Consider the following 57671-nt stretch of genomic DNA (forward strand, 5'->3'; position numbering starts at 1 on the left):
TCAGCAGAATTCATGTAATCCTCTTCATTGGGGTTAGAGATAAATCCAATTTCTGTTAAAACTGCGGGCATTCCACATCTTTGTAAAATTAGCAAACCTTGTTCTTTTACGCCTCTGTTTACTCTTTTGCTATCATTTGTATAAGCATCTTGAATTAACCGGGCTAGCTTCAGGCTTTTATCTCTAAAGGTATTTTTGAACAAAGATAGTATAATAAATGTCTCAGGATCATTAGGGTCGTAACCATCATAATTTTCCTTATAATTTTTCTCCAGTTTGATATCGGCATTCTCTCTGATTGCAGCATCCTGTTCATTTAAGCGATGTGATCCGGCAACAAATGTTTCGGTCCCACTAGTGGAAGTGTTTTTTACAGAAGCATACTGAGCTACCTTTTTTCCTCTTTTAGTGGTATAGCCGGTTAACACTCTTCTATCTGGCATAGAGTTACAGTGTATAGAGATAAAGATATCTGCTTTATTGTCGTTGGCCAATGCTGCTCTTTTATGAAACTCCACATCGATATCTGTTTTTCTGGTGTAAAGGATTTTTACATCCGGCATTTCTTCTTCAAACTTCTTGCCTAATTTTAAGGCTACTTTTAAAGCGACATTCTTTTCTAGTGAATAGCTTCCGGCTGCACCGGATTTAGGGCCGCCATGCCCTGCATCAATGACAATTGTTTTAACCTTATATCCTTGAGAAAAAGCAGCGTGTGTACTTATAAATAATGGAATGGCTAATAGGAATACAATTTTTTTTAATCTCATCTCTCTTTAATCTTTGTTTTAATTGCTGGGTATCGATAATTACCCTTCGATACCTTTTTTATAATTCTCAATAGCTTTTAGTAAGCATTCTGTAATTTCTTTTTGTCCAGCTTCAGAGTTCATATAGTTCTCTTCGGTAGGATTACTGATAAATCCAATTTCTGTCAATATAGCTGGCATTCCAGCTCTGGCTAGTACAGCGAGACTTTTCTCCTGAACACCACGATCTACACGACCCACACGAATATATTGATCTTGAACCAATTTCGCTAACTTCAGGCTTTGCGTCCTGAAGGTATTCTTCATCAAAGATAGAATAATATAGTTTTCTGGGTTGTTTGGATCAAAGCCTTCGTAGTTTTCCTTGTAATTGTCCTCCAAGAAGATGGCCGCATTCTCTCTTTTGATCACTTCGTCCTGCTCGTTCAATCTTCCCATACCAGATACAAAGGTTTCTACGCCTCTGGTAGAAGTGCTTTTACGAGATACAGTTTCAGTAATTGGTATTCTTTTACCTTTTTTACCTTTTCTATAGCCGGTAACAATGGTTGATCGATATACGGGCATATCATTGCAATGGATGGAGATAAAAAGATCTGCTTTGGCATTATTGGCAATAGCAATTCGCTCGTAAAGGGGGATAAATACATCGGTTGTACGGGTATAAATTACTTTTACATCCTTCATACTGGCCTCTATAGCAGCACCAAGGTTCAATGCGGTTTTTAAGGCTACATCTTTTTCTGTTGAATACGCACCATGTGTTGAGCCATCACGACCGCCATGGCCAGCGTCGATAACGATGGTTTTTATTTTATATTCTTGTGTAAATGCCTGGTTACCAGACGTAATGTTTATTATTATAGAAATAAATATAATCAAAATTACATTTGGTCTAAGCAATGGTATATTTTTCATTAATTTTGAACGTTTTGGATTAAACATTAATGCAAAAATAACATTCACACACGAATTTGAAACTTTTACGCTACATCATTTTTTTAAAAACGATTGTTTTATTAACATCTGTTAATAATCAAGCGCTAGCTTTTACTTCTTTTTCGACCTTTCAGGTCGTGCAACAGGATACAACTAAGAAGGACACCACAAAGAAGAATACGCTGAATAAGGGCGAACTGCAGCGCAACCTGAAGGATACAACAAAGAACGATTCTCTAAAAAAGGGGAGCGTACAGAGCAATCCAAAAGATACTGCGGCTTCAGAAAAAATTCAATATGCGGCCAGAGATTCTGTCTCTTTTAGCAAAGACAGCAGTATTGTTTATTTATATGGTAAAGCCAGGGTGATTTACCAGGGGTTGGAGCTGGATGCGGATTACATTAGTTTTAACAATAAGACTAATATTATTTACGCCCGAGGCACTGTAAATGATAAAGGTAAATATATTGGGCGCCCAATTTTTAAAATGGAAGGACAGGGGACTTCTATGGCCGATTCGTTAAGATTTAATACTGCAACCAAGGCCGGTAATATATTTGGGGTATACACCGAACAGGAAGGCGGCTTTTTTACAGGTGGAAAGGCAAAGAAGCAGCCTGATGATGAAATACACAGTAAGGGGCAGACTTTTAGTACCTGTAACTTGCCGCATCCCCATTTTGGGATACACTTTACAAAGGCTATCGTGACGGAGAATCAGATCATTGCCGGACCACTTTATTTAAAGATTGAAGACATTCCTTTACCGCTTGGTTTGCCTTTTGCCTTTTTTCCCAAGCCAAATAAGAAGAGTTCGGGGATTATTTTACCAACGCCAGGTGAGGATTTCTCAAGAGGATTTTTCTTACAGGATGGTGGATACTATATTGGTTTAAGTGATTATTGGGATGCAAAGCTTACGGGGACGATTTATTCGTATGGATCATTTAGTGCAAGGGGAGCCTCAACTTATACCAAAAGATATAAGTTTAGTGGAAATATTGATTTGAACTATGCTTTTAATCAGTATGGGACTAAAGAAACTGCAGATTATAATTCTAGTAAGGATTTTAGGATCAACTGGAGCCATTCACAAAATCCAAATGCAAAGCCAGGAACTACTTTTTCTGCAAGTGTAAATGCGGGTACATCAAGCTACGATAGGTTAACAGCGGGGGGAAATACTTATGACCCTAATCAAACTGCAAACAACACTTTGTCTTCAAGTATTGCCTATAGTAAGATTTTTGGAAAAGGAATAAATTTTACGAGTGCATTACGTCACTCTCAGGAAACGCAGGCTAAGACCGTAAGTTTAACACTACCTGATGTTACCTTGTCTGTACCTACATTTAATCCATTTGACTCAAAAGACCGTGTGGGTGAGCAAAAGTGGTATCAAAAAATATCGGTAGGATATAGCATGCAAGCTACCAATCAGATTAATACCGCAGATTCCTTGTTGTTTAAAAAGGAAAGCTTATATAAGTTCAGAAATGGGATGCAACATAATATTCCTATTAGCATGTCTTTTAATGTATTGAAGTATTTTAACTTTAATACAGGGTTGAATTACCTGGAAAGATGGCATTTACAGTCAATTAGAAAGACTTACGCTAAAGTACCAAATCAACAGGACGCTGTTTTTATTGATACGGTACCTGGTTTTAACAGATCTGGTCAATATTCAATTAATGGTGGATTATCTACCAAGATATACTCAACAGCTCAGTTCAAAAACTTGGGTAACTTTAAGGCATTACGTCATGTGATGACTCCAAGTGTTAGTTTTGGCTATACACCGGATTTTTCTGATCCAAGCAAAGGAAACTATAAGTACGCCTATTATCAGGACGGATCTCCAAAATATACTATTTTAAATGGGGTAGTAGAACAGGAAAAATACTCAATTCACGAAAGCTCTTATTACGGAGGTCCTGGACAGGGTAAAAGTGCCTCTATTTCATTCTCTGTCGATAATACTGTAGAGGCAAAATTCTTGTCTCCAAAAGATACGACAGGAACGGGAGAAAAGAAGATTCCAATCATTCAGGGTTTAGGGATTAGTGGATCTTATAATCTGCTTGCAAAGGAGTTTAAGTTATCGACTTTAAGTTTCAGTGGTCGTTCGCAATTTACCGATAAGCTTGGTATTAACTATTACGGTACATTGAACCCTTATTTGTATGAAGACGTGTTGGATACTGCGACTAACCTTACCAACAGAAAACTTGTAAGTAAATATACCTGGTCAAAAGGTCAATTCCCTCGTTTAACCAATTTCGGTTTCTCCTTTAGCTACAGCTTAAATCCAGAAGCCCTTAAGCGTAAAAATGAGACTGATGATAAGCTAAAAGAACAAAAGAATACTGGTGCGATATCACCAGAGCAAGCTGAAGCTTTGGCTAAAGTAAGTCGTGATCCAAATGCTTTTGTTGACTTTAATATTCCATGGAACTTTGCCTTTTCTTATACTTTTAATTATAGTACTACTGATGTTGGGCAAATGCCTACAGTAACCAACACGTTAAACTTTAACGGGGACATGAATCTTACACCTAAATGGAAGGTAACTTTTAGCTCGGGTTGGGATTTTAAGAGTAAAACTATTTCTCAAACCAACTTTGCTATTTATAGGGATCTACATTGCTGGGATATGGCCTTTACTTGGGTACCTTTTGGTTTTTACCAGAGTTATTCTGTTGATATTAAGGTTAAGGCTTCAATTCTTCAGGATTTGAAACTGAGCAAAAGAAAAGGATACTACAGTAAATTCTAAACATATTTTATGCTAGCAGAAATTATAACCATTGGTGATGAAATACTGATTGGTCAGATTGTGGATACGAATTCGGCCTGGATGGCTGAGCAATTAAATCTCATTGGTATAAAAGTTAAACAGGTTAGTTCCGTTTCTGATGATGCAGACCATATCATTGAAGCCTTGCAGCTTGCAGAAAAAAGAGCGGATATCATTCTGATCACAGGAGGCTTAGGACCTACTAAGGATGACATCACTAAAATAACTATGGCCAGGTATTTTAACATGGGCTTTAGGCGAGATCAGGAAACATTGGAGCATGTAACCGATATTTTTGTCCGTTATAATAAGCCGATGATCGAATCTAACCGCAAACAGGCTGATGTGCCCGATGGCTGTACGGTGATTAAAAACAAGAACGGTACGGCGCCATGTATGTGGTTTGAAGAACGCGGTAAAATATTTGTTTCTATGCCGGGGGTTCCTTTTGAAATGAAGTACCTGATGGAGGAAGAGATTCTTCCGAGATTAAAGAAAGCATTTAAGCTGCCCGCGATCATTCATAAAACGATACTGACAGCTAATATTGGAGAGTCTTTTTTGGCGGTAGAGCTGGAAGAGATAGAAGATAGTTTACCCGCACATATTAAATTGGCCTATTTGCCAAAATTGGGTCAAATCAGGTTAAGACTAAGCGGATCTGGTGATGATGAAAATTTGCTTAAGGCAGAGGTAGAAGCTTATGCACAGCAAATCATCAATAAGGTAAAAAAGTATGTAGTCATTGATCAGGATATTGCACTGGAGAAGGCGATATTGAATATAATGCAAGCGCATAAACTCACGTTATCTACTGCCGAAAGCTGTACAGGTGGGTACATTGCGCATTTGATTACTCAGCATCCAGGATCTTCGGCGGTATACGCAGGAGGGGCAGTAACCTACTCTAACGCACTTAAAACGTCGGTTTTAGGGGTTCATGCCGAAACATTGGGTACTTATGGTGCCGTAAGTGAAGAAACTGTAAAAGAAATGGCCTACGGTGCAAGAATTAATTTTAAAACTGATTATGCTGTTGCTGTGAGTGGCGTAGCCGGACCAGATGGCGGAACTGAAGATAAACCAGTTGGTACTGTGTGGGTTGCGGTAGCTAATAGTCACCATGTAATTGCAAGGAAGTTTAATTTTAGTAACCGCCGGGCACAAAATATTGAGCGTTCTGCCATAGCTGCATTGTCTATGGTTTTGAATGAGATTAAACAAGATGTGGGTTAAGTCTGCAAAATACTTTACTTTTGCACCTGATACAAATCATAAAATAAAAAATGGCTCAATACGAATTATTGTTACCTAAAATGGGGGAGAGCGTTGCAGAAGCAACCATTATTAAGTGGGTTAAACAGCCTGGCGATAAGATTGAAATGGATGACACCATTTTAGAGATTGCAACCGATAAGGTGGATTCTGAAGTTCCGTCGCCAGTAGCAGGTAGATTAGTAAAGCAATTATTTAAAGAAGACGATATTGTACAAGTGGGTGCGGTAATTGCCATCATAGAAACTGATATGGATGCCTCGGTAAGTACTGAAGCCGTTGCAGCGCCTGTTGCAGCACCAGAGAAGGTTTCTGAGCCGGTTATTGAGAATATACCAGGACTAGAGCAACTTTCTGCTGAAAATGCCTCAGATCGCTTTTATTCTCCTTTAGTGAAGAATATCGCAGCCCAGGAGGGAATTCATTTAGCTGAACTGGATGGTATTGCCGGAACAGGATCTGATGGACGTTTAACTAAAGATGATTTATTAAATTATATTCAAAATAAACAGGGTGGAAAAGCTCCTGCTGTTGCAACTAATACCGCTCCTGCGGCGCCAGCACCAGTAGCGCAGGCATCTGCTGCTGCACAACCTGTAAAAGCGCCAGCTCCACAAGCGGCTACAAGCGTAAGTGGTGGTGACGAGATTATTGAGATGGACAGGATGCGTAAGCTGATTGCCGATCACATGACCATGAGTAAGCAAACCTCACCACACGTAACTTCTTTTGTAGAAGCTGATGTGACCAATATGGTGATGTGGCGCGAGAAAGTGAAAAAGAACTTTGAAAAAAGGGAGAATGAGAAGATCACTTTTACACCAATCTTCGTAGAAGCGGTGAGCAAGGCGATCAAAGATTTTCCAATGATCAATGTGTCGGTAAAAGGTACTCAAATCATCAAGAAAAAAGATATCAATATTGGTATGGCAGCTGCTTTACCAAGTGGAAACCTGATTGTACCGGTGATTAAAAACGCAGATCAGCTGAACCTGGTAGGTTTAACCAAATCTGTGAATGACCTGGCCAATCGTGCCCGTAATTCTAAGTTAAAACCGGATGAAACACAAAACGGTACTTTTACTTTAACCAATGTAGGCTCTTTTGGTAATGTGATGGGGACGCCAATCATTAACCAGCCACAAGTGGCTATTCTTGCTGTAGGTGCAATTAAAAAGAAACCTGCGGTGTTGGAAACAGAATTTGGTGATGTGATCGCGATCAGACACATGATGTTCCTTTCTTTATCGTACGACCATAGGGTAGTAGATGGTGCGCTTGGCGGATCGTTTGTACGTCGTGTGGCCGATTACCTGGAGAACTGGGATATGAACAGAGAAATCTGAACTGCTATATAAACTAAAAAAGGCCCCAATTTGGGGCCTTTTCATGATCAAAACAAATACTAGTTAACTAACTAGTGAGGCTTCATCTGCTACAGCTTTAATCTGCTGCTCAGTATAAGTATATTTTCCTGTGTGGGCAATGAACACATCTTTTTGCTCCAACAAATCACGGTTGGCCATCAAGCTTTTTAAGCTTACATTTCCAATAACGTATTTGTAGTCATCACGTGAGAATCTTTCTACAATGTTCTCAATCTGTAATTTCTCTACAGTGTATTCATGCGTATAGCGCAGGTAAACTTCAATGCTTACATTATCAGTATGCACAAGTCCGTTGTGCTGATGATATTTCTTATATTCATAACGGTAACCGTATCTTAAAGCGGCAATGTCCGACAATACGGCTGCACCAGTAGGGTGGCCACCAGCTCCTTTTCCAAAAAAGAATTGTTTATCGGCAAAGGCAGCCTGAACAGTTACACCATTGTATTCATTTTCTACATTGAAAAGGAAATCGTCAGACTTCACAAACTTTGGCAATACATAAGTCACGACTTGTTTAGTACTTATTTTACGTGCAGTAGGTACCAATTTAATTTTAAAGTTCTTTTCTCTTGCGTACCTGATGTCGTTCTCAGAAAGGTTCTGAATACCAACATTAAGAATTTTATCAGGATTGATGAATAAACCATAAGCATGTGCAGTTGCAATAGCCAGTTTAAATTTAGGATCGTATCCACCAACATCCATAATCGGGTCAGTTTCTGCGAAGCCAAGATCCTGTGCTTGTTTTAAGGCTACACTATATTCCATGTTCTCATTAAATATTTTGGATAAAATATAGTTTGACGAACCATTGAATATACCGCTGATGCCGTGAAGCAGCTCATTGTCGTAATACTCTTCCAGGTTACGGATAATTGGAATACTACCACATACTGCACCTTCATATAGTAAGGAAGCATCATGCTTTTCTTGTAATTCAACCAATTCCGCAAGGTGTGAGGCAATCATTTTTTTATTGGCAGAAACAACGTTTTTACCACTAATTAATGCTCTTTTAACGATGTTATAAGCAACCTCAGCATCATCTATCAATTCTACGATTGTATTGATCTCACTGTTGTTTAACAGTTCATCATGATCGGTTGTGAAAAGGTGCGCATCTAAAGTACGCTTCTTATCAGGGTTTTTGATGGCGATTTTAATGATTTCAAGATTCAAATCCTGACCACGGATAATGTCATGTAATCCCTGTCCAACTACCCCAAAACCAAATAAACCAATTTTAAGTTTCTTGCTCATCTAATTATTATGCTGTTTTATGTAATTTAATTATTTTCTTGTTGATGCTTTCCTTCAGGAAATTACCAATGATGTTTGTCAATGCGTCAGTTTCTATCAGGAATCCATCATGGCCATAGGCTGATTTAAGGCTATGAAATTCGGCACCTGAAATGTTTTTGGCCAGAAATTCCTGTTCAGAGATTGGGAAAAGCACATCGTTATCAATTCCGATCACCAACGTGTTCGCTTTGATCAATGCCAGCGCATCAGTTACGCTGTTTCTTCCTCTGCCAACGTTGTGGCTATCCATTACTTTACTTAGGTACCAGTAGCTGTAAGCATTAAAGCGCTTGCAAAGCTTTTCTCCCTGGTAATTCTGATAAGAAGAAGCTCTAAAGTTACCCGTCTTATCATTTACACTTTCCAGCTGAGTAGCTGTATAAGCATCGTAAGTTCTGTATGACAATAAGGCGATACTTCTGGCCACTTTTAATCCTTTTAGACCACCATCAGGCTTTTGTGCGTAAAAACTACGGTCGGTGCTAATGGCTAAGCGCTGACTTTCATTAAATGCGATACCCCATGGAGAGTGAACCGCGTTTGTGGCTACCAGGATAAGGTTCTCAACGATTCCTTGATCCATAATTGCCCATTCCACAGCCTGCTGTCCGCCCAAAGAGCCACCTATCAATACTTTAATGTGCTGAATACCAAAATGTGCAGCAAGCAAGCGGTGCGCCGAAACCTGATCCCTCACCGTAAGTTCGGGGAAGGAAAGGTAATAAGGTAATCCCGTTACCGGGTTTTCACTTAAAGGATTGGTGCTACCATAATGCGAGCCCAATACATTGGCGCAGATGATAAAATGCTCTTCAGGATTAAATAAGGCGTTGTTGCCAAATAATCCTTTCCACCAATCCAATACATCAGAATTGGCAGTAAGTGCATGGCAGGCCCAAATTACATTATCCTTTTTGGCATTCAGTTTACCATAAGTTTGATAGGCAATTTCAAGCTTACGGAGCTTCTTGCCACTTTCAAGCTTAAAGGTCTTGGTGTAATTATATGTGGATATTGTACTCATTACTTATTTTTTTATAGCAGCAAAAGCTTGTTCAAAATCGGCTTTGATATCATCGATATGCTCGATACCAACAGATACTCTCAATTGATTAGGGGTAACACCAGCGCTAATTTGTTCTTCTTCGCTTAATTGCTGATGGGTAGTTGCTGCAGGTTGTATGATTAGTGTTTTTGCGTCTCCAACATTGGCCAGATGACTTACCAAATTAAGGCTGTCGACCAATAAAGTAGCTTTTTCTTTAGCGCCATGTAATTCGAAAGACAATACAGCACCAAAGCCATTTTGCAAGTACTTTTTAGCATTGGCATGGTATGGACTGCTTTCCAAGCCTGGGTAGTTTACGCTTTTTACAGCCTCATGGCCTTCAAGCCAGGTCGCTAATGCAAGTGCATTGTCAACATGACGTTGTACACGTAGTGACAAGGTTTCTAAGCCTTGCAGCAGTTGGAAGGAGTTGAAAGGAGAGATGGCAGGACCAAAATCTCTTAAACCTTCTACACGGGCACGAATGATAAACTGGATATTTCCGAAAGGACCATCATTTCCAAACACCTCATTAAATACCAATCCATGGTAACCTTCAGATGGTTCAGTGAATTGACTGAATTTGCCATTTCCCCAGTTGTAGTTTCCACCATCTACGATTACACCGCCAATGCTGGTTCCATGTCCGCCAATCCATTTAGTCGCAGATTGAACTACAATGTGTGCACCATGCTCCAATGGTTTAAACAGGTATCCTGCGCAACCAAAAGTATTGTCTACAATTAAAGGCAAATCATGTTTGTTGGCAATAGCTGATATCTTTTCGAAATCAATGATGCTATAAGCAGGGTTACCTATACTTTCCAGGAAGATTGCTTTTGTATTGGCATCAATTTTAGCTTCAAAATCTGAAGGATCATTGCCATTGGCAAATTTAACTTCAATACCTAAGCGTTTAAAGCCAACTTTAAACTGGTTGTAAGAACCACCATATAAGTGAGATGAGGAAACGAAGTTATCGCCAGCTTCTAAAATGTTGTTTAATGCAATAAATTGTGCTGCTTGTCCAGATGCTACTGCTAAGCCTGCTACACCACCTTCAAGGGCTGCTACACGTTTTTCAAATACATCCGTAGTCGGGTTCATGATCCGGGTGTAGATGTTTCCAAACTCCTTCAGGGCAAATAGGTTTGCACCATGTTCAGAGCTTTTAAATCCGTAAGAAGTAGTTTGATATATAGGTACAGCTCTGGAACCGGTTGTTGGATCGATTACCTGACCTGCGTGTACTTGTAATGTTTCAAATTTATGAGAAGCTGACATATTGTGTTTAATTTATATGGTGTAATTAATTTCTTAGGAGGATACCCACAGGCATAAAAAGGCATGAAAGTATATAGTAGTTTAGCGTACCCCTAAAGGGCCTTCCGGATGGATTACAAGAAATGCAAAAGGAAGATTTAATGATTATTGCATGCAACAGCACATACACATGGTAAGTGGCGGGCAACAATAATGATTAAGATTAGAAGTAATAGTTTTCATACGTTTAAATTTATCTTTCCAAACGGCACCATGCCGGCTGGTCAGGAATTGGCACCTTCTCCATTTTGGGAGGGTTGCCAGTGGGTCAAAGAGCCTGTCTCTCGCCACTTCTTTATAAATCAAACCTTGAATTAAGAAGGTTGACTTGATTAGCTTTCGCTAAATAATAATTCAAATGTAGGCGTAACTTACAAAATATCCAAAATTTAATTCTGAATACTTTGTAAGTGTCTAATATTTAGTGATATAAAGTTATTTGTTTGGTTCGTTTTATAACTGTTTCACTGCTAAAGCTTGCTCGAAATCGGCAATTAGGTCGTCTATATGCTCAAGGCCTACGGAGATCCGAATTAAATTCTGTGGGGTTTTGGTGTCTGGACCCTCTACAGATGCGCGATGCTCTATTAAGCTTTCAACGCCACCAAGGCTGGTTGCCTGTGCAAATAGCTTTACCTGATTTACAATTCTACGTGCTTCTGCAGCCCCACCTCTAACAAGGATAGATAGCATCCCCCCAAAACCACTCATTTGTTTCCTTGCAATCTCATGTCCAGGGTGAGTAGGTAGTCCGGGATAATATACAGTTTCAACTGCAGGATGATTTTGAAGGTAAAGGGCTAGTGCCATTCCATTTTCACAATGTCCGCGCATTCTATAGGACAATGTTTTAATACTTCGAACCAGTAAGAAGCAGTCGAAAGGAGAAGGAACTGCTCCGCCAATCTGTTGTATGTTTCTGATCTTTTCCCAGAACTCATTTTTCTCAGCGGTAATCAAAACGCCACCAAGCACATCACTATGGCCACCAATGTATTTGGTTGAAGAGTGCATCACGATATCGGCACCCAGCGCAATTGGATTTTGCAGGCAAGGAGAGGCGAAGGTGCTATCGCAGGCCAATATCAATCCATTTGCTTTACTTATTTCGGCTATAGCGGCCACATCAGTGATCTTTAACAAGGGGTTGGATGGTGTTTCTGTCCAGATCATCACGGTATTTGGTTTGATGTGCTGCTTAATCAATTCAATATCTGTGAGGTCGATGAAGTCAATAGATAAGGTGTCGGCAAAAATGGTCTGTAGTTGTCTTTTAAAGCCCCAATACATATCGTCGGGCGCAATGATATGGCTTCCGGGCTTAAAGGCTTGGAAAACGGACATTCCAGCAGTATTTCCGGAGGAGAAGGCGCAGGCATCAGCTCCTTTTTCTAACTCAGCAATAGTGTTTTCAAGAGCAGATCTGTTTGGGTTGCTGACTCTGCTGTACATGTGTCCACCAGAATATCCACCATCTTCATTTCTTAAAAAAGTTGTAGATAAATTTATCGGTGGTGTAACATCTTGTGTGCTGATGTTATATAAATTTCCGGCATGTATTGCTAAGGTTTCTGCTCTCATTATTATGGGGTTAAATACTAAATAATTGCGTTAAGCGATGATCAGGTTAAAGGTAAAAATTATTATGCTGAAGTTTTGGCAAGATTTATGTATTTAAAAAGTAAAAATACTTGATATGAAAAGAATATTCCTGATAGCAGCCATTTTTTGCAGTGCAATAATGGTGTTGCAAAGCTGCTCGCCAAAAGGTGCAGCAACAACTCAACCCGTAAGAAGAGGTGACATAACCGGTAACTGGGTTTTAAATGATATTACATTTGATGGGGTTCCACAAGCTTCTGTTAAATCGTTGTTTGGTGAATCATCGTACAAGTGTTTTGTGGGTAGTACCTGGAGATTAACCAATAGTGGTAATGGTAGTTATACATTAGGTGGTGAATGTGGTGCTAAAATGCAAACTATTTATTGGTCGGCTAGTCCTAAAGACGATACTTTCCAATTTAAAAAACTGTATGAAGGTGATAAAGCTAAAAATGTAACAGAAGGTTATAGATTGGTGATCGCATCTGCTAATGGCGATGGTATGGTGATTAAAACGCCTGTAGAATATGGTAGTGGAACGGCTTATATAGTGTTGAATTTCGCTAAGGCTCAAAAATAAAAATAACCGTTCTCTTCAAGAGCTGCATTGCTTCGCTGAAAAAGCGAAGAACGCTATGCTCTTTCGGAGAAGATAATTTTTCTGATCACAAAGAGCAAAGAGTACTGTGTAAACACAAAAAAAGTACAACATTAAAAGGGCACAAAAAAAAGGAACTTACTTTGGTAGGTTCCTTTTTTTTATGCTTGCTTTTTAAAGTATTATTTTAGCTCTCTTAAATGTCGGAGTAATCAGTTGGTGTGAGGAAGCGCGTATCGTTTTTAGATACATTGTTTTGGTATTCAGGCATAGATTTCAGTTTCAGCCAGTATTCGTCTTTTCCAAATGTTTTCCAGTGTTCATCACGGTCAGCTTTATTTTCAAAGGTTGTCAGGTACATAAGGTTAGGCATTCTGCTTCCAGAGACTACTTCAGCATAAAAGACAGCGTTAAAATTAAGTCTTTTGAAGAGACCGATTTCACCGCCTTTATTGAACATCTCAACTTTGTTTTTATAACGCTTTTCAGTTGGACCTTCGTAGCTACGGAGTTCGTAAACACGATCTTTTTTGGGGGCGCTTAATTTTGGTGTGTTGAACTTCGGACTACCTTCAAAAGCATTAAGTAGGATGCTTTCTATTCTTTCGTAAGGAGCATCGGTGTGTAGCGCATCCAGGTAGCTTTTTCCTTCGTTCCTGAATTTGAGGTCCTTTTCAAGGGCGTTTTCAGTCTTAGTGAAATGCGTGTAAGAATTGAAGGGGATAAAAACATAAATCAGTTTTTCACTATTCTCAGTCCCTTTTGTGTCTGTATTTTGCAGGGGCTTAAAAACACCTACATTGGTTATTCCGGCGCGATGCAAAGCTGGCAGGTAGGCCGTTTTTAAAAAATCATCCACTGTTTTCTCTTGCTCGCTACTTTTTAAATGGTAGACTTTTATTTGGTAGAAATCTCTGCTGCCATTATTTGCATAAAGATAGCTAATGGGCATTAGTAAGGCGAGAAAGAGGATGGATAGTTTATTCATGTTGACTTTCAATAAGTTCTTTGATTTTTATGAGACGGTCGTAAAAACATTCGAAGGGTCTTACGTTTCCGTGTATTTTTAATAGGGTGATGTGAGTGTCGATGCACTGGGCTACATTGTTTAGCTTGGTGCCTGGATAAAGTTCTAGTGACTGGGGTAAATCTATTCCTGAAAAATGGGCTTCTAGTTCGTCAATTGTCATGTTGCAAATGTAGCCAAATATTGAGATTCTTTAACGTATGTATTTCCTTTTCTGAAGAGAAGCTCTTTTACATAATACTGACAGGTAAAATCGGTTAAAAAAAGAGGTATCTAATGATTTTATACTATTTTTGCTCATTATACATCATAAATGGATACGACTTCAAAACTTGCTTTGATCTTAGCTGATGCTGATCTTTCAGCAGAACTAAAATCAATAGCCCTCAAAGTTCAAAATAAAGAAAGGATTACATTTGATGAAGGTGTTTACCTTTATGAACATGGCGAGCTAGGTTATCTTGGTGTTCTGGCAAATTATATCCGGGAACAACGACATGGCGACAATACTTATTTCAACCGTAATTTTCATATCGAACCTACAAATGTTTGTGTATACGATTGTAAATTTTGTTCTTATTCGCGTCTGATTAAAGAGCGTGAATCAGGATGGGAGATGAGTGTAGATGGTATGATTGATGTATTGAAGAAATACGACAATGAGCCAGTTACCGAAGTGCACATTACCGGTGGTGTAGTGCCAAAGCAAAACCTGGAGTTTTATAGCGATTTTTTTAGAAAAGCAAAAGCACATCGTCCTGATCTTCATATCAAAGCCCTTACTCCGGTAGAGTATTACTATATCTTCAAAAAGGCGAAGCTAAGCCATTATGATGGTATGAAATACATGCAAGAGGCTGGTCTGGATTCGATGCCAGGTGGAGGTGCCGAGATCTTTCATCCGGAGGTGAGGGAGAAGATTGCGCATGATAAATGTAATGCAGAGCAATGGCTTGATATACACGAGCAGGCGCACAAATTGGGTATGAAAACCAATGCAACGATGTTGTATGGACACATAGAACAGTTTTGGCATAGGGTAGACCATATGGAACGCCTGCGTCAACAACAAGACAAAAGTGGGGGCTTTCAGGCATTTATACCACTTAAATTTAGAAATCAGAACAACCAGATGGACAATGTACCAGAGGTTTCAGTGATTGAGGATTTGAGGAATTATGCCATTGCCCGTATTTATATGGATAATTTTGATCACATCAAGGCTTATTGGGCGATGATCAGCAGGCAAACCGCACAGCTATCCTTGAATTTTGGTGTAGATGACATTGATGGTACCTTAGACGATACCACTAAGATTTACTCTATGGCAGGAGCAGAAGAGCAAACCCCAGCTATGAATACCCAGGAACTGGTAAACCTGATTAAACAGGTAAATCGTAAGCCGATTGAACGGGATACTTTATACAATGTGGTAACTGACTATACCAACGTTGTATTTGAAGATGAAGCGAAACCACAATATTATAAATTGCCCGTAATCAATTAAAATGGATAAGGAAATATACATCATCAGGCATGGTGAAACCGATTTAAATAAACAAGGAATAGTACAAGGTAGAGGGATCAATAGCGATCTGAATGATACCGGAAGGGCACAGGCTGCTGCATTTTATGCTGCTTATAAAGATGTGTCTTTTGATAAGGTATATACCTCTAAATTAAAGCGTACGCATCAAACTGTTAAAGGTTTTATTGATGCAGGAACGCCGTGGGAACAACTTGCTGGATTGGATGAACTTGCCTGGGGTGTGTGGGAAGGTAAACCCAATGATGAAAATGCCATTACTGCTTTTAAAGGCATAGTGGAGCAATGGGATGGCGGAGATTACGATGCCCATTTTGAAGGTGGCGAAAGTCCGAATGATGTGCTGTTGCGTGAAAAAGAAGCGCTTAAGGTTATCAAAAGCGCAACCGACGAGAAAACCATTTTGATCTGCATGCATGGTCGCGCAATGCGCCTGTTTTTATGTTTGTTGACCAATATGCCGATCTCCGAAATGACTTCATTTCCGCATCAAAACACTACCCTATATAAAGTTGAACTTACTGGTGATCAATTTGTGATTACCGAGTTTAACAATACTGATCATTTAAAATAGCATTTACTGTTGAATAAGATTAAAATTTCTGCCGTTTCCTATACCAATACCAAACCTTTTATTTACGGAATTGAACATTCAGCCTTATTGGATCAGATCGATTTGAGCTTAGATATTCCTACAGATTGCGCTGCTAAATTAATTGATGGACAGGTGGATATCGGATTAATTCCTGTAGCTGCAATTCCTCATGTACCCAATGCCAACATTGTTGCCGATTATTGTATCGGATCTGTAGGCGCGGTAAATTCTGTGTTCATCTTTAGTAAAGTACCAGTTGCCGAAATCAAGACGGTAAGACTGGATAGTCACTCTCGGACCTCTAATAACCTGGCTAAGGTTTTATTGAAGTTTCATTTTAAACAGGCCGTAAGCTACGTTACAGATGAGCCCATTGATGCAGATGCAATTGTTTTAATTGGCGACCGCACTTTTGGCAGAAGGGATGATTTTCCATTTGCCTACGATATGGGTGAGGAGTGGATGAATTTTACCGGTCTGCCTTTTGTTTATGCAGCATGGGTAGCCAATAAAGCTATTCCGCAAGGATTTATTAATGATTTTAATCAGGCACTGGCTTTTGGCTTGTCTAAACGCAAAGAGCTGCTGCTGGACTTGCCTAAACTTGATAACTTTGATCTGGAAGATTACCTGTTGCATAAACTTGATTTTGAGCTAACCGACAAAAAGCGCGAAGCCCTGGCTTTGTTTTTATCGTACATAGCAAAACTATAAACCTATTCACATTTTTTTAATTTTCAACAAAACGTAAAGCCTACGCCTCAAATAGTATCTTTACGATTTTGTAAACTGAAATCATTTTGGCTAAAGATAATACTAAGGAAACCCCGTTAATGCAACAATACAACGCTATTAAAGCAAAGTATCCGGGTGCATTATTGCTTTTTAGAGTAGGCGATTTTTATGAAACGTTTGGTGAGGATGCGGTAAAGACAGCCCAGATTCTTGGAATTGTACTAACCCGCAGAGGGATAGGACCAAATGGAGCTATAGAATTGGCCGGTTTCCCCCACCATTCATTGGATAATTACCTTTCAAAACTGGTTAGAGCAGGACAAAGGGTGGCGATATGCGACCAATTGGAAGATCCTAAAACAACTAAAACCATTGTAAAAAGAGGGGTAACTGAACTGATTACACCAGGGGTGGCTTATAGTGACAATATCGTTAGTCAGAAGTCTAACAACTACTTAGCTGCAGTTTACTTTGATAAAACACAGTTGGGTGTTTCTTTTGTAGATATTTCTACTGGTGAATTTCATGTCGCACAAGGCAGTACGGAGTATATTGATAAGCTTTTACAAGGCTTCAAACCCAACGAGGTTGTTTTTCAAAAAAGCAAAAGAAAGGAATTTTTAGAGCTATTTGGTAATCGTTTTTATACCTATCATTTGGATGATTGGGCTTTTACTAGCGATTATGCCAATGAAATTTTAAATAAACACTTCGAAGTTAACTCCTTAAAGGGCTTTGGAGTAGATCGGTTGCAAACAGGTATCATTGCGGCTGGTGTAGCTTTACATTATCTAAACGAAACCGAGCACCGCAATTTAAAGCACATTACTTCCATATCTCGTTTGGAAGAAGATAAGTATATGTGGTTGGATAGGTTTACCATCCGCAATTTGGAATTGGTAAGTTCGGCCAATGAGAATGCAGTAACGCTTTTCCAGATACTTGACGAAACCAGTACTCCAATGGGTGCTCGTTTGCTCCATAAGTGGATTATTATGCCATTAAAGGAGCTAAAACCTATTGAAGAACGCTTAGGAATGGTCGATTTCCTGGTGAAAAATGATCCATTGCTACAAGAGTTTTTAATACATATCAAGCAGATTGGTGATTTGGAAAGGTTAATTTCTAAAGTTGGCTTGCTGAGAGTTGGCCCGAGGGAATTGTGTCAGTTAAAGAAATCCTTGTATCACATAGAAACCGTAAAGAAGCTTGCTGAAGAAACTCAGAATCCTTTTCTGACGGCATTGGCCGATCAGCTGGATCCTTGCTTAAGCATCAGAGAAAAGCTGGAGACAGAGTTACAGGAGGATCCACCAGCCTTGCTGATTAAAGGAAATGTAATTGCAGATGGAATAGATGAAGAGCTTGACCGTTTGCGTAAGATTTCATTTGGTGGAAAAGATTATCTGGTAGAAATTCAAAAGAGAGAAGCCGCAATAACAGGTATTCCTTCCTTAAAAGTAGCCTTTAATAATGTTTTTGGATACTATTTGGAGGTTACGCATACGCATAAAGATAAAGTGCCGGCAGACTGGATCAGGAAACAGACCCTGGTAAGTGCCGAACGTTATATCACTCCGGAGTTAAAAGAATATGAAGAGCAGATATTAGGAGCCGAAGAAAAGATTCAACAAATAGAGGTAAGACTTTATACCGAATTGATCAATCAGGTCGCTGCTTATATCAGACCAATACAACTGAATGCGTTTTTAGTCGCCCAACTGGATGTATTGCTTTGCTTTGCCCAGCTTGCGGTTAAAAACCACTATGTAAAACCCGTACTAAACAAGAAAAAGGTGTTGGATATTAAGGGTGGTAGACATCCGGTTATAGAAAAACGCCTTCCGGTAGGGGAAGAGTACATCACCAATGATGTATTTCTGGACAACGATACGCAGCAGCTGATTATTATTACCGGTCCCAATATGTCTGGTAAGTCGGCCATATTGCGACAGACAGGTTTAATTGTACTGATGGGCCAGATGGGATGCTTTGTGCCCGCTAAAGCGGCTACAATAGGTCTGGTGGATAAGATATTTACACGTGTAGGTGCTTCTGATAATTTATCATCTGGAGAAAGTACATTCATGGTAGAGATGAATGAAACTGCCAGTATCCTGAATAACATCTCTGATAACAGCTTAATCTTACTGGATGAGATTGGTCGGGGTACAAGTACTTATGATGGAATATCCATTGCCTGGGCCATTGCGGAGTTTCTGCATACGCATCCAACAGCAAAACCTAAAACGCTTTTTGCAACGCATTATCATGAATTAAATGAGTTAGCTACCACCATGAACCGCGTTAAAAACTTTAATGTTTCTATAAAAGAAGTAGGAAATAAGGTGATCTTTTTAAGGAAGTTGATTCCAGGTGGTAGTGAGCATAGTTTTGGTATTCATGTGGCTAAAATGGCTGGTATGCCACCAAAACTGATCAACAGGGCTAACGAGATTTTAAAGAAACTAGAGATAGATCGCACTGAAGGTCAGAGTATAAAAGACAGCATTAAAAAGGTTCAAAATCAGGCATATCAGTTACATATGTTTGCCGTGGATGATCCTGTTTTAGTTAAAATTAGGGATATGCTCAATAATCTGGACGTAAATGTATTGACTCCAGTAGAGGCATTGTTGAAATTAGATGAGATACAACGTTTAATTAAAGAGTAATATGAATGAACTAAAGGCGCTGAATAAAAGCTTGTTATTGATGATAACGGTGATGCTGATTTTTTCTGCCTGTAGTTCAAGGAAATATACTTCAAGACCTGCTGTAGGATCAACTACTGCTGCCAGGGCTGCCGAAGCCATGTCGCATTTAAAAAGCAGGGAATTGTATCGCTTTATAAATGATTGGACAGGGGTGCAATATGCTTTGGGAGGATTGGATAAGACAGGAGTAGACTGCTCGGGCTTTGCCTTTTTATTACAAAAAAATATTTATGGCAGTGTGCTGCCAAGAAGATCAAGAGATCAGGCTGATGTGGTAAACGAGAAAAGTATAGCCAGTTTAAATGAAGGTGATCTGATCTTCTTTTCTTTTGGTGGTAATACGGTGGATCATGTTGGCGTATACCTTAACCATAACTTTTTTGTGCATGCTTCAACCACACGAGGAGTAGTTGTAGATGATTTAAGCATTCCAGCTTATCAAAGAGCTTTTGTTAAGGCAGGATCATTAAAAAAATAACCATGAACAAGCCAAAACACGACATCTCATTCTGGACCAAGTATAAAAAATTTGCCACTACCGAGATCCTGATGTACTTGATTATGGTAATTGGAATAGGCATAGGAATTCTAATTCTTAGCTAGTTCCGTTTTAAAAATAGCTTTCATCTGGTCATAGCTGCTTACTGAGCTCATAAAATCTGCGAAGTCGGTATATTTATCAGCCGGGTAGGTTCCACTATTCAAAACAAGCTTTCTGCGGTATATTATCTTCTTGTCTACTTTCCTTACACTAATGCCGTACGAACCAAAGACCGTCTTAATTTCAGTGCCCTGAGGTAGCATATCAACTACAACATCATTTGGAAGGGTATAAGTAAGCTCATCAATATCAGTGTAGCCTCTATTGATAAAAACTGGTAAGGTTCTGTTTCTTACTTCTGGAATACTGCGTTTTTTATTGAATGCATTTAGGACCAGGTATATATGATTATTGGTTCTAGGTGCATATTTCTGAATGCTGAGTTGTAGCGATTCCATTGTGACAGGTGCGTTGCCCTTATCCTGTGTCAATTTAAAGGCATCGAAATCAATATTATCTACATCATAGGTTGTCTTCAGTAATTTCAACTGCTCTTTCATTGGTTGATTCACAAATTGAGCATAGTTGTCGTATTGCGAGCCGCTACAAGTTGTTTGCATCGTTCCATTGATGTTTCCTTCCGCATCAAGTACAAGTTCTGCTTCACGGTTTTGCAAATTCATTTGTGTAGATAACGCTGGGGTTTTGAGTATTTTTCCACCATCTTCCGTACAAGCCAATACGGTACGATCATCCGTAAAACTGCCTAGAAAGCCAAAAGGGCTTTCCTGATTTGTGCATTCTAACCAGGTAGTGTCATTTTTTAGCGGTAGACAAAGAATGATGTGGTTTCCCTGGTTCATGCTCGCAAATTCAGGTTCCATGTCCTTTTTGAAACTACCTGCATTTACAATGCAATACAAGGATGGGATATCTATGGCTTTCAGTAAACTTTGGGTGTAATTAACCAGTGCTTTACAGTCTCCATACGACAGTTGATGGACTTCGCTGGCTAACATAGGCTGCTGGCCCCCAATTCCTACCTGTACACTAATGTAACGGGTCTTTTTCTGTACATATTCATAAACCTTCCGTGCTTTATCCTTCTCATTTTGTATACCCGCTACTAAAGCTTTAACCTCTTCTACGGTAGCAGGGGTCAAGGTTTGCCTGTTTTTAACCAGTTCCGTATAGATCCATTTTCCTAATTCATCCCAGTTTTGATATTTTCCTTTATAGCCGTAATAACTAAAATCCTCAGGTGCTATTTTAACATGACAGCGATAATTCTCAGGATCAGGAGCGTAGGGTTCAGGTTTAAATGCAGTCAGGTTTTTGACCGTCCAGGTCTGACTTTTGAACTTCTCATTTAGGATCACTTCTGGTTCACCTTTATAATTAAAGGCCTTTATCCTTACTTTATCATCAGGTTTGCAGATAAATGTGTAACTACTGTTCTCCACTGCTACATCGGCTGTACGGCTGGCATACCAGTCAGGTATAATCAGGTTTTGTTTAAATCTGACCTCATACTCGTAGGCTATTGTATAGGGATAAGAAAGTACTGTGGGTTCAAAATGCTTCACGCGGTCATCTTCAAACAAGGAAAAATCGCTCACGGCACTGTGATCGGTAAAATTACTAAGCGTAAATTTGCTGGTAGCCTTACCAAAAGCATCAAAAATTAAACCTTTAACAGATTTAATAGTTGTGTTTTTATTATATAATAAAGCAATCTCTGCTTGTGAGTCCCCATTTTTATTGAGTACCGTAACTACCTTTTTTATGTTCATGATCACATTGTCGCCTGAGCGCATGTCAACCCTGGTCTCCATCTTCCTGACTACAGCATTGGCGCGGTTTTTCAGGTTTGCAGAGATCTGATCCGTCGGATATTCAACCTGTGAAAAACTGTTGAAAGAACAGAAAATAAGGGCTGTTAAGCCGATTTGTTTGATCATCATTTACCTTGCTTTTTAAGGATAATATCGGTTTTTTGAACTTGAATGATTCTGCTGTATAATTCCTTAAGTCCCAGGTATTCTTCGGGTCCATATATAGGTTTGTTGAACTGCAATAGTTGATTGAATACCAATATACCATCTTCTAAGGACGTTGTACACAAGAATCTGCCCCCTGCGCCTGGCAAACCTATATTTAATTCTTTGGGTTTATCGGCTAAGGTATAATTATCGGGTAGCTTAATGGAGATAGAGACACGCTGCTCCGTTTGACTCCCTAAATCTACCGGGTAGGTACGTTCATTTAAGTTAAATGGGTTTCTGGTCGTCCTGTCAATAAAAAAAGGATTGAAGAATAGGGGATCATGATTGATGTTCTGAAAGGCTGATATTTCGACATCATAAACTTCAGTAAGCGGGTTTTCGAGGCTATCCAGATTCTTTATCTCATGTTTAGCAATCTTGATCGTTGGCATACTTTCGTCAAGCTTCTCTACAAATTCATCTATTGAGTTGGCAGCCATGATCCTTCTGCGTTTATTGAAAGCCGCATAGCCGATGGAGTAGGTCGTTAATACTCCTTTTATTTTACCGTCTTTTCCAAGTTCGCCAGTTAAGTTATACCGTGTTGTTTCTTTCTGACTGGCAGTAAGATCATACCAATAGGATGGTTTTTTTAAAGGAATTACTCGTCCCTGACCATTTATGCAACGTAAAGGAAGTAATCCAAATGGCATTAAGGGTTCTGAAGCATCTAATAAATAAGATTTGCCATCGATATTTACTTTTGCGATGACATAGTTAAAGTCGCTGATTACCGGAAATAGTGTATTGACAAGGCCATTTACACGAGTTGAAAGGATAACAGCTTCGGCATCAATTTCAGCCGAATTTAATGCCGCAACTAGTGCCAGATTAATATCAGCGGTATTCCCCGTATGTGTTTCTAATGCCTTTTTTATGGTGTTTTCACTGTATATTCCAATAAAACCGTTTTCTTTAATGTTATGCTTTATATAAGAATAGATCGCTTTAGCCTTGCTCAGCGGGTCGGTTGTATTTTTTAGTATATCGGGTAGCAGTGGTTTAAAAAGATCCTTTTTTTTAATCTGGCTACCAAAAGATTTGTCATCAATCAATTGATAATCTACATCTTTCCATTCTTTGGTGATACTTTGCTTAGCTCCATTAGAGGTGATATAGTCCGACAATTCGAAATTAATAGCCGATTTGAAATTGCTTGGGGCAGTCATGTAGTCCTCCTCAATAAATGGTGGTATGTCTTTCATGATATACGTCATTTTTGAACAATCAATAGCTCTTCCAGCAATTCTGAGACACTCCCTACTTAGCTCTGCATTTTGTGAAGTTAGCTTTTGCGCCCCTCGCAAAGCAACATTATAGTTGTATAGGCCTGGAATCATGGCAATGTATTCACTGTGTAACTTTGGGATATTGGATTGGAATTCCCAGGTTCTGAAATTAAAGATCCTTGGGGAGTGTAACCGATAACTATATTCTATGATGCTTCCTTCGGTCAGATTAGGCATGGTAAACTTGCTAAGCGTAACATACTTATTCATTTTTTCTGTGAATATTTTCTTTTTATCAAGCTCTGTAAGAGAGATTATACCGTTTACGTAGTTGATGGTGCTTGCTTTCAGTTCCTCAATTGTTTCTTCTTTGTCTCCACTCTTGAACAATGGTATGACAATATTGGCACTTTCAAAACCTTTTTTGTTCAGGATTTTTATCCGGACATGGTATTCAAAGTCTATATATAAATTGCCATAATTATCATCGAATCTAACTGCAGCTGTGCCAAACTCACGCAATACTACTGCATTGGCATTGCTATCCAGTTTTGTTTTGGTAAAATTTAGGTCAGCCTGACTCACCTTAAGGTAGTCGAAATCCTGAGCAAATAGGGTGGTAGAAGAAAAAAAAGAGAGTAGAAAGAAAAGATTCCTCATTAATGAGCGTTTAAGGTATAATTATAAACTGCAAGATAAAAGTAGAAATCTGAATAAAAAAATGCATTGCAAATTATTCTGATAGAAATTAATGTGTTATCAAATATGTTAAGGATTAATGGATGATTTTTACGACTTTTGAAGTGCTACCAAAAAGATTGAAATGAAATTAAATTTAAAACGCCCACTCGCATTTTTTGATTTGGAAACCACAGGAGTAAATGTTGGTGCCGATCGTATTGTTGAAATTGCTATATTAAAAGCTATGCCTGATGGATCTGAGCTAATCAAATCCATGCGCATTAATCCTGAGATGCCAATTCCATTGCATTCATCATTGATACATGGAATTTATGATGAAGATATTGCTACAGCGCCTACTTTTAAAGCCGTTGCAGCCGAATTGTCTGAGTTTATTGGCGATGCGGATCTTGCTGGCTATAATTCTAACCGATTTGACATTCCAGTAATACTGGAAGAGTTTTTAAGGGCAGGAATAGACTTTGATATGTCTGACCGTAAATTTGTTGATGTTCAGAATATATTTCACCAGATGGAACAGCGTACTTTACGTGCCGCTTATAAGTACTATTGTGGTAAAGACATCATTAATGCGCATTCAGCTGAAGCTGATATTACAGCTACTTACCATGTATTGTTGGCTCAAATTGAGCGTTATAAAGACGTTGATTTTGAAGATAAACAAGGTAAGATATCCAGACCTGTACAAAATGACGTAGACGCACTTCATACATTTACCAATATGAACAAGCCGGTTGATTTTGCCGGAAGGATGGTTTTTAATGAAAATGAAGAAGAAATATTCAACTTTGGTAAACACAAAGGCAAAACTGTAGAGCAGGTATTCGATACCGAGCCTAGCTATTATGCCTGGATGAAACAAGGTGATTTTCCATTGTATACTAAGAAAAAGCTAGATGAGATCTGGGCAAGGTGGAGTAAAAAGAAAGACTTGATTAAGCAGGAAAGACAACAGCTAGCCGAAGCCAATAGAGCAAAACAACCGCCAAGACCGCAACAAGTTCAGGAAAAAGCACAAGCTGCTCCTGTAAAGAAAGAAAAGCCTGTTGTAGATGTGACTAACGATATGTTAGAACAGCTGAAAATGAAGTTTGGTAAATAGATACAATCATTATAATATTAAAAAAGACCCTTTTATAGGGTCTTTTTTATGAAATCTATATTTCTGGTTAGTCCTTTAAATTTGGTGCGCTTAACAGCCGAGTTTTTAAAGATGGTTTTAAAAACATCTTCTGTTATGTCTAGCCAATCCTCACGTTTCATCGTTAATAATTGCTCATTAGGTTTAAATCTGGGCTCAGTATGCGGGGCAGAAAATCTGTTCCAGGGACATACATCCTGACAAACGTCGCAACCAAACATCCAGTTGTCCATTTTGTCTTTAAATCCCGTATCAATTTCTTCTCTTAGCTCAATGGTTAGATAGGAGATACATTTCTTTGCGTCTATCACATAAGGTGATAAAATGGCATCAGTAGGGCAGGCATCGATACATTTTGTACAAGTGCCGCAGTGATCAGTCTCAAATGGATTGTCATATTCCAAGTCCAGATCTACGATAAGTTCAGCTAAAAAAAAGAACGATCCACTCTTTTTATTGATGAGATTGCTGTTTTTACCAATCCATCCAATACCTGCACGTTTTGCCCAGGCGCGGTCTAGCACTGGTGCTGAATCTACAAAAGCTCTACCTGCAACTTCTCCAATTTCCTCACTAATAAAGCTTAGCAATTGGAACAGCTTATCTTTAATCACCTGATGATAATCCATCCCATAAGCATATTTAGAGATCTTTGGGGCATCAGGATCAGTTTGTTCCGCATCAGGAAAGTAATTAAGCGTAAGCGAGATCACTGATTTGGAATCATCTACGAGCAACCTTGGATCTAGTCGTTTGTCAAAATGATTCTCCATATAGGCCATTTGGCCATGATGGTTTTGTTGTAACCAACTTTCTAACTTAGGCGCCTCTTCTTCTAAAAAATCTGCTTTGGCAATACCACATTGCATAAAACCTAGCCTTAGGGCTTCGGCTTTAATTATTTTGCTGTATTTGGAAGCATTGCTTATCATAAGCCGCAAAGATAAGGCTTTGTATTGTAAACTTTTTATGGGCTCATTTGTTATTAATTTAATAAACCAAAACTTAAAGTCATGGAAAATAAAGAGGAGCAACATAGCGAAGACCATCCCCACAAACACAAACCAATAGAACATGACTATGACAAGCATAAGGCAGATCCCGGACCACCCCGTGAAGCTGTAGAGGAAAAGGATATCAATGGTGCTGCCGTAGTATTAAGATGGCTTATACCGTTACTAGTTATTGCCTTGTTGATTTATTGGCTGTTTTTTCATAAATAAATTACTTTAATAACCTGACTTCATACAGGTCGGTCCGTCTGTCTTTTAATATTTTAACCGTTCCAAAGTGATGGAGCTCGTCTAAGAGATGAAGATCTACATCAACGACCAGCATCATTTCTGTATTCGGAGTAGTTTCAGCTTTCACGGCATTTGTAGGGAAGGCAAAATCGGAAGGTGTGAATACAGCTGACTGCGCAAACTGGATATCCATATTATTTACTTTGGGTAAATTACCTACACAACCGGCAATAGCTACATAACATTCATTTTCTATTGCCCTAGCCTGCGCACAATGTCTAACTCTGGTGTATCCATTTTGTGTATCTGTTAGAAAAGGAACAAATAAGATTTGCATACCCTGATCTGCCAATATTCTGCTCAACTCTGGAAATTCTACATCATAACAGATCAATATACCTATTTTACCACAGTCGGTATCAAATACCTTGATTTTATCCCCACCCACCATTCCATAGTATTTTTGCTCATTTGGAGTAATATGAATTTTTCTATATTCATCAGTTTTTCCACTTCTATGGCAAAGGTAGGTTGCATTGTATAATTTGTTGTTTTCAATTATAGGCATGCTGCCGGATATGATGTTTACATTGTAAGAAAGGGCATACTGTTGTATACGTTGTACAATTTCTTTAGTTTGCTCGGCAAGTTTGCGCATGGCTTCCATTTCCGGTAAATGATTATATGGCTGCAATAAAGGGGTGTTAAAGAATTCCGGGAACATGATAAAATCAGATTTGTAACCACTTACTGCGTCTACAAAAAATTCAACCTGTTCGTAAAAGGCATCAATGTCAGGAAATAAACGCATTTGCCACTGCACTAAACCTATTCTAATAGTTTTTGCTGAGCGTGCTGAGGCATCTATACCCTGATAATAGATATTGTTCCATTCAATCAGCGTTGCAAATTCTTTAGATTCATGGTCACCTGGAAGATAGTTTTTAAGAACTTTCCTGACGTGGAAATCATTAGACAGTTGAAAGGTTAGCGTTGGATCATAGAGCTCCTTTGCTTTTACTTTGTCAATGTACTGTCTTGGACTTAGCTTTTCCGCATGTTGATGATAACCCGGTATACGTCCGCCGGCAATAATACTTTTTAAATTAAGACTTTCGCAGAGTTCTTTTCTTACTTCATAAAGTCGGCGCCCCAACCGAAGTCCCCGGAATTCAGGGGAAACAAAGATTTCAATTCCGTATAAAGTATCACCATTTGGATCATGGGTAGAAAAAGTATAATCACCAGTAATCAATTGGTAGGTGTGTTTATCGCCATACTCATCGTAATCGACAATAATGGATAAGGAACATGCAACTACTTTATCATCAACAGCTATACACAACTGTCCTTCCGGGAATAGTTTTAAAAGCTTTGCAATGGTAACTTTACTCCATATCTGCCCACCTAGCGTATCGTACGCTTGCTGCATGGATTCTTTTAAGTCATCATAATCTTCTAAAGTAAGTTTTCTGGTTTCAATGTTCATATCAGCAAATTTAGCTAATATGAACAGAAATGATGCCTAAATTCTGTTATTAAAACAATCTTCCGGTTTGTCCGGGATAATTTCGTTGCAAGTGCTTGTAAGCAGCCTCCGTAACTTCCCGACCTCTGGATGTGCGCATGAGAAAACCTTCCTGGATCAGGAATGGTTCATATACCTCTTCAATTGTACCTTCATCTTCGCCAACAGCGGTTGCAATGGTTTTTAAACCTACAGGACCACCTTTAAACTTATCGATGATGGTGGTCAGGATCTTGTTGTCCATCTCATCCAAGCCATGCTCATCCACATTTAAGGCTTTTAGTGCATAGCGGGCAATGTCAGTATTGATCTCACCAGTGCCTTTAATTTGTGCAAAATCACGTGTACGTCTTAGTAACGCATTCGCGATACGAGGAGTACCGCGACTCCGGCGTGCAATTTCGTAAGCACCCTCATCTGTAATCGGTGTTTTTAAAATCTCTGAAGACCTTAAAACGATGGTGGTCAGTAATTTTGCATCATAATAAGCCAATCTGGAATTGATTCCAAACCTCGCTCTTAAAGGTGCGGTTAACAAGCCCGAACGGGTAGTTGCGCCAACAAGCGTAAAAGGATTCAAGCTGATCTGTACAGAGCGGGCATTAGGCCCACTCTCCAGCATAATGTCTATTTTAAAGTCTTCCATCGCAGAGTAGAGATACTCTTCAACCAAAGGACTTAAACGGTGTATCTCATCAATAAACAGGATGTCTCCTTCGTCAAGGCCAGTTAATAGACCTGCCAGATCACCTGGCTTATCCAATACCGGTCCGGAAGTAACCTTTATGCCCACACTCATTTCATTGGCAATGATGTAGGAGAGGGTTGTTTTACCTAAGCCCGGAGGGCCATGTAGTAAAACGTGATCTAGAGGTTCACCACGTAACTTTGCAGCTTGTACAAAGATTTTTAGGTTCTCCATCACTTTTTCCTGTCCCGTAAAATCATCAAAAGCCTGTGGCCGCAATACTTTTTCAATATCGCGTTCTATGGGTGATAAGCTTTCAGCGGAAGGATCAAGATTCTCGTTCATTGCTCAAAAATACGCTTAAAAATTAGAAATATTGTAATGTCTAGCTAAATTTGGCCGCTACAGTGGCTTCTTTAACCCCATTGGCATAGTTGTAAAAGCCTTCGCCAGATTTAACTCCTTTATTGCCTGCTGTTACCATATTAACCAATAAAGGACATGGAGCATATTTAGGATTTCCAAAGCCATCTTGTAATACGCGAAGAATAGCCAGACAAACATCTAAGCCAATAAAATCAGCCAATTGCAATGGGCCCATTGGATGCGCCATCCCTAATTTCATCACGGTATCGATCTCTTCTACACCAGCTACATTTTCATATAAAGTATAGATAGCTTCGTTAATCATTGGCATTAATATTCTGTTGGCTACAAAGCCAGGATAGTCATTTACCTCAACTGGTGCTTTACCTAGTTTTTTGGAAAGCTCCATCACTATTTCGGTTGTTTCATTGCTGGTCGCATAGCCACGTATCACCTCAACCAATTTCATTACCGGTACTGGATTCATAAAGTGCATCCCAATTACTTTATCACCACGACCAGTTACCGAAGCGATTTTAGTAATAGAAATAGAAGAAGTATTGCTGGCCAGAATAGCATTGGGTTTAGCAAAGGCATCGAGTTCTTTAAAGATCTTGAGTTTAAGATCAAGGTTCTCAGTTGCCGCCTCTACAACAAGATCTACATTGGCAACACCAGTTTGCAGATCTGTAAAGCTTAAGATGTTATTTAATGTGGCTGATTTATCCGCTTCAGTTATAGTTCCTTTAGTAACTTGACGATCAAGATTTTTGCTAATGGTTGTAATAGCTCTTTCTAAGGCTTCAGCATTAATATCGATAAGATTTACCTGGAAGCCAAATTGAGCAAAAGTATGCGCTATTCCATTGCCCATCGTGCCAGAGCCGATTACTGCGATGTTCTTCATTTCGTTTCTTTTTATGATGTTAGTTAAAATGTTTTACGGCGCTAATCTATTTATAATCCACGAACCATCCACTAAGTCGTAAACAATTCTGTCATGTAGTCTGCTTGGTCTTCCTTGCCAAAATTCAATATGCATAGGCTCTACCAGATATCCACCCCAATGTAGCGGACGTGGAATTTCTTTGTTCTCGTATGCTTTTGTCAAGTCTGCAACTTTTTCTTCAAGAGATTCACGGCTATCCAACACTTTACTTTGTGGAGAAGCCATGGCGCCAATTTGACTGCCTACAGGGCGCGAATGGAAATAATCTGCAGATGTTTCGGCATCAACTTTACTCACTACACCTTCAATACGCACCTGACGTTCCAGTTCTGGCCAAAAAAATACCAAAGCTGCTTGTGGGTTTTCAACGAGATCCTGACCTTTTTTACTCTCATAGTTCGTATAAAAGACAAAACCATTTGCATCAAATTCCTTTAGCAATACGATACGCGCATCGGGTTTACCATAGCGGTCGGCTGTTGCTAGCGTCATTACATTGGGCTCATATAACTGTGCATCTACGGCCGCTGAAAACCATTTTCCGAATTGCAGGATAGGGTCGCTTTCCACATCTTTTTCTGTGAGCTGTGCACTGCGATATTCCTGCCTTAAATCATGTAATTTTTTCTTGTTATGCTCCATGCACAAAAATAGGTTTTAGTTTATTCAAATTTATCCCTAAATTTCCGAAATGATAAGCAGGTTAGAGCCAACGTTAGGCAGATTACTAATATCCGAACCATTTTTAATGGACCCTAATTTTAAGCGGTCTGTAATTCTTATTACAGAGCATCAAGAGGAGGGGACTGTTGGTTTTATTCTTAACCATTCTAGTACTTTATCGCTTAAAGATGTGATTCCTGGACTGCCGGAAGCAAATTTTCCAGTATATCTTGGTGGACCTGTTGAGACGGATACCATACATTTTTTACATAGATGCCCGGATCTGATTTCAGATGGACAAGAAGTGGTAAAAGGGATATATTGGGGTGGTAATTTCGAGACCCTAAAAGTGTTGATACAAAATCATCAAATCGATGAAGATGATATTAAATTTTTTATAGGCTATTCAGGCTGGGGCCAATCACAATTGAATATGGAGATGAAAACCAATACCTGGATTGTATCGGATCAATTTCATCCCGATGTGGTTTTCTCCAATAATGAAGAAAACCTTTGGCGGGAAGTTATTATTAATCTGGGACCGAAATATGCGCATGTAAGCAACTTTCCTCAGGACCCAAATTTGAATTAAGTATGCACTCCGTCATCCTGAATTTATTTCAGGATCTCTCACCTGCAAAGCCGACCCTCTCTTGCGAGATCCTGAAATAAATTCAGGATGACGACAGCCAAGGATGATGGCTATCGACTGATGGTCAGCGACCGCCGATCTGTTTATTACATGTCAGCTGCGCTCTCTTCAACTTTCTTTCTCAAATCATTTTTGTAAGTCTGCATTTTATCAGCTAAAGATATATCAGCAGTAGAAAGGATTTGAACAGCCAATAAACCTGCATTTTTTGCTGCATTTAGCGCAACGGTTGCTACAGGAATACCATTAGGCATTTGTAAAATAGAAAGGATAGAATCCCATCCGTCAATAGAATTTGAAGATTTAACAGGAACTCCGATTACTGGTAATACCGTAATAGAAGCAACCATGCCTGGCAAATGGGCTGCACCGCCAGCACCTGCAATAATTACTTTCAGACCTCTTGAAGCCGCATTTTTAGCGTAATCAAACATCCTTTCAGGTGTACGATGTGCCGATACTACAGTCATTTCAAATTCAACCCCAAACTCTTTAAAAATATCAGCAGCATCTTGCATAATGTGAAGATCTGATTTGCTGCCCATGATAATGCCTACTTGTACGCTCATTTATGAAATAACTTTTAGTGTGTTTTTAATGTAATTGGCTTTTTCTATTGCACCATCCCTGTTTTGATCGACCACAGTAACGTGGCCCATTTTGCGGAACGGTTTGGTATATTTTTTACCATAAAGGTGTATGTAAACACCATCTATAGCCATGATTTTTTCTAATCCTTGATATTTTGCTACTCCATCGTGGTTCTTTTCACCCAGCAAATTGATCATTACCGCATTGTTAATCGCACGGGTATCGCCCAATGGTAAGTTAAAAATGGCACGTAGATGTTGTGCAAACTGCGAAACGTAATTGCCTTCTATGCTGTGGTGACCGCTATTGTGTGGTCTTGGTGCCAATTCATTTACCAGTAATTCGCCATTTTTGGTTACGAACATTTCTACGGCTAATATGCCTGTAATGTTTAGTGAAGCAGCAATGTCCATCGCAATCTTTTCAGCTCTTTGTTGTAAAGAAGCTGGGTAAGTAGATGGAGAGATTAGAAATTCTACCAAATTGGCCTCGGCGTTGAACTCCATTTCCACCATAGGAAATGTCTTCATCTCACCTTTAGAATTACGTGTCACAATAACTGCTACTTCCTTTTCAAAGTCTATCAGTTCTTCAATTAAGCAAGGAGCATCAAAAGCATGGTCGATATCAGCTACATCGCTGATTTTCATAACTCCTTTGCCATCATAGCCATCCTTACGTTGTTTAAGGATGTAAGGAAAAGCAAAGCCACAGTTAAAAATGTCTTCTCTGGTGTTTACCAATTTAAAAGGCGCTGTAGGAATATTGTTTTCCTTGAAAAATTGTTTTTGTACCCCTTTATCTTGAATCAAACGGATTACCCTTGATTGTGGGAAAACTTGTTTTCCTTCTTTCTCCAATTGCTCAAGAGCTTCTATATTAACCTTTTCTATTTCGATGGTAATGATGTCAGCCTTTTTTCCGAAGTTGTAAACGGTATCAAAATCGGTAATTGAGCCACATTCGAAGTAATTTGCAAGATGTTTACAGGGAGCGTCGGTATCTGGATCTAAAACCAAGGTAGTTAGGTTATAATTGATGGCTTCTTGTATCAGCATTCTGCCTAATTGTCCGCCGCCTAATATCCCTAATTTTAAATCACTTATTTGTTTTGCCATATCTACTATGAAAAAGTTATGCTTATTTTGCACAAAAATAACAATTATAAACGGATTGATGGAGGTAGATGCTATAATTATTGGAGCCGGAGCTTGTGGGTTGATGTGTGCAGTACAGGCGGGATACTTGGGGAAGCGGGTGATTTTATTAGAAAAAAATGATCAGCCGGGAGCTAAGATCCTGATTTCTGGTGGGGGACGATGTAATTATACCAATACGTACGCAACCGATGAACAGTTTATTTCGGAAAATAAGCATTTTGTTAAATCGGCATTTACGCAGTGGACGGTAGCTGATACCATTAGCTTTTTCGAAACTTACGGCATCGATGGGAAAGAGAAAACCCTTGGGCAGTTGTTTCCAGATGGAAAGAATGCCAAAGATGTGGTGTCCGTTTTTACTTCAATTTGCGAAGATTTTGGACAGCAGCTGATTTGCAATGCCGATGTAAGTGATATAGAAATCCTAACTGATGGCTTTACCATAAAATATGAAAAGGGAGGTAAATCACGTACAATAACGGCTCCTAAACTAGTTATCGCCACTGGGGGCTTGCCTATTCCAAAAATGGGCGCTACCGATTTTGCCTTGCGTTTTGCAAGGAAACATGGGTTGAAAATTGTGGAAACAGTACCAGCGTTGGTACCACTTACTATAACTGGAAAAGACGAAGAATGGTATGCGCAGCTTTCTGGAAATAGTGTTTTTTGTGAGGTGAGCAATGATCGTATTGCCTTTGAAGAAAATATTCTCTTTACCCATTGGGGTTTAAGCGGACCTGCAATTTTGCAAATCTCATCGTACTGGAAAAGAGGAGAGGTGTTTAATATAGACTTGTTGCCTCATCAAGATATTACAGCGTTAATTGATGCGGAACGCCAACAGAGTGGAAAAACACTGTTGTCTACCTTGTTTAACCGATTTTATGCGAAGAAGTTTACGGATGCTTTGGGCAAGTATTTACCCGTTGAAAAACAGGTTGCTAGCTTAACTAAGTCTGAACTGGAATTGATTGAAGAGACTATACACCGGTTTAAGGTGAAGCCTGCGGGTGATAAAGGTTACGATAAAGCCGAAGTAATGCGGGGCGGAATAGCAACCGATGAGCTGTCATCTAAAACGCTGGAATGTAAAAAGGTTCCCGGATTATATTTTGGTGGTGAATGTGTTGATGTGACCGGATGGCTAGGTGGCTATAACTTTCAATGGGCTTGGGCAAGTGGCTTTGTAATTGCACAAAATCTATAGGGAGGTGATTTCTTATTCATATTATTGTCGCTGACCGCGCAAGCTGTAATACAAGTTAAATAGATAACATGGTATTAAAATAATATAAGCGTACTGGTTGTTGACGTATTGTGCCAGACCACCATAAGCTAAGGGCATAATGGCCCCGCCTGCAACTCCCATAATTAATATAGCTGAGCCCCTGTTTAGCATTTTACCTTTTAAGCCTTTTAGCGCCTGTGGCCATATCGCAGGCCACAATAATGCGTTAGCTAGGCCAAGTAAGGCAATGAAAACAATGGATGCTGTTCCGGGAGCAAATATAGCCAGTATAGAGATAATTATTCCCAACCAAGCGGAGTACGTAAATGCTTTTTCCTGGGAAATGTATCTCGGTATGGCATATACGCCAAGTATGTAGCCAATCATGGTGCTGGCTAAGGTATAGGAAGTGAGGTTTTTAGCGATGCTTAATGGCAGACCATGGTATATGCCATAATTTCCAATCGTGTCTCCGGCGATAACTTCTAGTCCAACTGTAGAAAATGTAGCAATGAAGCCTAGCGTAAAGTTTAATCTCATTTTTGCAGATTGCTTCGGTAAGAGATCTTTTTCTCCGGAAACGGGCAATGAGGCTGTTATTTCGGGTAGATGTGCAAACTTGATTACATAGGAAATAAGGAGTAAGATGATGGTAAGGATACTATAAGGCATAATTACTGCATGTGCCAGCTCATCTAAACGGAAGCTTCGGGTAATGCTGTCCATGTTTTGAAGTTCCTCGATTAGCCCATCTGAATTTCGTAGGATGATTGCGCCTAAAATCAGTGGAGCCATTACACCAGCAAATTTATTGCAGATTCCCATAATGCTGATCCGCTGCGCGGCTTTTTCTGCAGGGCCCAATAAGGTGATGTAAGGATTTACTGCGGTTTGTAGCAGCGTAGTTCCCGTGCCTACTATAAATAAAGCAAGTAAAAATATAGGGTAATAACGCATCAATGCAGCCGGAATAAATAGTGCACAACCTGCTGCCATGATCGCCAATCCTATACGCATTCCTTTCACCATCCCCGTACGCTCTAGTAGTTTACTTGAGGGAATGGCCATTACCGTATAAGAAATGTAAAAAGCAAAAGTAACAAGATAGGCTTGCCACTCTTCCAGTTCGCAGGCTATTCTAAGATAGGGGATCAGCGTCCCATTTACCCAGGTAATAAACCCAAAAATAAAAAAGAAGGCACCAATTGTTCCTATTTGAATTGAAAGGCTACGCTTATTATTAAGCTGTATAGCGGTTGTAGTTTCAATCGGCATAATATCTGATTTAAAGTAATTCCTTTTTAGGATCTATCAATATAGGGAAATACTGACCGCTTATTTTTTCTCCTTTAGGTACAGGCGGGGTTCCGGGCATTAGCTCTTTATCTGTATCTGAAATGGTGCCATCAGCGAACATATTGAGCACAAATGCACTTCTTGATCTGTCTGATTTATTTTCATAAGAGCCATGGATCAGTAAGGGATGATGAAATGTGCCGTAACCTTTTCCGAGTTCAATGGGAATAGGCTTAAATGCAGCCTTTTGCTCCTCCGTTAAAAATTCCATTAAGCCATCCATTTCTCCAGCTAGCTCTGGTTTTTCCAGTAAGCCCCAATGGTGACTTTTAGGTACATAGTGCATGCAACCATTTTCTGTAGTGGCGTCATCTAGGGCTACCCAGCAGGTAAGGTGTTGCAGAGGAATGGTACGTGTCCAATAAGAATAATCCTGATGCCAGGCCACAACGCCACCATGTTTGGCTGGTTTGCAAAAAAGCTGATCATGCCAGAACCTCACGGCATTATTGCCTAATAGTTGGCTGGCGGCCATTACAAATGCCGGGTTCCATAAAACGTCATGAAAAGCAGGAGTGATGCGCCAGGCGCCTAATGCATGGAATAATACAGAATTAGGGTCTGTGGAAGCATTGGAGAAAAACTGATGAAATAAGGTGTGATCCGGAAGATTGGGGTCAGAGATGCGGATAAGGTCATGATTGAGCTGATCTACCTGCCAGTCCTCTAAAAATTTAATACCGCTCAGGTAACCATTCTCTTTAAAAAAGCTGATCTGTTCATCACTAAGTAAGTATTGTTCCCATTCAGTTTTGTTCTTAGGCCATTTAAAAAAGTCTGAAACGGGATGATGGTAGGATGATAGGTCTTTAAGTTGATCGGTGTTCATGTTGCTGGTTTTATAATCCAATAATCTGTTAATTCATTGCTTGCAAATGGGTGTGTTTATTGAGTAATCCGCTTTTGTGTAGCTTTTTTATAAAGTAGAAAGACCTATCCTCGAAAGGAATCTCATAGGGTAGTACTTCCTTGATAATCATTTTTTGTTCGGAAAGTAGGTTTGTTTCTTGCTGATTGCCAGATAAAAAAGCCAGACTCCATTTTAGCGGTAAAGCATCAGGATCTTGTCCATGCCATTCGTCTAACATTTTGCAGATGGTATCTATATTCCCTGTTCCCTGCATTAATATAATGCTGATTAAATCTGGTGAACTGTAGGGAATGGGGGTATTGTGTGTTCTGTAATCTACTATCCGTTGAATCAATCTCTGGCGTGTCGTTTTGTCCTCAGCTGGAAGGCAAATGAGTTCCATGTAATCTTCAAGTCGTTCGTCAACATGATGAGGTTTTCCAATCCCCATGTTTTCTGGCCAGGTTCTGGCCATTCGGATATGAAAGATTGCTTTTTCCAGGTCTTTTGTTGTTATTGCATTAAATGCACAGCGCAATTGGGTATCCCGCCAGCTGTTGCGACCTGCCGAAGCACCTTCATTAGGCAGTACCGTCATATTGCTCATTAGCGAGATGCCTTGTTCAAATTTTTTGGTGTGCATAAAACACCTTGCCAGCTTTAAGCCTAAATAGTAATTTTCAGGATAAAGTTTATATCCTTTTTGGGTGATAGACAATGCGGATGCCCAGTCGCTATGGTTTGCGTAATATTTAGAAAGGTTTAAGATGGTTCTCCATTCTTCAGGTGTCAGCTGATAAGCTTTTTTAAGGTCGCTTAAAGTACCTTTTACCCCCAGTTCTTCCCTTAAATTAGCCCTCACTATATAAAACGGATAGAAATCCGGGATTGAATCGCAACTGTCTAATAAGCTTAAGGCTTCAGTTTTTTGTAGATTCTGGATGTAAGCCAAAGCCAGAAAGTATTTAAATTTCCAGGAAGTATGACGGATAACTGCCTCGCGCAAAACAACAATGTCCTCTTCCCTATGGGGGAAAACAAAGTCGGCGTTTAGAGCTGCAGCATGGTCAAGTGCCAGATTAGCTAGTTTGTCTAAATCCAGGGCCGTATATAAATGGGCTTTCCAAAGGTATACCATTGGGTACTCCGGAGCGGTATTGAGGATAAGAACTGCATCGGGATGCAAGTTTAAATTGGCATAAAAAGCAGCCAGCTCTATATACGTTTCGTAAGGAAGTTCGCTGCTGGTGAGCGGTTCAGTAGTAGATTTCTGAACCTTTTGCAATTCAAATCTTGCCAGATAATTGATTGGGTCTATAAGAAGTAACTGCTGAATGAATTGCATCGCTTTATCTTTATGACCTTTCAAATTATTAATGATGATGCTTAAATATATGGATTGGAGATTCGCTGAATCTGACTGTCGCGCTTTTTTTACATAAGAGTAGGCCTTTTCAATCTGGCCTTCACGCATCAGTAACTTAGCCAGTTCAATAAGTGCGGAATTCCTATATGCTACGGACTGGCTAGCTATTGAAAAGCCATCTTTTGCGTCGGCCGTTTTTTGTAACCTATCGTTTACCAGACCATATAAATAATTTGCTTCTGGATCGTACGTGTCTACAGATAGGGACTTCCTGAGTAGTACAAGGGCCTCTGCGAATCTCATCTGTTTAAAATAAAGTCCAGCGAGGCCATTCAATGCATCCGTAAAAAAGGGGTCTTTTTCCAGACAAAGTTTGTATTGAGCTATAGAACGGTCAAAAAAGCGCTGCCTTTCCCATTCTTTTGCCTGAATACAGGATGCTTGAACTGAATCGTAGTTATAATCTTCATCAATTTTTGAAGGCCTTTTTAGTGGAGTGTGCAGTTCTGGGCCATTGTAAATTATTTCATCATTTAGTAAAACAGTCAGTTCTGCTTGTGTTACAGCGTAAGGAAGGTTAAAAGTACAGGATTGCATTGTCGCCAGTGTAATGGTCTGGTTTAATATCTCTTGCTGCAGGTGCAAAATTCTAAATTGATGGTTCAGTGGTTTATTTGCACAGAGCTGAATCTGTTGATGCTCGTCCTTGAGTGATAAATAAAAGGATAACTGTGGGGTTCCATAGCTGAGTCCGCCTAAGTTTTGTACAGGAAACCAGTGCTCTTCCCAGCTGTCGGTTGTAGCGGGTAAAAACGAACGGTGTTTAAATGGCGTTTTAGAACTGGCAGAAACACTTTGATTAAATAATCTACCACTTTGTACTTCAGTGTATTGTCCGTCTTGATCGGTAAGCAGATCTTCCCATATCATTCCATATCTTGAGAGTCCCCATATCCATATCTTTTTTCCTGGTTTTTCATCGTAAGGCGCAAAATGTCCCATTCCAAACTGGTCGTCGTGCCAGTAGCAACCCCAGAAATCCGTATACGCGCCAATAACATGATAGGATTTGTATTCACCGTGGTTATTTTGCTCATAAAAGGATATTTTCCTTTGTTCTTCATCCTCTGGCCAGCTTAAAGGGCTGCCGTCGTGTCCAAGGCGTTGTTGGCCCGGGTATATGTATTCCAGGTTTCCTGAGGCTTTAATGCCAACATTATTCCATTGGTAATAGGATTGAGGCAGACAGCTGTTGTTATGCCACCAACTTTTTGTGCTAAAATATGCCGCATCCTTTTCTAATTTAATTTCAACACGCCATTCAGTCCTTGATGGCCAGTCTGTAGCGCCAATAAAACAGCTCACGCTGCCATCTTCATTTTCAACCATTTTGTAGTCGACTGGAGCCGAGCAGGAGGGGGTATGCCCAATAATTCCCATATTAATCTCCATCCCACCCGAAGTCCAGGGACCCCTCATGGCGACATCTCTGAATTTTGCAGTATGATTGAAGTAAATGAATTCTTTTCCTGTGGACTTTTCTATAGCACCCCATATTTTACCACCAACAGATGGATTTACCCACAACTTTATGTAAGCGTTTTCCAATACAATCATTTCCCAAGCCTGATCTGCCCCCTTTGTGGTATAGCCATCAAACCTGTTATATGGGTATAACCGGCCAAACTCAGGAATAGGGCTCGGGTCTGAGTAAGGATAGGTTTTAAGTGTGATCAGCTTCTTCCTGATGTTGGCTTTTTCAATAGTTTTGATGTCTTTCATTTGCTTGTCTTGGTAGAGCAGGGCTGCATGTAAACTCAGCATATTTGGTATGATCAAACTTAACTAAGAAATAATTAAGAAACAAGGTTTATAATAAAAAATGTGTGCGGACACAATGTGTTTTATATCTAAATAAGCGATATAATTAGTTTTAATTGTAATGCGTATACATTTTAATATCGGAGCGTGTCGATTTAAAAAAAATGCTTTTTATTTTTAATTATGTTACGAACTAATTAGATACATTTGTTAAATTTTTTTTGGAACTCTGGCTACAGCCTAATTCTGGAATTCGGCTGAGTAAAATCAGAAATAATTAATGCGCTCAACTATATTATAAAATACAACAAGGAAATGAAGAACATCCGTATTAAGGATATAGCCGCCAAAGCAAAGGTATCTGCAGGTACTGTTGATCGGGTATTGCACGATCGGGGGAATGTTTCAGAAAAAGTAAAAGAACGGATTCTCAAGATTATAGAGGAGATGAATTATGAGCCTAACTTGATGGCTCGTGCGCTTGGAACTAAAAAGGAATATCATTTTGTTGCACTGATTGGTGATCCGCGGTATGATGCCTATTGGCTCGATCCAAAGGCAGGTATCCAAAAGGCGGCTAAGGAAGCAAGGCAATATGGGGTAAAAGTAACGCTGTGTATGTTCAATCCTTATGATGCTACTTCATTTGTCAAGAAGGCAGAAGAGGCGAGTAAGTTAAATCCGGATGGGATCTTATTGGCGCCAATGTTTTACCGTGAAGTACTTCCATTTTTTGAAGCATGGAAAAAACAGGAAATACCTTTTGTGTTGTTCAATACGCAGATTGCCGAGTTTGATCCGCTTAGTTACATCGGTCAGGATTCTTATCAGAGCGGACAAGTAGCTGGCAAATTGATTCATTACGGACAACCACAGGGCTCATCCATATTAATCGCTCATATTGATGAAGAGATCAGTAATTCTGCGCACCTTACCAAGAAAGAGCAAGGATTAAGGAATTACTTTATTCAGAATAATCTTGATCATCAATATGAGATCATCAAAGCGGAGTTAAATCTCAGGAACTATGCGATGTTTGTAGAACAACTGGATTCCATATTTGAAAGTAATCCACAACTACAATTCTGTTTTGTAACGACTTCCAAAGCTTTTGAAATAGCCAAATATTTTGAACAGAAATTCATAAATCACATCAGAATAGTTGGGTATGACCTTATTCCTCAGAATCTGCATTACCTGAATAAAGGAGCGATCAGCTTTTTAATTAATCAAAATCCTTTAGGTCAGGGGTATTGGGGTATCAATCAGCTGGTAAACCACCTGGTGTTTAAAAAGGAGATTTCTGCCATAAAATTCCTTCCATTGGATATTGTGACTAAAGAAAACCTGAACTATTATATTGAAGATTCTATGTTATACAATAGGTTTTAAAGATTCTTGTAGCCTATCTTTTCAAATGGAATGTCTATGAAGCCCGGGATTTTTTGCCATACCGCGGCATCTTTTCTCAGTTTAAAGTTTTCTTTAGTGTAATCTTCAAATCCTGGGTCTTCAGTGGTCTCGTAGTTGTTGTCCATAAAAGGGAGGAAACTTGCTTTTCCTTCTACTCTTTTTCCGATTTTAACAAATAGGTTTTTTGAGAATGGATTTCGTTTTGGTAGTTCTGGATCGTCTTCAAAGTAATTCGGTAATTGTGGGTATTGGATAGCGTAGGGTGGTTTTTTGTAGTTTACGGCTTCTAATCTTTTTTGGAATGTGCCGTCTTTTATCAGCATTGCTTTAGCCCAATGTTTCAGGCGGTCGTCAATATGTGCGACATAGGGCGTTTCAATGAAAATGTTATTATGGTAGGAATTGTCTCTACCACCGCCAATGAAACCTGCAACTGTACCGGCTTTATAGAACACATTACCGTAGACTTCCATGCCACAAGCACCATCATCATGGTAAACGGCCATCGTTTTATGCACACCGCCGATATGGTGAAAATAGTTATAGCGTACGATGTGCCCTCTTTCTGATGGATTACGGCCGTAATATAATGCGCCCATATCATCAGAATCCATGACGATATGATGAAGGTTATTGTATTCTACGAGGTGATTGTTACCGTGTAAGGTCAGACCAAAAGATGGTGCATTATAGATTTCACAGTTAGAAACAGAATTGCCGACACCAGTAACCCATATTCCAGGTCTGTAGGTCCGTTCAAGTCGGTTATAGTCGTGTGCACTGCAGTTTTTTATGTAGTTATTTCCTGGCTCTAGTGTCAGCCGGTCGCCGCCGCTGATCAAGAAGCAACCGGAGCCCATATTGTAGGCTTCGGAATTGATGATTCCATTGTTTTTTCCGGCTTCGCGGTTGAATACGGTATTTTCATAAACATATTGGAAAAGACTACCTATTTGTCTGGATGCTGGTTTTACGGCGTATACGCTTAGACTGTCCGACTCCAATTCCACCCCTTTGCCCATAAAAACAGCAACAAGGCCAAGGTTGGTAAACTTGCAGCCGTCAATGACTACGTTTTCAGTTCGTTCCATGGTGATGCCAATTCCCCTGCTACAGGTGAAGCTAAGGTTCTTGATGTTCACATTTTGCACATCCTCAATAGCAAACATGGGCGTTTCCAGTTCTGATATTTCGAGTTTTTCCAGGTTTGCAGGTGGTAAAAAGTAAAGGGTTTTAGTCGCTGCATCTACATAATATTCTCCCGGAAGGTCAATCTCTTCTGGTAGGTTATAGGCGTACCAGGATCTCCATGGCTTGCCGGTGGCAAAGCCATAGGGATGGGGTTTAAGCGAGGAAATTGTTTTGTTTACGGTGTCAATACTCTTTAAAGGAAGGGCATCTTCCGCATATCCCCATCGGAAAAAACCTGAGATCCATGCTTGATCAGGCTGTTTCCATTTAGATGGTCGATTAATGTCTTTGTAGGTAAATACACCGCCCCGGTTGGTGGAATCTCCCCATCTTGAGATAGATCCAGTGTCCAATACCGTGTGGATAGGTATACTTCCTTTATTTGGCCATCTCGCTATTGTGCCTGGTTGATCGTTGGCGAATATCTCTAATGGGGCAGGCGCATAACCTCTTGTAAAGCCAATCATTCTTAATTTTCCGATATTGTGTATGCCCGCAGCTGTTAGTGATACTTGCCTGATTTTATCTTTTACTTCAGGTAAGAAACGGTTCAGAAATCCCTCATCAGATATAGGGTTGATTAAGTTCATGGGAACAACCCTACCACCATGAACAATTGCCTTTTCGTTGTCGTAAGATTTTATGGTAAGCGGCATTCCTGAGTTCCATGTTTTACCTTTTACGATTTCCAAGGTTGAAGAAAGTGGATACACACCAGCTCGTAAAATGATCGCTACAGGTATTTTCTTTTTCTTACTTTGTTTATCGGCCAATGCTATTGCTTTTTCAAGCGTAGCTACCGGGCTCTTAATTTTTCCTCTAGCATTAGGTTTGCCATTCGGGGATACATATATTTCAATCTGCTGCTGGGCAAATCCCGATATGGTGATAGCCATGTTTAAAAGCAGTAAGCCTGTAAGTGTCTTTCTCATCAGTAAACGTATTTAATTGCTATTTTCTCTTCAGGACAATAAGGAATCCTTTTTCTCCTTCCAGACTGATCTCGTTTTTAATGTCAATTTTTTTGGCCGACTGGAATTCAATAATTTCAGGTATTTCAGCTGTTACTTCATTTTCTGAGAAACCAAGCGCATTCCAGTCTATGTTTAGCTTACATTTTTGTGGTTCTGCTGTCCAGTTTGCCAAGGCAATAATCACCTCGTCTTTACCCTTAAAAATGGTCGCTTCAGTCTTGTTGTTGTTGGTTTTAACAGGGATTTCATTGTTCCAGAAACCAATCATTTGCTTTCTTTCTATGTGGTAGTCATCCCAGAATTTCCAGATGTGTTCTGGCGTTTTTGCTTTGAACCAACCTAATCTATTGGTAATGCCAAATACCATTCCGCGCCATGGATTTCCGCCTTTATTTAACATTTGTGAAGAAAGGCCGAAAGGCAGGCCGCTAACTTCTATGAGCCAATAGTCTGATGAGCGGTCGTAATCCCTTGCTTCACCAACCCATAAATGGTCAATATAAGGTAGCATATCCATATACAGATTTAGGGAGGATGCCCATTTAGCGTACTTGTTGAAATGGTTCCAGGTGTGCATGTCAATTTTAGCACCGGGCCTATCTCTTTCCAGAATTTTACGGGTTCTTTGCATTGTTTCACGATCCAATGCCAGATCATCCATGTAGATCCCGTCAATGTTTAGTTCTTTACACATCCATTCGAGCCCACCCAGGAAGAAGTTGTTTAATCGGGAATCCGGTCTTGTGAGTACTGCCAAATCCTGCCTTCCTTTATATTTTCCGGAGGTAAATGTGGCTACCCAGCCTGGTATGAAATCTTTTTTTAGATTTTGCCCCAGCCAGGGGTGTACGCCATTTGGGTTTACCAGGGTTCTGGTTGCCATACCAGGTCCGGGATAAATGATCTCATCACCCAATGCGCGCATGGTCCACAATTCGGGTGCATTTACACTGATCTCACGAGTGGTGTAGTAGATCTTTGTTTTTATTCCTTTTGTATGTGTACTGTCTATAAAAGCTTTTAGGTCTGGCACATTGTCATTCGCAAAAGGATAATCCAGAAATGGATAAATATCTTTTTTATGGTGTACATTGATGATGTTGGCACCATGTTCTACTGCTAATTTGATGGTGTTGCTGGTGGTGTCAATATCAGAATGATAATAGCGGTCGTTAAACTGGATGTCTTTATTGATCAGTTTAAACGGAGTTACCAGGAATTCAGCATCAAATTGATAGGTTTCACCCTTTTTTAAAACACGCTGACCAGAATAAGCCTTGATCATTACTGTTTTATCCTGATGATAGATATCTACACCGCCTTTGTGGTTGTTTCCCCAGGATTCGGGTTCATGTAGTGGTCCAAATGGATAGTACAAGTTAACCAGTTGTCTCTGATAGTTTTTGCCCTTTAATTTTACTTTAAGACCTCCGTTTACTGCGCCCATCCATACCTCATCCTGGTGTTTTTCAATTACATCCCATTTCCATTTCCATTCTTTCGGACTAAAACCACCGTCTTTGTCAAGCCCCATCATATAGGTTGCCTTTTCTGGACGCATAGGTATCTGTAGTCTGATGTCATCAACTGGAATATCTCGTGATGCGCTGACTGTAGCGCTATAACCGATAAAACCATCGTAATCTGCACGGCCCTTCACTAAAATGCTGATGTCGCCATTCGTTAATGTGGTTTCCCACCGTGTAGATGCGGGGAAGTGATCTTCAAACTTTAATGGACTTGCTTTAAGGGGCAGGTCTTTGCCTTTCTGTGTTACAATAAACTGGATAGCTGCGGCAATGATTGGTTCACCCTTAGGAAGGATCAGTTCATTGTTCTTATCAAAATAAGTCTGAATGTCCATTGGTAGGCCTTGATCGGTCAGTTTTATGGTTCTACCCAGTATAGAAATTGTTTTTTGTGCCCTGTCAACCTGTTTAAAGCCATTGGTTATACCATTGTCGAGGGCAACTTTTGTATTTAGCCAGGCTAACCGCGATAGCTTGGTTTCATCATTATATCCATGATTTGCAATGATGTCTCCATTTACATCAATTGATACATGTACTGTTGTGCTGGGTTTTCCTGCTGCTGAAATTTCAACTATGCCTTTGTATGTTCCCTTGAAATCTTCGGGTACTTGAATCCCAAACCATAATGGTAATACTGTTTTTGCTTGCGCCTGTAGTGCTTTTGAAAAAGGTTCACCTTTGAAAGAGATTCCACCGCTATTGAAACAAGTGACATCTTGTATCGATTGACCCTTGCTATTACTTAGTGGAGAAAAGCGGACTTTTATATTTTTTAAGGGCTGAGTAGGAGCATATAGTCCGATTTGGAAGACGTAATATTCTCCTGGCTGAGCGCTGCCCTTAAATGACACAAGTTCTGTTGCGGAATAGTTTGTCCATTTTTCAGGAAGGCTGTCCAGTAACCTGATTGGATTTTCCCTGCTTTCAGGAAAAGTAAAATATGCTTTCGCGGGAAATTTCCTTAATAAGCTATTTACTTGTTCCGTTTTTGCGGGTTTCGACATTATGGTTGGTCCTAATCCTATATATCCAGTGAGTTTTGTTTCCCGTATGGCATCTACATCTATAGCATGAAGAAGTTTGTCCTTGTTTTGTCCGTACACAATGGGGGCAATTAGCATCAGAGAAAGGAATAGTGATTTTTTCATACAAGTTGATTTATTAAAACAAATCGGTGGTTTATATCTGGTTGTTATGGTTTGTGCTTTTCAGGTGGTTTAGAGGTAGATTGTATATTCTTCTTTTCTTCCTTCCGGTTGTTGCTGAAAATAGAAACGCAATAACCAAACATAACAACAAAAAACCGTTAATAAAAAATATTTTCAAAATTGTGTTCGCACACATTAATAATTTATTATGTTTGTGTAAGCATGAGGGGGTGACTGTGTGTTCGCACACTTTCGATCTGAGTGCCAATTTTTTCCACGAACCAAGACCAGACGAGTGGTCCTGTGGAAATACAACAATAACCAAATAGAAAGATTAATCAATCTAAAACCTTGAAGTATGATCAAACTCAAACTCAAAAAATGTAACCTTTTAAGTCTAAGGGTTGCAAAAACGTTGCTTGCTTCTGTTTTTATAGTCTTACTGGTTTGCACCGGTGATGCTGTTACCGCGAAAGGAATGCTGGCACCAATTACCATCACCGGAAAGGTTGTGGATTCAAATGGTGAGGCCATTATTGGTGCAACGATTAAAAGCTCGGCAGGTGGGGGAGCGGTGACTGATGCAAACGGAAATTATACACTAAAGACAGAAAGTAATGCCACACTTACCTTTAGTTTTATCGGTTATGTGAGTCAGGAGATAAAGATAAACAACCGAACAAAAATCAACATTACGCTTGCTTCTTCACTTAATCAGCTAAATGATGTGGTTGTAATTGGTTATGGTACTCAGAAACGGAAGGATGTAACCGGTGCAATCACTACAATCAGATTAGAGGACAGTCCAAAATCTGCTGTTCCTTTTATAAATCCCTTAGAAGCTATGCAGGGGACGGCTGGTATTAATATTGGTCCCTCAACCAGTGCTGGTGCAACACCAAACATTGTGGTTAGGGGGCAGAACTCTATCAATGCAAATATTTCGCCATTAATTGTTCTTGATGGAGTTATTTTTAACGGAAACCTGAATGACATCAATATGAATGATATCGCCACTTACGATATCTTAAAAGATGCAAGTTCAGCGGCTATTTATGGTTCAAGATCAGCAAATGGGGTTGTGCTCATTACGACTAAACGTGGAAGGACGGATAAGCCAACAATTAATTTTAGTACTTATTATGGCATTCAAAACTGGACTCGAGTGCCCGAAATGCGTAAAGGTGAGGATTTTTTACAATGGAGAAAGGATAATTTGTCTATTCGTGGTACTGATATATCAGATATCACTAAGGTGCTTAGTCCTTTGGAGCTTAAAGCATATAATGAAGGTCATGAACTGGATTGGATGGACGAGGTTAGCCAATATGCGCCTATTGGGAATTACCAGTTAAGTGTTTCGGGCAAAACAAATAACCTGAATTATTATTTTTCCGGAGGATATCTGAATCAGAAGGGTGTAATGTATAATGATTCTTTCAAAAAGCCTAATTTCACTGTTAAACTGGAAAATAACATTACTGATTGGCTTTCATATGGTGTGAATGGATATTATTCATCTCTGGATTATTCGGGTTATTCGCCAGGTCTATATATGGCCACATATATGTCGCCTTACAGTTACAAGTATGTTGAAGGAAGAGAAGGAGATTTGTTACAAAGGTATCCGGCAGGTAATACTTCATTGTTTAATCCATTGTGGGGCAATAATACTGAACTTACCAGGGGCGTGTATGACGATAATCTGGAAAGATCTTATAGCATCCAGGGAACAGGTTTTCTAAATATAAAGGTTCCTTTTATTAAAGGATTGAATTACCGTTTCGACGTAACAGGAAGGAAATCTACATCGGATCTTGCCAATTTCCACCATGAAGGTGCGGAAGTGAATACTTTAGTCCCTGCACAAATTGCAAACCCTACACAGTTTTTAAACAAAACAAGCGGATTTAAAGATAATGAAGTGTCTTCCAGTTGGCTAATTAACAATTTATTGTCTTACACACGCTCTTTTGGTCAGCATAACATTGACGCATTACTGGGGTATACGCGGGAGAGTTACCAGAGTGAGACTGTTCGTTTAAATGGTCTTGATTTTACAAATGCCGGGACTACCGCATTAAGTTATAACGGGCTGGAATTTGCGACTACTAAAACCGGATATACAAGAAATGGGGGATATGCCAATGTAGGGTATATAGGCAGGTTAAATTATAATTATGCACAAAAATACTATGCTACGTTAAATGTACGCAGGGACGGCTTTTCAGCTTTTGCAGAGGGACATAAATTTGGATGGTTTCCCGGAGGATCTGTGGCATGGGCTTTAAGTGAAGAGGGATTTATGAAGTCGCTAAAATTTGTTAATTATCTGAAGGCTAGGATTTCCTATGGGAATACGGGGAATCAAGGAATTGCTCCCTTAGCTACTCAGGCACTTGTTGATCCAGGCTTTACTGTATTCGGAAGCACAAGTACAGCATACATGACCCCATCTACCTTAGCTAATGAAATACTCACCTGGGAAAAAACAGCAGCGTTGAACTTTGGGTTGGATTTTAGCTTATTCGATAACAGGGTATCAGGAAATATTGATGTGTATAAAAGTAAAACAACGGATCAACTGCTGGTTCGGGGGCTTCCAGTCTTTACCGGCTTCAGTAAAGTAAATGCCAATATGGGCGAGGTACAAAATAAAGGGATAGAGATCACCGTAAATACCGTAAATATTAAATCTGAAGGTGGATTCAAATGGCAATCTGGTTTAAGCTTCTGGATGAATAGAAATAAACTTGTTCATCTTTATGGAACTGATGTTGACGGCAATGGTATAGAAGATGATAATGTTGGCCTAAGTTTATTCATTGGAAAATCTTTAGGGGCTAATTATGATTATACTGTAGACGGTATTGTTCAAAGTTCAGATACGGAGTATATGAATAAATATAAAACCCAATCTGGTGTCAATATTTTTGCTCCTGGTGACCTGAAAATCCGTGATTTAAATAATGATGGTGTGATTGACCCTAAAGACCGTTCAATAATAGGTTACGGAAAAGAGAATTTTAATTTTAACATCTCTAATACGTTCATGTACAAGAATTTTCAGTTGTATTTTAGCATCAACTCTATAGTTGGGGGTGGAAAGAATAACTTTTTCTCTTCTACTAATTTAAGAGGATTAAATCCCGGGCAAACCTTACCTACTCAGGCTAATTGGTTAAATGACGAATATTGGATGCCGGATAGAGAAAGTAATAAAAATCCAAGGCCTAATTATTCAAATCCCTATGGATATGGTTTTTATCAGTCAAGAACTTTTGCAAGATTACAAAATGCGTCATTAAGCTACACTTTTCCTAAACCGATCACAGAAAAATTGAAGGTGAATGACCTGAAAGTTTTTGTAAGTGGCACCAACCTGATTACGTTAACTGGTTGGACCGGATTGGATCCGGCAAATGGTGCTCAAATCGGAGGTAACGGTGGTTCATCTAGCAGTACTGTCAATACCTCACTGCCATTAATGCGTACTGTTTCATTTGGTTTAAATGTGGGCTTTTAATTAAATAAGACAAATTATGAAATCATATAAAAATATACTCGCCATCTTGGCAGCAGGTTCGTTAATGATCGCTTCCTGCAAGGATAATGAATTTTTAAGAGAAGAACCGAAAGACAAGTTGACTATTGCGGGGGCTTTTACCAGCAAGGCTCAGTTTGACGGCTTAAGTGCTACATTCTACAAAAATCTACAACTTTTATATTCTTCAAAAGATCAGACCCATGAGGCATTTGTCCTTGGTCTCGGAACTGATGTCATGTTTGATCCGCGAGATAATTCGGTTAAGTTTAATAACTGGGGATTGGTTAATGCACAGGAAGAGTTTGCCACAGATTTCTTCAATCTGATGTATGACAATATAAAGGTAGCCAATACATTAATTGGTGCTGCATCAAATCCTAAGGTCGTATGGGCAAGCGAAGCAGAGAAGGCTGCCACAATTGCTGAAGGTCGATTTTTCAGAGGTTTTGCCTACCGTAATCTGGCTAATGCATACGGGGGAGTGCCTATTGTACCAGAGGCGGTAACTACTCCTAAAGTTGATTTTGTAAGAGCAACGCGGCAAGAATGCTGGGCCTTTGCTAAAGCTGATCTGGAATATGCAAGGTTAAATTTACCCTTAACCACTACTGTGATCGGACGGGTAACACGTGCTGCTGCGGATCATTTTCTTGCTGAAGTAAATATTTCTTTGAAAGATTATGACGGCGCAATTGCTGCGGCAACAAGAGTTATTGACGGTACTGATGGTAGTTATGCGTTGGTAAAAGCGCGTTTTGGGTCAAGAAATACTTCGGCCATATATGATATAAATAAAGATTATTACTATGACCTTTTTGCCATGGGGAATCAGAATAGACAGACCGGTAATACGGAGGGACTGTTGGTGGCTCAATTTGAGGTTACTCCGACAGGTGGAGTAATACCGGGTGGTGTTACTGGTTTTACCAGGCCCTTAATAGAGCGGATGATGTGGTCCCAACCTTGGGCACTGATTAAGTCTGGTTATACAAATGTGGCGCATGATTCTACCGGACGTGGCGTAGCTTTCGTAAGGCCCACGAATTATACGATCTATGATATCTGGAAAAATGCCGGAACCGACATGAGAACGAATGAAACCAATATCAAGCGCAAATTCTATTTTGGTCCAAATATTAAGACCGTGAATCCCGCATTTAACCCAGGGCAATTGATCCCAAAATCTTTCCTGACTACTCGTGAAGATACAATGTTATATGTCTATCCTAACTGGGCAAAGTTCGGAACAGACAGACATATTGGTGGATTACCTGATAATGGCTATGTGAGAGATTTCTATGTAGCGCGTCTTCCGGAAACTTATTTATTAAGAGCTGAAGCTTATCTAGGTAAATCAAGAACTGACTTAGCGATGGCAGATTTAAATGTGGTAAGAGACCGTGCAAAAGCAACATTACTGACCAATCCAGCTAATGTTACAATTGACTATATTCTGGATGAACGTGCCCGGGAATTATTTGGAGAGGAATTCAGAATGCTGACACTAACCCGTCTCGGTCTGCTTTATGACAGGACCAAAAGATTTGGTAATCCCGCATCTGGAGCATCTGTATCGCTAAACAATAACTTGATGCCAATTCCGCAAGCCGCAATTGACCTGAACGTGGGCGCTAAAATGCCGAACAACCCAGGTTATTAATTTTTTCTAAATACGCACAAATCCGAACTGTGCAGGTGAATTCCTGCGCAGTTTATTCTTTTTTCGAAATCCAGGTACCAACTAAATGCTTATGAGGTTAATTAAATTTGTATTATTCTTCTCTACCGCTCTGCAGCTTTTAAATGCACATGCACAAGAAAAAAGCGGTTACATTCCGTTAACACAACAGGAAAGACAAAAGGTTGAAGTGCTGCTGAGCAAAATGACTTTAGAGGAAAAAGCACACCAACTTGCATCGTTTTACCCAAATGCCAATAAGCGACTAAATATTCCTCATATGCAGGCCGGCGAATGCCTACACGGTGTAGTTGCTGCCGGAACTACTTCCTTTCCACAAGCGATATCAATAGCCAGTTCATGGGACCCCTCATTGGTAGAAAGGGTTTCTACAGTGATCGCAAAAGAGGCGCGGGCTTTAGGTATTCATCATTGTTATACCCCAATGCTCGGTGTGTTGCGTGATGCCCGTTGGGGTCGTTTTGAAGAAGGCTACGCTGAAGATGCCTATCTGGTGAGTAAGATTGGTGTGGCTTTTATCAATGGCCTGCAGGGGCGGGGCAAGGATCGTTTCGGTAAAGATCGGGTAGTGGCAACGGCCAAACATTTTGTTGCTGACAGTGAGCCTTTGCTAGGTGCTAACGGTGCTGCGGTCGAAATTTCTCTCCGCAGTTTACATGAAGTTCATCTTCCACCTTTTCGGGCTGCGGTAGAAGAGGCACAGGTAGGTTCGGTTATGCCTGCCCATCATACCTTAAATGGTGTGCCTTGTCATATCAATACTTATACTTTAAACGATGTGTTTAGAAAAGAATATGGTTTTAATGGATTGGGTGTTTCTGATAACAATGACCTGAGGTGGGTGCAAGACCGTTTGTTTGCTACTGAAACTAGGGAAGAAACAATCAGAAAAGCACTCGAAGCAGGTGTACATACCGAGCTGGCTTTTAAACAGACCTGGGCGGATAAAAGAATGTACGGCCCACCGTTGGTTGCGGCGGTTAAAAGCGGAGAAGTACCTGTAAAACTACTGGACGATGCCGTTAGGAAGGTGCTGGAATTTAAAATCGCCTTACACCTTGATGAAGAAGAAAATCCTTTGGGTAAAGAAATGACCGAATTGCAGAAAGGCACAAAAGATGCGGATGTAAATGCCGATGTGTTTTTTTCGCAGATTGATGGTTCATTATCCAGTCCCAGGTCAAACTATAAAACTGTATTAAACAATCCTGCACATGATGCGTTGGCACTTGAAGCTGCTCGAAAAAGTCTTATTCTGTTAAAGAATAACAACTTGTTGCCCTTTAAAAAAAGTCAGTTCAAAAAGATAGCTGTAATAGGTCCTAATGCCGATACCATCAGGTTAGGAACTTATTCAACCCAGCAGCCTAAACATTTCATCACTGTAAAACAAGGGATTGAAAAAGCAGTCGGCAAAAATGCACAGGTATTGTATGCAAAAGGTACCGATATACAGCATCCTAAAGACGTGCAGATCGCAGAAGCGGTTGCTATTGCCAAAGAGGCTGATGTGTGCATTCTGGTATTGGGAGATGACGATAAAACCGTTATGGAAAATGTAGATCGGGATGATATCTCTTTACCGGGCGACCAGGATAAGTTGATGCAAGCCATTATGGCTACTGGCAAACCGGTAGTGCTGGTTTTATTGCACGGTCGACCGGCTGCCATCCAGTGGGCCAAAGATCATGTTCCAGCTATATTAGACGGTTGGTTTCTTGGTCAGGAAACAGGTACTGTTATCGCAGAAGCCATATTTGGCGACATCAACCCATCTGGAAAACTAACTGTTACTTTTCCTCGTAATGTAGGACAGGTTCCTGCATTTTACAATACTTTAATTCCAGGTAGACCAAGAATGATGTGGGGTACTGTTGAAGGTGCTACTTATCCATTTGGCTATGGATTAAGCTATACGCAATTTAAGTATGGGGAAGTAAAACTGTCCAAATCCAATATGAAAGCCAATGAAAGCATTTTTGCAGAGGTTGAAGTCACCAATACTGGTAAAATGGCGGGCGACGAAATTGTACAGCTTTACCTTCGTGATGACATTTCTTCACTGGCACGTCCAATTAAAGAATTAAAAGGATTTAAGCGCATCAGTCTACGTCCCGGCGAAACTCAAAAAGTGTCTCTACCGATTTCTTCGCGCGCGCTAGAATTCTGGAAAGATGGTAAATGGATCACAGAACCAGGTAGTTTCACTGTAATGATGGGGCCAAATTCTGAGGAACTCAAAACAATTAAGTTGCAGCTAGTTCACTAAATGACAATTTAAAGCTTTAAATATGTATAGACGGCACTTTTTATCTTTAATACCTTCTACGGCACTGCTGGGGATAGGGTTAAATGCTACTGCTGTTGAAGTGGCTGCTCAGAAACCATATAATGGAAGTCAAAATCCAGAGGACAGAAAATATTGGGTAAATGTAATGACCCGGATCGCTGCGCCTGTCTTAAACAACTTAAGTGAGGGGACACTTAAAAAGAATATGCCGGTTGAGGTAAATCCGGCTAGCACTTACGATCGCAGAACTGTAACTTATCTGGAAGCATTTGGCCGACTAATGGCAGGAATGGCTCCATGGCTCGAACTTGGAGCTGATGAAACAGAAGAAGGAAAGTTAAGAGGAAAGTACATTTTACTGGCTCGCAAAAGCCTAGCTAATGCTGTCGACCCCATGTCGCCAGACTTCATGCAGTTTACTTCTCAAAAATATGAACAAGCACTGGTAGATGCCTCTTTTTTAGCGCAAGCCCTGATAAGGGCACCTAAAGAACTTTGGGAACCCTTATCCGCTAAAACGAAAAGCGATGTGATCAATGCGCTTAAGTCAACACGTAACATCAAGCCCACCTATAACAACTGGCTCCTTTTTACGGCAATGATAGAAAGTTTTCTGATGCGCATTGATGAAGGTGCGGATGTGGTCCGGATAGATTATGCTATTAAAAAACTAGAAGAATGGTATAAGGGTGATGGTATATATGGCGATGGGCCGAAGTTTCATTTCGATTACTATAATAGCTATGTAATACACCCCATGCTTATTGATATTGTAAAAACAATGGTTGATAAAGGGCTTGAAAAATCGGAGGTATACGATACCATTTTAAAAAGAGCTGTGAGGTATGCAGATATTCAGGAAAGGTCTATATCTCCTGAAGGTACGTTTCCGCCGGTGGGTAGGTCGTTGGTGTACCGATTTGGTGCATTACAGGGTCTTGCCCAGATTACCTTAATGGACAAACTGCCCTCATTCATCAGTCCGGTACAAGTTAGGGGCGCCATGTCTCTGGTGATTAAACGGATGATAGAGGCCCCAGGCACATTTGATAAAAACGGTTGGCTAACGATAGGTTTTTGCGGGCACCAGATTGATATGGGGGAATATTACATGTCTACAGGAAGTCTGTACTTATGCACGGTGGGCTTGTTGCCACTAGGTTTACCAGCAAACGATAGGTTCTGGACAGCAAGTCCGGAACCATGGACGGCTATGAAAATATGGGGCGGGGTAAATATGCCAGCTGATCATTCAATTCCTTAAATAACGAGTTATGCAAACCATGAAAATTAAACTTAAGTTCTTGTTGATATTTGGTCTGGTACTTTATTGTGCAGTAGTTGATGCACAGATGAAAAATGACCTTCCTCATGATACGAAATATAGCGGTTACCCTAGTAGGGAGCCAGGCTTTGATGTACGGCCGGGTTTCGCTAATCCGCCTAAAGGATATGGTAATGTTCCCTTTTTTTGGTGGAACGGAGATACGCTTTCCCGTGCTCGCTTAACTGAACAATTGGATATTCTAAAAGAATCGGCTACAGATGGATTCGCCGTTAGCTATCTCCATACTGATCCGAAGGGTGCTGATTATGAGTTTAATAAAAAGAACGGCTATGGACTTTATGGAAGAACCGAGGCTGGCAATCCAGCTGTTTATTCAGATGAATGGTGGAAAACATGGAACTGGTTTTCTGGTGAGGCTGCCAAAAGAGGCATGGCCGTAGGTTTAGACGATTACACAATTGGATGGGTAGGGAATGGATATTCAACAGATGAGGTGCGTGATCTTGATAAATTTAAGTCCTATAAAGGAGCATTAACGATTAAAGTAGATAGTATAGTAGCAAATACAAGCTTAAAAATCACGGTTCCAGCTAATGTAGTGAGCATCACGGCATGGCCTGTAAAACCTGGTTCAGCTAAGTTTATAAACCTTAAGGATAAAGTTAAAAATGGGACGGTAGAATTTAAGGCGCCAAAGGGTGCAGACTGGAACGTGTATACCATTGTGGCCAGGAATAATTACATGCTGCATCCCGATCATGGTAAGGAACTGGTAAAACACTATTTTCAGCGTTTCGAAGATAAAATGGATACCCAGGGTCGCAAAGGGATGAACTATTTCTTTCAGGATGAGCTGTTCATACCGTTTAACATGAATACCTGGTCGGAAGATTTTGCTCAGCAATTTACTCGAATAAAAGGCTATGATGTACTGCCTTATCTGCCCGCGTTAAAAGAAAATATCGGCGCAATCACCCCAAAGATACGTATGGATTATGCGGATGTGCTGATGGAACTGGCAGAAGAAAGATATTTTAAGCCCATTTATGACTGGCATGCAAGTCGTGGCCTCATCTATGGTTCAGATAACCTGGATCGGGGACTGGAGCCGTTAAATTATGTAGATTACTTTCGTGTAGAAAGCTGGTATACCGCACCCGGAAATGATGCCCCAGCCAGGGGCTCTTCTTTTATACAAACCAAAGTGTCCAGCTCCGTTGCGCATTTGTACAAGCGTCCACGTACCTGGCTGGAGGCCTTTCACAGCATGGGCTGGGGCAGTAGTGGCGAGTGGCTGACCGAACAGCTGGACCATCATTTTATTGCAGGAGGTAATCTCATTTGTATGCATGGCCTCTATTACACTACCCATGGCGGATGGTGGGAGTGGGCGCCACCAGATTTTCACTACCGCATGCCTTACTGGCCGCATATGAAAAAATGGCTGGAATATGGCGAGCGTTTAAGTTTTGTGATGAGTCAGGGCACTCACGTTAGTGATATCGCTTTGATGTATCCTACCGAACCGATGCAGGCTTTTCCAGGTACCAGACCTAATGTAAGTTTTGCCACCGCAAAAACATTAAGCAATGCCGGTCTGGATTATGATTTTATGGATTACAGGTCACTCCTTAAAACAGAAATCAGTGACAAATCCCTGAAAATATCAGATATGGCTTACAAGATCCTGATCCTACCTGACATGAAGGCGATGCATTATGAGGCCTTGCAGCAGGCACTAAATTTTTACCGTAAAGGAGGAATAGTCGTAGCCACAGGTGCATTACCTATGGCCAGTACACGTAAAGGCAGTAACGATCAGGAAGTTGATGCTATTGTAAAGGAGATTTTCGGTTTAACGGCAAAGGAACAGGAAGCAGGTAAAAAGTCCGGTCTCCGTCGGAATGCTTCCGGTGGAAAAGGCTTACTTGCCGATACACTGAATATTGCAGCCATACTGGCACAGCACATTACGCCGGATTTTATCCCAGGTGAAGGAGGAGGTAAGGTGCTGCACCGCAAAATTGGTGACAAAGATCTGTACATGACCATGAATATAACACCTGGTAACGAAGTTTTTTACCGGATGCAGGGACGTCCTGAATTATGGGACGCCAAGACGGGGCAGACAAAAATATTACCTGTCATTAAACAAACAAGTGATGGTACCTATATCCGATCAGATGCCGGTTATAGTAATTCGAGTATCATCGTCTTTTCGCCCGGTACTCCTTTGATTGCAACGGAAGGTCAGCTGGCTACAAAGGCAATAGAGAAAATAGCTGTTAAGGGTGATTGGATGATTAGTTATTTACCTACAATGGACAATAAATGGGGAGATTTCAGGTTGCCTGCTACTGCGGAAAAGATCAGTACTGAAGCGAGGACCTTTAAATTTAGTACCAGCAACGACATAGCCAAAGATTGGACATCTCCATCATTTTCTGACCAGAATTGGGAAGAAGGAATTTATGATTATGGATACCAGATGCAGTGGCTACTGGACTCTACAGAGAAAAATTTCGATACTTTGATACAGCGGGCTTTGGGTGGAAAATTAAATAGTTGGAAACCATATCGTTTTTCCTGGCGTTTTGGGGTTTGGGATCATCCAGGACCTCAGGGCTATCATGGATTAAAAGCCAAAGTTAATGATGGTTTCTTGATTTTGGACGGCGTTGGCAGTCATCTGTTTAGTACGTTTGTGTATGCGCCTAAGTCAGAATTGTATCAAGTTGAACTTGGAGAACGGCAGCCTGATCGGTTTTATGTGGATGGGAAATTGCTCCAAGGCAGAGAA

42 protein-coding genes and 1 riboswitch (2 of these 43 only partly in view) are annotated in these 57671 nt (G+C 40.0%); of the genes, 20 read left to right on the plus strand and 22 right to left on the minus strand.

Annotated features, from left to right (window positions below):
- Together FBD94_RS18460 and FBD94_RS18465 are read right to left on the minus strand one after the other, a co-directional pair.
- Positions 1-770, minus strand: partial view of an N-acetylmuramoyl-L-alanine amidase family protein gene (locus FBD94_RS18460; protein ID WP_136881305.1) — the 5' portion only. It extends 73 nt beyond the left edge of the window; the window shows 770 of its 843 coding nt (coding positions 1-770); the start codon lies at positions 768-770; the stop codon falls past the left edge of the window.
- Between the two features lie 39 nt (positions 771-809).
- Positions 810-1688, minus strand: a complete 879-nt coding sequence (locus FBD94_RS18465) for an N-acetylmuramoyl-L-alanine amidase family protein (protein WP_394347793.1) — start codon at positions 1686-1688, stop codon at positions 810-812.
- A gap of 56 nt (positions 1689-1744) precedes the next feature.
- Between FBD94_RS18465 and FBD94_RS18470 the strand changes: the two genes are divergently transcribed.
- The 3 genes from FBD94_RS18470 to FBD94_RS18480 are packed head-to-tail and all read left to right on the plus strand — an operon-like array spanning position 1745 to position 7131.
- Complete coding sequence (locus FBD94_RS18470) at positions 1745-4489, plus strand: putative LPS assembly protein LptD (RefSeq protein WP_136881306.1); 2745 nt, start codon at positions 1745-1747, stop codon at positions 4487-4489.
- A 9-nt stretch (positions 4490-4498) separates the two neighbouring features.
- Positions 4499-5746 (plus strand): competence/damage-inducible protein A, encoded by a 1248-nt coding sequence (locus FBD94_RS18475; protein ID WP_136881307.1) that lies wholly within the window; start codon positions 4499-4501, stop codon positions 5744-5746.
- 50 nt (positions 5747-5796) lie between these two features.
- Positions 5797-7131: a dihydrolipoamide acetyltransferase family protein gene (locus tag FBD94_RS18480; RefSeq protein ID WP_136881308.1), complete on the plus strand. Its 1335-nt coding sequence runs from the start codon at positions 5797-5799 to the stop codon at positions 7129-7131.
- A gap of 63 nt (positions 7132-7194) precedes the next feature.
- Here FBD94_RS18480 and FBD94_RS18485 read toward each other — a convergent pair whose 3' ends face one another.
- The 4 genes from FBD94_RS18485 to FBD94_RS18500 form a co-directional block, all read right to left on the minus strand.
- Positions 7195-8436, minus strand: a complete 1242-nt coding sequence (locus tag FBD94_RS18485) for a homoserine dehydrogenase (RefSeq protein WP_136881309.1) — start codon at positions 8434-8436, stop codon at positions 7195-7197.
- 7 nt (positions 8437-8443) lie between these two features.
- Entirely contained in the window at positions 8444-9502 is a 1059-nt protein-coding gene (locus FBD94_RS18490; RefSeq protein WP_131612353.1) for a homoserine O-acetyltransferase family protein, read from the minus strand.
- A gap of 3 nt (positions 9503-9505) precedes the next feature.
- On the minus strand, positions 9506-10810 hold the full coding sequence (locus FBD94_RS18495) for an O-acetylhomoserine aminocarboxypropyltransferase/cysteine synthase family protein (RefSeq protein WP_131612351.1): 1305 nt from the start codon (positions 10808-10810) through the stop codon (positions 9506-9508).
- A 229-nt stretch (positions 10811-11039) separates the two neighbouring features.
- Positions 11040-11153, minus strand: a riboswitch (SAM riboswitch).
- A 149-nt stretch (positions 11154-11302) separates the two neighbouring features.
- Positions 11303-12430: a trans-sulfuration enzyme family protein gene (locus FBD94_RS18500; protein WP_131612349.1), complete on the minus strand. Its 1128-nt coding sequence runs from the start codon at positions 12428-12430 to the stop codon at positions 11303-11305.
- A 115-nt stretch (positions 12431-12545) separates the two neighbouring features.
- On the opposite strand from FBD94_RS18500, the gene FBD94_RS18505 reads away from it, so the two are divergent.
- Positions 12546-13031: a lipocalin family protein gene (locus FBD94_RS18505; RefSeq protein WP_131612347.1), complete on the plus strand. Its 486-nt coding sequence runs from the start codon at positions 12546-12548 to the stop codon at positions 13029-13031.
- A gap of 214 nt (positions 13032-13245) precedes the next feature.
- On the opposite strand, the gene FBD94_RS18510 is transcribed toward FBD94_RS18505, so the two are convergent.
- The gene (locus tag FBD94_RS18510; protein ID WP_131612345.1) at positions 13246-14037 is read right to left on the minus strand and encodes an NIPSNAP family protein; all 792 of its coding nucleotides are present in this window, start codon (positions 14035-14037) and stop codon (positions 13246-13248) included.
- Positions 14030-14239 carry a DUF6965 family protein gene (locus FBD94_RS26605; protein WP_394347794.1) on the minus strand — a complete coding sequence of 70 codons (210 nt, stop codon included), beginning with the start codon at positions 14237-14239 and terminating at the stop codon, positions 14030-14032. The genes FBD94_RS18510 and FBD94_RS26605 overlap by 8 nt, the downstream gene beginning before the upstream one ends.
- 150 nt (positions 14240-14389) lie before the next feature.
- On the opposite strand from FBD94_RS26605, the gene mqnE reads away from it, so the two are divergent.
- The 6 genes from mqnE to FBD94_RS26485 all read left to right on the plus strand — a co-directional run bounded on the left by mqnE (position 14390) and on the right by FBD94_RS26485 (position 20272).
- Positions 14390-15583, plus strand: coding sequence for an aminofutalosine synthase MqnE (gene mqnE, locus FBD94_RS18515; RefSeq protein WP_131612343.1), 1194 nt, complete (start codon positions 14390-14392; stop codon positions 15581-15583).
- Position 15584: 1 nt separating this feature from the next.
- On the plus strand, positions 15585-16196 hold the full coding sequence (locus FBD94_RS18520) for a histidine phosphatase family protein (RefSeq protein ID WP_136881310.1): 612 nt from the start codon (positions 15585-15587) through the stop codon (positions 16194-16196).
- Positions 16197-16205: 9 nt separating this feature from the next.
- Entirely contained in the window at positions 16206-16931 is a 726-nt protein-coding gene (locus tag FBD94_RS18525) for a menaquinone biosynthetic enzyme MqnA/MqnD family protein (protein ID WP_136881311.1), read from the plus strand.
- Between the two features lie 86 nt (positions 16932-17017).
- Positions 17018-19627 (plus strand): DNA mismatch repair protein MutS, encoded by a 2610-nt coding sequence (gene mutS / locus FBD94_RS18530; protein ID WP_136881312.1) that lies wholly within the window; start codon positions 17018-17020, stop codon positions 19625-19627.
- A 1-nt stretch (position 19628) separates the two neighbouring features.
- Positions 19629-20147 (plus strand): C40 family peptidase, encoded by a 519-nt coding sequence (locus FBD94_RS18535; protein WP_136881313.1) that lies wholly within the window; start codon positions 19629-19631, stop codon positions 20145-20147.
- Between the two features lie 2 nt (positions 20148-20149).
- Positions 20150-20272 (plus strand): hypothetical protein, encoded by a 123-nt coding sequence (locus tag FBD94_RS26485; RefSeq protein WP_256375307.1) that lies wholly within the window; start codon positions 20150-20152, stop codon positions 20270-20272.
- Here the strand turns inward: FBD94_RS26485 and FBD94_RS18540 are convergent.
- Complete coding sequence (locus FBD94_RS18540) at positions 20258-22174, minus strand: DUF3857 domain-containing protein (protein WP_136881314.1); 1917 nt, start codon at positions 22172-22174, stop codon at positions 20258-20260. The two genes, FBD94_RS26485 and FBD94_RS18540, sit on opposite strands and share 15 nt — an antisense overlap.
- Entirely contained in the window at positions 22171-24144 is a 1974-nt protein-coding gene (locus FBD94_RS18545; RefSeq protein ID WP_136881315.1) for a DUF3857 domain-containing protein, read from the minus strand. The genes FBD94_RS18540 and FBD94_RS18545 overlap by 4 nt, the downstream gene beginning before the upstream one ends.
- A 163-nt stretch (positions 24145-24307) precedes the next feature.
- Between FBD94_RS18545 and FBD94_RS18550 the strand changes: the two genes are divergently transcribed.
- Complete coding sequence (locus tag FBD94_RS18550) at positions 24308-25288, plus strand: 3'-5' exonuclease (protein WP_136881316.1); 981 nt, start codon at positions 24308-24310, stop codon at positions 25286-25288.
- Between the two features lie 32 nt (positions 25289-25320).
- On the opposite strand, the gene queG is transcribed toward FBD94_RS18550, so the two are convergent.
- On the minus strand, positions 25321-26259 hold the full coding sequence (queG, locus tag FBD94_RS18555; protein ID WP_136881317.1) for a tRNA epoxyqueuosine(34) reductase QueG: 939 nt from the start codon (positions 26257-26259) through the stop codon (positions 25321-25323).
- Positions 26260-26340: 81 nt separating this feature from the next.
- On the opposite strand from queG, the gene FBD94_RS18560 reads away from it, so the two are divergent.
- A complete protein-coding gene (locus FBD94_RS18560; RefSeq protein WP_131612324.1) occupies positions 26341-26550 on the plus strand; it encodes a hypothetical protein in 210 nt (69 codons plus the stop codon).
- A gap of 1 nt (position 26551) precedes the next feature.
- Here the strand turns inward: FBD94_RS18560 and FBD94_RS18565 are convergent, their stop codons facing one another.
- The 4 genes from FBD94_RS18565 to pdxH are packed head-to-tail and all read right to left on the minus strand — an operon-like array spanning position 26552 to position 30744.
- Entirely contained in the window at positions 26552-28060 is a 1509-nt protein-coding gene (locus tag FBD94_RS18565) for a carbon-nitrogen hydrolase family protein (RefSeq protein WP_131612322.1), read from the minus strand.
- Between the two features lie 49 nt (positions 28061-28109).
- On the minus strand, positions 28110-29132 hold the full coding sequence (ruvB, locus tag FBD94_RS18570) for a Holliday junction branch migration DNA helicase RuvB (RefSeq protein WP_131612320.1): 1023 nt from the start codon (positions 29130-29132) through the stop codon (positions 28110-28112).
- 40 nt (positions 29133-29172) lie between these two features.
- A complete protein-coding gene (locus tag FBD94_RS18575; protein WP_136881318.1) occupies positions 29173-30060 on the minus strand; it encodes a 3-hydroxybutyryl-CoA dehydrogenase in 888 nt (295 codons plus the stop codon).
- 33 nt (positions 30061-30093) lie between these two features.
- Positions 30094-30744, minus strand: a complete 651-nt coding sequence (gene pdxH / locus FBD94_RS18580; protein ID WP_131612316.1) for a pyridoxamine 5'-phosphate oxidase — start codon at positions 30742-30744, stop codon at positions 30094-30096.
- Between the two features lie 106 nt (positions 30745-30850).
- Here pdxH and FBD94_RS18585 point away from each other — a divergent pair, with 106 nt between their 5' ends.
- Positions 30851-31357 (plus strand): YqgE/AlgH family protein, encoded by a 507-nt coding sequence (locus FBD94_RS18585; protein WP_317130145.1) that lies wholly within the window; start codon positions 30851-30853, stop codon positions 31355-31357.
- 146 nt (positions 31358-31503) lie between these two features.
- Here the strand turns inward: FBD94_RS18585 and purE are convergent, their stop codons facing one another.
- Together purE and FBD94_RS18595 are read right to left on the minus strand one after the other, a co-directional pair.
- Positions 31504-31986, minus strand: a complete 483-nt coding sequence (purE, locus tag FBD94_RS18590) for a 5-(carboxyamino)imidazole ribonucleotide mutase (protein ID WP_136881319.1) — start codon at positions 31984-31986, stop codon at positions 31504-31506.
- On the minus strand, positions 31987-33126 hold the full coding sequence (locus FBD94_RS18595; protein WP_131612310.1) for a 5-(carboxyamino)imidazole ribonucleotide synthase: 1140 nt from the start codon (positions 33124-33126) through the stop codon (positions 31987-31989).
- Between the two features lie 58 nt (positions 33127-33184).
- On the opposite strand from FBD94_RS18595, the gene FBD94_RS18600 reads away from it, so the two are divergent.
- Positions 33185-34375 carry a BaiN/RdsA family NAD(P)/FAD-dependent oxidoreductase gene (locus tag FBD94_RS18600; RefSeq protein WP_136881345.1) on the plus strand — a complete coding sequence of 397 codons (1191 nt, stop codon included), beginning with the start codon at positions 33185-33187 and terminating at the stop codon, positions 34373-34375.
- A 21-nt stretch (positions 34376-34396) separates the two neighbouring features.
- On the opposite strand, the gene gluP is transcribed toward FBD94_RS18600, so the two are convergent.
- Genes gluP through FBD94_RS18615 form a run of 3 tightly spaced genes read right to left on the minus strand, consistent with a single transcriptional unit; the run spans position 34397 to position 39750 of the window.
- A complete protein-coding gene (gene gluP, locus FBD94_RS18605; protein WP_136881320.1) occupies positions 34397-35671 on the minus strand; it encodes a glucose/galactose MFS transporter in 1275 nt (424 codons plus the stop codon).
- Between the two features lie 10 nt (positions 35672-35681).
- Positions 35682-36581: a phytanoyl-CoA dioxygenase family protein gene (locus FBD94_RS18610; RefSeq protein ID WP_136881321.1), complete on the minus strand. Its 900-nt coding sequence runs from the start codon at positions 36579-36581 to the stop codon at positions 35682-35684.
- 28 nt (positions 36582-36609) lie between these two features.
- Positions 36610-39750, minus strand: coding sequence for a DUF5107 domain-containing protein (locus FBD94_RS18615; protein ID WP_169472353.1), 3141 nt, complete (start codon positions 39748-39750; stop codon positions 36610-36612).
- Between the two features lie 354 nt (positions 39751-40104).
- Here FBD94_RS18615 and FBD94_RS18620 point away from each other — a divergent pair, with 354 nt between their 5' ends.
- Positions 40105-41181 carry a substrate-binding domain-containing protein gene (locus tag FBD94_RS18620; RefSeq protein ID WP_136881323.1) on the plus strand — a complete coding sequence of 359 codons (1077 nt, stop codon included), beginning with the start codon at positions 40105-40107 and terminating at the stop codon, positions 41179-41181.
- On the opposite strand, the gene FBD94_RS18625 is transcribed toward FBD94_RS18620, so the two are convergent.
- Both FBD94_RS18625 and FBD94_RS18630 read right to left on the minus strand, forming a co-directional pair.
- Positions 41178-43325 carry a right-handed parallel beta-helix repeat-containing protein gene (locus FBD94_RS18625; protein ID WP_136881324.1) on the minus strand — a complete coding sequence of 716 codons (2148 nt, stop codon included), beginning with the start codon at positions 43323-43325 and terminating at the stop codon, positions 41178-41180. The two genes, FBD94_RS18620 and FBD94_RS18625, sit on opposite strands and share 4 nt — an antisense overlap.
- A 19-nt stretch (positions 43326-43344) precedes the next feature.
- Positions 43345-46047 carry a glycoside hydrolase domain-containing protein gene (locus FBD94_RS18630; RefSeq protein WP_136881325.1) on the minus strand — a complete coding sequence of 901 codons (2703 nt, stop codon included), beginning with the start codon at positions 46045-46047 and terminating at the stop codon, positions 43345-43347.
- Between the two features lie 358 nt (positions 46048-46405).
- On the opposite strand from FBD94_RS18630, the gene FBD94_RS18635 reads away from it, so the two are divergent.
- The 5 genes from FBD94_RS18635 to FBD94_RS18655 all read left to right on the plus strand — a co-directional run.
- Positions 46406-49573 carry a SusC/RagA family TonB-linked outer membrane protein gene (locus FBD94_RS18635; RefSeq protein ID WP_136881326.1) on the plus strand — a complete coding sequence of 1056 codons (3168 nt, stop codon included), beginning with the start codon at positions 46406-46408 and terminating at the stop codon, positions 49571-49573.
- A gap of 16 nt (positions 49574-49589) precedes the next feature.
- Entirely contained in the window at positions 49590-51254 is a 1665-nt protein-coding gene (locus tag FBD94_RS18640) for a RagB/SusD family nutrient uptake outer membrane protein (protein ID WP_136881327.1), read from the plus strand.
- A 91-nt stretch (positions 51255-51345) separates the two neighbouring features.
- Positions 51346-53562, plus strand: coding sequence for a glycoside hydrolase family 3 C-terminal domain-containing protein (locus FBD94_RS18645; protein ID WP_169472354.1), 2217 nt, complete (start codon positions 51346-51348; stop codon positions 53560-53562).
- Between the two features lie 22 nt (positions 53563-53584).
- Positions 53585-54847, plus strand: a complete 1263-nt coding sequence (locus FBD94_RS18650) for a DUF2264 domain-containing protein (protein ID WP_169472355.1) — start codon at positions 53585-53587, stop codon at positions 54845-54847.
- A gap of 19 nt (positions 54848-54866) precedes the next feature.
- Positions 54867-57671 carry the 5' portion of a glycosyl hydrolase gene (locus FBD94_RS18655; RefSeq protein ID WP_136881329.1) on the plus strand. 858 nt of this gene lie beyond the right edge of the window, so 2805 of the gene's 3663 nt are visible here — the first part of the coding sequence; its start codon is at positions 54867-54869; its stop codon lies off the right edge, out of view.

Origin of the sequence: Pedobacter hiemivivus (assembly GCF_005144565.1) — a bacterium.
Taxonomy (GTDB): Bacteria; Bacteroidota; Bacteroidia; order Sphingobacteriales; family Sphingobacteriaceae; genus Pedobacter; species Pedobacter hiemivivus.

What these genes read in the sequence shown, in the direction of transcription:
- gluP (WP_136881320.1), bottom strand. Translation starts at nt 35,671, where the DNA reads ATGCCGATTGAAACTACAACCGCTATACAGCTTAATAATAAGCGTAGC.
- pdxH (WP_131612316.1), bottom strand. Translation starts at nt 30,744, where the DNA reads ATGGAGCATAACAAGAAAAAATTACATGATTTAAGGCAGGAATATCGC.
- FBD94_RS18600 (WP_136881345.1), top strand. Translation starts at nt 33,185, where the DNA reads ATGGAGGTAGATGCTATAATTATTGGAGCCGGAGCTTGTGGGTTGATG.
- FBD94_RS18535 (WP_136881313.1), top strand. Translation starts at nt 19,629, where the DNA reads ATGAATGAACTAAAGGCGCTGAATAAAAGCTTGTTATTGATGATAACG.
- FBD94_RS18495 (WP_131612351.1), bottom strand. Translation starts at nt 10,810, where the DNA reads ATGTCAGCTTCTCATAAATTTGAAACATTACAAGTACACGCAGGTCAG.
- purE (WP_136881319.1), bottom strand. Translation starts at nt 31,986, where the DNA reads ATGAGCGTACAAGTAGGCATTATCATGGGCAGCAAATCAGATCTTCAC.
- FBD94_RS18645 (WP_169472354.1), top strand. Translation starts at nt 51,346, where the DNA reads ATGAGGTTAATTAAATTTGTATTATTCTTCTCTACCGCTCTGCAGCTT.
- FBD94_RS18650 (WP_169472355.1), top strand. Translation starts at nt 53,585, where the DNA reads ATGTATAGACGGCACTTTTTATCTTTAATACCTTCTACGGCACTGCTG.
- FBD94_RS18475 (WP_136881307.1), top strand. Translation starts at nt 4,499, where the DNA reads ATGCTAGCAGAAATTATAACCATTGGTGATGAAATACTGATTGGTCAG.
- FBD94_RS26485 (WP_256375307.1), top strand. Translation starts at nt 20,150, where the DNA reads ATGAACAAGCCAAAACACGACATCTCATTCTGGACCAAGTATAAAAAA.
- FBD94_RS18490 (WP_131612353.1), bottom strand. Translation starts at nt 9,502, where the DNA reads ATGAGTACAATATCCACATATAATTACACCAAGACCTTTAAGCTTGAA.
- FBD94_RS18640 (WP_136881327.1), top strand. Translation starts at nt 49,590, where the DNA reads ATGAAATCATATAAAAATATACTCGCCATCTTGGCAGCAGGTTCGTTA.
- FBD94_RS18615 (WP_169472353.1), bottom strand. Translation starts at nt 39,750, where the DNA reads ATGAAAGACATCAAAACTATTGAAAAAGCCAACATCAGGAAGAAGCTG.
- FBD94_RS18540 (WP_136881314.1), bottom strand. Translation starts at nt 22,174, where the DNA reads ATGATGATCAAACAAATCGGCTTAACAGCCCTTATTTTCTGTTCTTTC.
- FBD94_RS18505 (WP_131612347.1), top strand. Translation starts at nt 12,546, where the DNA reads ATGAAAAGAATATTCCTGATAGCAGCCATTTTTTGCAGTGCAATAATG.
- FBD94_RS18620 (WP_136881323.1), top strand. Translation starts at nt 40,105, where the DNA reads ATGAAGAACATCCGTATTAAGGATATAGCCGCCAAAGCAAAGGTATCT.
- FBD94_RS18480 (WP_136881308.1), top strand. Translation starts at nt 5,797, where the DNA reads ATGGCTCAATACGAATTATTGTTACCTAAAATGGGGGAGAGCGTTGCA.
- FBD94_RS18560 (WP_131612324.1), top strand. Translation starts at nt 26,341, where the DNA reads ATGGAAAATAAAGAGGAGCAACATAGCGAAGACCATCCCCACAAACAC.
- queG (WP_136881317.1), bottom strand. Translation starts at nt 26,259, where the DNA reads ATGATAAGCAATGCTTCCAAATACAGCAAAATAATTAAAGCCGAAGCC.
- FBD94_RS18550 (WP_136881316.1), top strand. Translation starts at nt 24,308, where the DNA reads ATGAAATTAAATTTAAAACGCCCACTCGCATTTTTTGATTTGGAAACC.
- FBD94_RS18585 (WP_317130145.1), top strand. Translation starts at nt 30,851, where the DNA reads ATGGACCCTAATTTTAAGCGGTCTGTAATTCTTATTACAGAGCATCAA.
- FBD94_RS18630 (WP_136881325.1), bottom strand. Translation starts at nt 46,047, where the DNA reads ATGAAAAAATCACTATTCCTTTCTCTGATGCTAATTGCCCCCATTGTG.
- FBD94_RS18610 (WP_136881321.1), bottom strand. Translation starts at nt 36,581, where the DNA reads ATGAACACCGATCAACTTAAAGACCTATCATCCTACCATCATCCCGTT.
- FBD94_RS18635 (WP_136881326.1), top strand. Translation starts at nt 46,406, where the DNA reads ATGATCAAACTCAAACTCAAAAAATGTAACCTTTTAAGTCTAAGGGTT.
- FBD94_RS18575 (WP_136881318.1), bottom strand. Translation starts at nt 30,060, where the DNA reads ATGAAGAACATCGCAGTAATCGGCTCTGGCACGATGGGCAATGGAATA.
- FBD94_RS18625 (WP_136881324.1), bottom strand. Translation starts at nt 43,325, where the DNA reads ATGAGAAAGACACTTACAGGCTTACTGCTTTTAAACATGGCTATCACC.
- FBD94_RS18595 (WP_131612310.1), bottom strand. Translation starts at nt 33,126, where the DNA reads ATGGCAAAACAAATAAGTGATTTAAAATTAGGGATATTAGGCGGCGGA.
- FBD94_RS18485 (WP_136881309.1), bottom strand. Translation starts at nt 8,436, where the DNA reads ATGAGCAAGAAACTTAAAATTGGTTTATTTGGTTTTGGGGTAGTTGGA.
- FBD94_RS18465 (WP_394347793.1), bottom strand. Translation starts at nt 1,688, where the DNA reads ATGAAAAATATACCATTGCTTAGACCAAATGTAATTTTGATTATATTT.
- FBD94_RS18520 (WP_136881310.1), top strand. Translation starts at nt 15,585, where the DNA reads ATGGATAAGGAAATATACATCATCAGGCATGGTGAAACCGATTTAAAT.
- FBD94_RS18545 (WP_136881315.1), bottom strand. Translation starts at nt 24,144, where the DNA reads ATGAGGAATCTTTTCTTTCTACTCTCTTTTTTTTCTTCTACCACCCTA.
- FBD94_RS18500 (WP_131612349.1), bottom strand. Translation starts at nt 12,430, where the DNA reads ATGAGAGCAGAAACCTTAGCAATACATGCCGGAAATTTATATAACATC.
- FBD94_RS26605 (WP_394347794.1), bottom strand. Translation starts at nt 14,239, where the DNA reads ATGACAATTGACGAACTAGAAGCCCATTTTTCAGGAATAGATTTACCC.
- ruvB (WP_131612320.1), bottom strand. Translation starts at nt 29,132, where the DNA reads ATGAACGAGAATCTTGATCCTTCCGCTGAAAGCTTATCACCCATAGAA.
- mqnE (WP_131612343.1), top strand. Translation starts at nt 14,390, where the DNA reads ATGGATACGACTTCAAAACTTGCTTTGATCTTAGCTGATGCTGATCTT.
- FBD94_RS18510 (WP_131612345.1), bottom strand. Translation starts at nt 14,037, where the DNA reads ATGAATAAACTATCCATCCTCTTTCTCGCCTTACTAATGCCCATTAGC.
- FBD94_RS18565 (WP_131612322.1), bottom strand. Translation starts at nt 28,060, where the DNA reads ATGAACATTGAAACCAGAAAACTTACTTTAGAAGATTATGATGACTTA.